Source organism: Neisseria sp. P0009.S010 (assembly GCF_051958545.1).
Lineage (GTDB): Bacteria > Pseudomonadota > Gammaproteobacteria > Burkholderiales > Neisseriaceae > Neisseria > Neisseria subflava_A.
Genome location: NZ_JBQCVH010000006.1, coordinates 56393 through 112128 on the forward strand (window position 1 = coordinate 56393; position 55736 = coordinate 112128).

Annotated in this window: 65 protein-coding genes, 1 tRNA gene and 1 CRISPR repeat array (1 of these 67 cut by a window edge); of the genes, 14 read left to right on the forward strand and 52 right to left on the reverse strand. The window is 46.8% G+C overall.

Annotated features, from left to right (window positions below; all coding sequences use genetic code 11):
- Nucleotides 1–22: 22 nt before the first annotated feature.
- From ACTHSN_RS07710 to ACTHSN_RS07730, 5 genes are all read right to left on the reverse strand, one after another.
- On the reverse strand, nt 23–2854 hold the full coding sequence (locus ACTHSN_RS07710; protein ID WP_107792385.1) for a valine--tRNA ligase: 2832 nt from the start codon (nt 2852–2854) through the stop codon (nt 23–25).
- A 96-nt stretch (nt 2855–2950) separates the two neighbouring features.
- The gene (gene zupT / locus ACTHSN_RS07715) at nt 2951–3760 is read right to left on the reverse strand and encodes a zinc transporter ZupT (RefSeq protein WP_002220178.1); all 810 of its coding nucleotides are present in this window, start codon (nt 3758–3760) and stop codon (nt 2951–2953) included.
- A gap of 180 nt (nt 3761–3940) precedes the next feature.
- A complete protein-coding gene (locus ACTHSN_RS07720; protein WP_440365239.1) occupies nt 3941–5197 on the reverse strand; it encodes a D-amino acid dehydrogenase in 1257 nt (418 codons plus the stop codon).
- Nucleotides 5198–5280: 83 nt separating this feature from the next.
- The gene (locus ACTHSN_RS07725) at nt 5281–6672 is read right to left on the reverse strand and encodes an alanine/glycine:cation symporter family protein (protein WP_070583787.1); all 1392 of its coding nucleotides are present in this window, start codon (nt 6670–6672) and stop codon (nt 5281–5283) included.
- A gap of 370 nt (nt 6673–7042) precedes the next feature.
- A complete protein-coding gene (locus ACTHSN_RS07730) occupies nt 7043–7900 on the reverse strand; it encodes an ATP-grasp domain-containing protein (RefSeq protein WP_107811068.1) in 858 nt (285 codons plus the stop codon).
- A 125-nt stretch (nt 7901–8025) separates the two neighbouring features.
- Here ACTHSN_RS07730 and ACTHSN_RS07735 point away from each other — a divergent pair, with 125 nt between their 5' ends.
- From ACTHSN_RS07735 to ACTHSN_RS07755, 5 genes are all read left to right on the forward strand, one after another.
- Nucleotides 8026–9261 (forward strand): FAD-binding domain-containing protein, encoded by a 1236-nt coding sequence (locus tag ACTHSN_RS07735; RefSeq protein ID WP_234396217.1) that lies wholly within the window; start codon nt 8026–8028, stop codon nt 9259–9261.
- Nucleotides 9262–9408: 147 nt separating this feature from the next.
- The gene (gene minC, locus ACTHSN_RS07740) at nt 9409–10128 is read left to right on the forward strand and encodes a septum site-determining protein MinC (protein ID WP_070461264.1); all 720 of its coding nucleotides are present in this window, start codon (nt 9409–9411) and stop codon (nt 10126–10128) included.
- A gap of 26 nt (nt 10129–10154) precedes the next feature.
- On the forward strand, nt 10155–10970 hold the full coding sequence (gene minD, locus ACTHSN_RS07745; RefSeq protein WP_070461265.1) for a septum site-determining protein MinD: 816 nt from the start codon (nt 10155–10157) through the stop codon (nt 10968–10970).
- Nucleotides 10971–10973: 3 nt separating this feature from the next.
- Nucleotides 10974–11237, forward strand: coding sequence for a cell division topological specificity factor MinE (gene minE / locus ACTHSN_RS07750; protein WP_003680625.1), 264 nt, complete (start codon nt 10974–10976; stop codon nt 11235–11237).
- Between the two features lie 3 nt (nt 11238–11240).
- Complete coding sequence (locus ACTHSN_RS07755) at nt 11241–12161, forward strand: hydrogen peroxide-inducible genes activator (protein ID WP_049330768.1); 921 nt, start codon at nt 11241–11243, stop codon at nt 12159–12161.
- Nucleotides 12162–12224: 63 nt separating this feature from the next.
- Here the strand turns inward: ACTHSN_RS07755 and ACTHSN_RS07760 are convergent, their stop codons facing one another.
- Nucleotides 12225–12437: a glycine zipper 2TM domain-containing protein gene (locus ACTHSN_RS07760; protein WP_003684747.1), complete on the reverse strand. Its 213-nt coding sequence runs from the start codon at nt 12435–12437 to the stop codon at nt 12225–12227.
- 254 nt (nt 12438–12691) lie between these two features.
- Between ACTHSN_RS07760 and ACTHSN_RS07765 the strand changes: the two genes are divergently transcribed.
- Nucleotides 12692–13141: a CopD family copper resistance protein gene (locus tag ACTHSN_RS07765; RefSeq protein ID WP_036493576.1), complete on the forward strand. Its 450-nt coding sequence runs from the start codon at nt 12692–12694 to the stop codon at nt 13139–13141.
- A 33-nt stretch (nt 13142–13174) separates the two neighbouring features.
- Entirely contained in the window at nt 13175–14149 is a 975-nt protein-coding gene (locus ACTHSN_RS07770; protein WP_107811066.1) for a TerC family protein, read from the forward strand.
- A gap of 63 nt (nt 14150–14212) precedes the next feature.
- On the opposite strand, the gene ACTHSN_RS07775 is transcribed toward ACTHSN_RS07770, so the two are convergent.
- Nucleotides 14213–14644: an Ag473 family lipoprotein gene (locus ACTHSN_RS07775; protein ID WP_003749309.1), complete on the reverse strand. Its 432-nt coding sequence runs from the start codon at nt 14642–14644 to the stop codon at nt 14213–14215.
- Nucleotides 14645–14826: 182 nt separating this feature from the next.
- Here ACTHSN_RS07775 and ACTHSN_RS07780 point away from each other — a divergent pair.
- From ACTHSN_RS07780 to cas2, 7 genes are all read left to right on the forward strand, one after another.
- Nucleotides 14827–14902 (forward strand) — tRNA-Lys (locus tag ACTHSN_RS07780).
- 301 nt (nt 14903–15203) lie between these two features.
- Nucleotides 15204–16646 carry an aldehyde dehydrogenase gene (aldA, locus tag ACTHSN_RS07785; protein WP_107769523.1) on the forward strand — a complete coding sequence of 481 codons (1443 nt, stop codon included), beginning with the start codon at nt 15204–15206 and terminating at the stop codon, nt 16644–16646.
- 170 nt (nt 16647–16816) lie between these two features.
- A complete protein-coding gene (gene lysS, locus ACTHSN_RS07790) occupies nt 16817–18328 on the forward strand; it encodes a lysine--tRNA ligase (protein WP_070461269.1) in 1512 nt (503 codons plus the stop codon).
- A gap of 262 nt (nt 18329–18590) precedes the next feature.
- Complete coding sequence (locus ACTHSN_RS07795) at nt 18591–20015, forward strand: alanine/glycine:cation symporter family protein (RefSeq protein ID WP_070461270.1); 1425 nt, start codon at nt 18591–18593, stop codon at nt 20013–20015.
- A 269-nt stretch (nt 20016–20284) separates the two neighbouring features.
- Entirely contained in the window at nt 20285–23530 is a 3246-nt protein-coding gene (cas9, locus tag ACTHSN_RS07800) for a type II CRISPR RNA-guided endonuclease Cas9 (protein ID WP_070461271.1), read from the forward strand.
- 66 nt (nt 23531–23596) lie between these two features.
- Nucleotides 23597–24511 (forward strand): type II CRISPR-associated endonuclease Cas1, encoded by a 915-nt coding sequence (cas1, locus tag ACTHSN_RS07805; protein ID WP_070461272.1) that lies wholly within the window; start codon nt 23597–23599, stop codon nt 24509–24511.
- Nucleotides 24504–24830 (forward strand): CRISPR-associated endonuclease Cas2, encoded by a 327-nt coding sequence (cas2, locus tag ACTHSN_RS07810; protein WP_070461273.1) that lies wholly within the window; start codon nt 24504–24506, stop codon nt 24828–24830. Before cas1 ends, cas2 begins: the two co-directional genes overlap by 8 nt.
- A gap of 63 nt (nt 24831–24893) precedes the next feature.
- A CRISPR array of direct repeats spans nt 24894–25261; the repeat unit is 36 nt; unit sequence ATTGTAGCACTGCGAAATGAGAAAGGGAGCTACAAC.
- 207 nt (nt 25262–25468) lie between these two features.
- Here cas2 and ACTHSN_RS07815 read toward each other — a convergent pair.
- The 45 genes from ACTHSN_RS07815 to rpoC all read right to left on the reverse strand — a co-directional run.
- Nucleotides 25469–26443 carry an IS110 family transposase gene (locus ACTHSN_RS07815; RefSeq protein WP_070461274.1) on the reverse strand — a complete coding sequence of 325 codons (975 nt, stop codon included), beginning with the start codon at nt 26441–26443 and terminating at the stop codon, nt 25469–25471.
- A gap of 361 nt (nt 26444–26804) precedes the next feature.
- Nucleotides 26805–27983, reverse strand: a complete 1179-nt coding sequence (locus tag ACTHSN_RS07820; RefSeq protein ID WP_070461275.1) for a zonular occludens toxin domain-containing protein — start codon at nt 27981–27983, stop codon at nt 26805–26807.
- A gap of 2 nt (nt 27984–27985) precedes the next feature.
- The gene (locus tag ACTHSN_RS07825) at nt 27986–28267 is read right to left on the reverse strand and encodes a DUF2523 family protein (protein WP_070461276.1); all 282 of its coding nucleotides are present in this window, start codon (nt 28265–28267) and stop codon (nt 27986–27988) included.
- Nucleotides 28268–28275: 8 nt separating this feature from the next.
- Nucleotides 28276–29787 carry an IgG-binding virulence factor TspB family protein gene (locus ACTHSN_RS07830; protein WP_083290054.1) on the reverse strand — a complete coding sequence of 504 codons (1512 nt, stop codon included), beginning with the start codon at nt 29785–29787 and terminating at the stop codon, nt 28276–28278.
- The gene (locus tag ACTHSN_RS07835; protein ID WP_063068744.1) at nt 29741–30034 is read right to left on the reverse strand and encodes a hypothetical protein; all 294 of its coding nucleotides are present in this window, start codon (nt 30032–30034) and stop codon (nt 29741–29743) included. Before ACTHSN_RS07835 ends, ACTHSN_RS07830 begins: the two co-directional genes overlap by 47 nt.
- Before the next feature lie 112 nt (nt 30035–30146).
- The gene (locus tag ACTHSN_RS07840) at nt 30147–30458 is read right to left on the reverse strand and encodes a hypothetical protein (protein WP_070461277.1); all 312 of its coding nucleotides are present in this window, start codon (nt 30456–30458) and stop codon (nt 30147–30149) included.
- A gap of 15 nt (nt 30459–30473) precedes the next feature.
- A complete protein-coding gene (locus ACTHSN_RS07845; RefSeq protein WP_070461278.1) occupies nt 30474–30716 on the reverse strand; it encodes a hypothetical protein in 243 nt (80 codons plus the stop codon).
- 236 nt (nt 30717–30952) lie between these two features.
- Nucleotides 30953–31156, reverse strand: coding sequence for a hypothetical protein (locus ACTHSN_RS07850; RefSeq protein WP_070461279.1), 204 nt, complete (start codon nt 31154–31156; stop codon nt 30953–30955).
- A gap of 17 nt (nt 31157–31173) precedes the next feature.
- Nucleotides 31174–31485: a hypothetical protein gene (locus ACTHSN_RS07855; protein WP_070461280.1), complete on the reverse strand. Its 312-nt coding sequence runs from the start codon at nt 31483–31485 to the stop codon at nt 31174–31176.
- A gap of 21 nt (nt 31486–31506) precedes the next feature.
- Nucleotides 31507–32847: a replication initiation factor domain-containing protein gene (locus tag ACTHSN_RS07860; RefSeq protein WP_070461281.1), complete on the reverse strand. Its 1341-nt coding sequence runs from the start codon at nt 32845–32847 to the stop codon at nt 31507–31509.
- Entirely contained in the window at nt 32844–33062 is a 219-nt protein-coding gene (locus tag ACTHSN_RS07865; protein ID WP_070461282.1) for a hypothetical protein, read from the reverse strand. The genes ACTHSN_RS07860 and ACTHSN_RS07865 overlap by 4 nt, the downstream gene beginning before the upstream one ends.
- A 414-nt stretch (nt 33063–33476) precedes the next feature.
- Nucleotides 33477–33851: a 50S ribosomal protein L17 gene (rplQ, locus tag ACTHSN_RS07870; RefSeq protein ID WP_003684792.1), complete on the reverse strand. Its 375-nt coding sequence runs from the start codon at nt 33849–33851 to the stop codon at nt 33477–33479.
- Nucleotides 33852–33875: 24 nt separating this feature from the next.
- Nucleotides 33876–34862 carry a DNA-directed RNA polymerase subunit alpha gene (locus tag ACTHSN_RS07875; RefSeq protein ID WP_003684706.1) on the reverse strand — a complete coding sequence of 329 codons (987 nt, stop codon included), beginning with the start codon at nt 34860–34862 and terminating at the stop codon, nt 33876–33878.
- Nucleotides 34863–34887: 25 nt separating this feature from the next.
- Nucleotides 34888–35508: a 30S ribosomal protein S4 gene (gene rpsD, locus ACTHSN_RS07880; RefSeq protein ID WP_003749296.1), complete on the reverse strand. Its 621-nt coding sequence runs from the start codon at nt 35506–35508 to the stop codon at nt 34888–34890.
- 19 nt (nt 35509–35527) lie between these two features.
- A complete protein-coding gene (rpsK, locus tag ACTHSN_RS07885; protein WP_002216249.1) occupies nt 35528–35923 on the reverse strand; it encodes a 30S ribosomal protein S11 in 396 nt (131 codons plus the stop codon).
- A 19-nt stretch (nt 35924–35942) separates the two neighbouring features.
- Nucleotides 35943–36305 (reverse strand): 30S ribosomal protein S13, encoded by a 363-nt coding sequence (rpsM, locus tag ACTHSN_RS07890; protein WP_003749295.1) that lies wholly within the window; start codon nt 36303–36305, stop codon nt 35943–35945.
- Nucleotides 36306–36372: 67 nt separating this feature from the next.
- A complete protein-coding gene (gene rpmJ, locus ACTHSN_RS07895) occupies nt 36373–36486 on the reverse strand; it encodes a 50S ribosomal protein L36 (protein WP_003697674.1) in 114 nt (37 codons plus the stop codon).
- A gap of 18 nt (nt 36487–36504) precedes the next feature.
- On the reverse strand, nt 36505–36723 hold the full coding sequence (infA, locus tag ACTHSN_RS07900) for a translation initiation factor IF-1 (protein ID WP_003684714.1): 219 nt from the start codon (nt 36721–36723) through the stop codon (nt 36505–36507).
- 4 nt (nt 36724–36727) lie between these two features.
- Complete coding sequence (gene secY, locus ACTHSN_RS07905) at nt 36728–38041, reverse strand: preprotein translocase subunit SecY (RefSeq protein WP_070461283.1); 1314 nt, start codon at nt 38039–38041, stop codon at nt 36728–36730.
- Nucleotides 38042–38054: 13 nt separating this feature from the next.
- The gene (gene rplO, locus ACTHSN_RS07910; protein ID WP_070461284.1) at nt 38055–38489 is read right to left on the reverse strand and encodes a 50S ribosomal protein L15; all 435 of its coding nucleotides are present in this window, start codon (nt 38487–38489) and stop codon (nt 38055–38057) included.
- A gap of 1 nt (nt 38490) precedes the next feature.
- Nucleotides 38491–38676 (reverse strand): 50S ribosomal protein L30, encoded by a 186-nt coding sequence (rpmD, locus tag ACTHSN_RS07915; RefSeq protein WP_003684808.1) that lies wholly within the window; start codon nt 38674–38676, stop codon nt 38491–38493.
- Nucleotides 38669–39187: a 30S ribosomal protein S5 gene (gene rpsE / locus ACTHSN_RS07920; RefSeq protein WP_003684704.1), complete on the reverse strand. Its 519-nt coding sequence runs from the start codon at nt 39185–39187 to the stop codon at nt 38669–38671. Before rpsE ends, rpmD begins: the two co-directional genes overlap by 8 nt.
- Nucleotides 39188–39204: 17 nt before the next feature.
- Complete coding sequence (gene rplR / locus ACTHSN_RS07925; protein WP_003749287.1) at nt 39205–39558, reverse strand: 50S ribosomal protein L18; 354 nt, start codon at nt 39556–39558, stop codon at nt 39205–39207.
- Between the two features lie 13 nt (nt 39559–39571).
- Complete coding sequence (gene rplF, locus ACTHSN_RS07930; RefSeq protein ID WP_070461285.1) at nt 39572–40105, reverse strand: 50S ribosomal protein L6; 534 nt, start codon at nt 40103–40105, stop codon at nt 39572–39574.
- 13 nt (nt 40106–40118) lie between these two features.
- A complete protein-coding gene (gene rpsH, locus ACTHSN_RS07935; protein WP_003684738.1) occupies nt 40119–40511 on the reverse strand; it encodes a 30S ribosomal protein S8 in 393 nt (130 codons plus the stop codon).
- A gap of 14 nt (nt 40512–40525) precedes the next feature.
- A complete protein-coding gene (gene rpsN / locus ACTHSN_RS07940) occupies nt 40526–40831 on the reverse strand; it encodes a 30S ribosomal protein S14 (RefSeq protein ID WP_003684736.1) in 306 nt (101 codons plus the stop codon).
- Nucleotides 40832–40833: 2 nt separating this feature from the next.
- The gene (rplE, locus tag ACTHSN_RS07945) at nt 40834–41373 is read right to left on the reverse strand and encodes a 50S ribosomal protein L5 (RefSeq protein ID WP_003684750.1); all 540 of its coding nucleotides are present in this window, start codon (nt 41371–41373) and stop codon (nt 40834–40836) included.
- Nucleotides 41374–41382: 9 nt separating this feature from the next.
- A complete protein-coding gene (gene rplX, locus ACTHSN_RS07950) occupies nt 41383–41706 on the reverse strand; it encodes a 50S ribosomal protein L24 (protein WP_003684754.1) in 324 nt (107 codons plus the stop codon).
- An 11-nt stretch (nt 41707–41717) separates the two neighbouring features.
- Complete coding sequence (gene rplN / locus ACTHSN_RS07955) at nt 41718–42086, reverse strand: 50S ribosomal protein L14 (protein ID WP_002215434.1); 369 nt, start codon at nt 42084–42086, stop codon at nt 41718–41720.
- A 227-nt stretch (nt 42087–42313) separates the two neighbouring features.
- The gene (gene rpsQ / locus ACTHSN_RS07960; RefSeq protein WP_003684766.1) at nt 42314–42577 is read right to left on the reverse strand and encodes a 30S ribosomal protein S17; all 264 of its coding nucleotides are present in this window, start codon (nt 42575–42577) and stop codon (nt 42314–42316) included.
- Nucleotides 42577–42768, reverse strand: a complete 192-nt coding sequence (rpmC, locus tag ACTHSN_RS07965; RefSeq protein ID WP_070461286.1) for a 50S ribosomal protein L29 — start codon at nt 42766–42768, stop codon at nt 42577–42579. The genes rpsQ and rpmC overlap by 1 nt, the downstream gene beginning before the upstream one ends.
- Nucleotides 42768–43184 (reverse strand): 50S ribosomal protein L16, encoded by a 417-nt coding sequence (rplP, locus tag ACTHSN_RS07970; RefSeq protein WP_003684741.1) that lies wholly within the window; start codon nt 43182–43184, stop codon nt 42768–42770. The genes rpmC and rplP overlap by 1 nt, the downstream gene beginning before the upstream one ends.
- Nucleotides 43168–43860, reverse strand: coding sequence for a 30S ribosomal protein S3 (gene rpsC / locus ACTHSN_RS07975; protein ID WP_003684753.1), 693 nt, complete (start codon nt 43858–43860; stop codon nt 43168–43170). Before rpsC ends, rplP begins: the two co-directional genes overlap by 17 nt.
- Before the next feature lie 9 nt (nt 43861–43869).
- Nucleotides 43870–44199 (reverse strand): 50S ribosomal protein L22, encoded by a 330-nt coding sequence (rplV, locus tag ACTHSN_RS07980; RefSeq protein WP_003749277.1) that lies wholly within the window; start codon nt 44197–44199, stop codon nt 43870–43872.
- An 8-nt stretch (nt 44200–44207) separates the two neighbouring features.
- Nucleotides 44208–44486 carry a 30S ribosomal protein S19 gene (rpsS, locus tag ACTHSN_RS07985; RefSeq protein WP_002215422.1) on the reverse strand — a complete coding sequence of 93 codons (279 nt, stop codon included), beginning with the start codon at nt 44484–44486 and terminating at the stop codon, nt 44208–44210.
- Nucleotides 44487–44491: 5 nt separating this feature from the next.
- The gene (gene rplB, locus ACTHSN_RS07990) at nt 44492–45325 is read right to left on the reverse strand and encodes a 50S ribosomal protein L2 (RefSeq protein WP_003684813.1); all 834 of its coding nucleotides are present in this window, start codon (nt 45323–45325) and stop codon (nt 44492–44494) included.
- A gap of 5 nt (nt 45326–45330) precedes the next feature.
- Complete coding sequence (gene rplW / locus ACTHSN_RS07995; protein WP_002243944.1) at nt 45331–45645, reverse strand: 50S ribosomal protein L23; 315 nt, start codon at nt 45643–45645, stop codon at nt 45331–45333.
- Entirely contained in the window at nt 45642–46262 is a 621-nt protein-coding gene (gene rplD / locus ACTHSN_RS08000) for a 50S ribosomal protein L4 (RefSeq protein WP_003684798.1), read from the reverse strand. The genes rplW and rplD overlap by 4 nt, the downstream gene beginning before the upstream one ends.
- On the reverse strand, nt 46262–46906 hold the full coding sequence (gene rplC / locus ACTHSN_RS08005) for a 50S ribosomal protein L3 (protein WP_107769524.1): 645 nt from the start codon (nt 46904–46906) through the stop codon (nt 46262–46264). Before rplC ends, rplD begins: the two co-directional genes overlap by 1 nt.
- Before the next feature lie 251 nt (nt 46907–47157).
- Complete coding sequence (rpsJ, locus tag ACTHSN_RS08010) at nt 47158–47469, reverse strand: 30S ribosomal protein S10 (RefSeq protein WP_002642322.1); 312 nt, start codon at nt 47467–47469, stop codon at nt 47158–47160.
- A gap of 17 nt (nt 47470–47486) precedes the next feature.
- The gene (gene tuf, locus ACTHSN_RS08015) at nt 47487–48671 is read right to left on the reverse strand and encodes an elongation factor Tu (RefSeq protein ID WP_002215366.1); all 1185 of its coding nucleotides are present in this window, start codon (nt 48669–48671) and stop codon (nt 47487–47489) included.
- An 85-nt stretch (nt 48672–48756) separates the two neighbouring features.
- Nucleotides 48757–50862 carry an elongation factor G gene (gene fusA / locus ACTHSN_RS08020; protein WP_036491326.1) on the reverse strand — a complete coding sequence of 702 codons (2106 nt, stop codon included), beginning with the start codon at nt 50860–50862 and terminating at the stop codon, nt 48757–48759.
- An 18-nt stretch (nt 50863–50880) separates the two neighbouring features.
- On the reverse strand, nt 50881–51351 hold the full coding sequence (rpsG, locus tag ACTHSN_RS08025) for a 30S ribosomal protein S7 (protein ID WP_002240962.1): 471 nt from the start codon (nt 51349–51351) through the stop codon (nt 50881–50883).
- Nucleotides 51352–51468: 117 nt separating this feature from the next.
- Nucleotides 51469–51840, reverse strand: coding sequence for a 30S ribosomal protein S12 (gene rpsL / locus ACTHSN_RS08030; RefSeq protein ID WP_002218431.1), 372 nt, complete (start codon nt 51838–51840; stop codon nt 51469–51471).
- Between the two features lie 329 nt (nt 51841–52169).
- Nucleotides 52170–55736: the 3' portion of a DNA-directed RNA polymerase subunit beta' gene (rpoC, locus tag ACTHSN_RS08035; protein ID WP_070461127.1), read on the reverse strand. It continues 609 nt past the right edge of the window; the window shows 3567 of its 4176 coding nt (coding positions 610–4176); the start codon falls outside the window, past its right edge — the gene reads right to left on this strand; it ends in the stop codon at nt 52170–52172.

A 55736-nucleotide genomic window follows, 5' to 3' on the forward strand; every position in this document is an offset into this window, starting at 1 on the left:
CCGTTTTCAGGCTGCCTTCCAATCACCCTCTCAACTTCGCCAATTGCCCTTCCACTTTCCCCATCTTATCCATCAACTCCGCCAATTCCGCCTTATCCTTCTCCACCAGATGTGCGGGGGCTTTGTCCACATAGCCGGGTTTGGAGAGTTTGGCGTTGAGTTTGTCCAAGGCTTTTTGCAGCTTCTCGGCTTCTTTGCTCAAACGGGCGGTTTCGGCGGCTTTGTCGATTTCGACTTTCAGCATCAGGCGCGCGCCGTTGCAGACGGCGACAGGTGCGTCTTCCGCTTCCGGCAAGCTGTCCACCAGCTTGGCTTCGGTCAGTCGGGTCAGCGACGGCAGGTATTTGAGCAGGCCTTCGAGTTCTGCGTTGCCTTCGACAAAGAGCGGCGCTTTGACGTTTGGCGCGATACCCATTTCGCCGCGTAGTTTGCGCACTTCTTCCACCAAGTCTTTCAATGCGGCCATTTTATCGAAGGCCGTCTGAACGATTTTCTCTTTATCGGCTTGCGGATAGGCGGCCAACATGATGCTGTCGGCGGTTTTGGCATTCGCCAGAGGCGCAACGACCTGCCACAGCTCTTCGGTAATGAACGGCATGATTGGGTGCAGCAGGCGCAGGATGGTTTCGAGTACGCGCACGAGGGTGCGGCGTGTGGTGCGCTGGGTTGTCGGGCAGCCGGTTTGGATTTGCACTTTTGCCAGCTCGATGTACCAGTCGCAATATTCGTTCCACACAAATTCGTACAGCGTTTGTGCGGCAAGGTCGAAGCGGTAGGTTTCAAAGGCTTCGGCAACGGCGGCTTCGGCCTGTTGCAGTTTGCCGATAATCCATTGGTCGGCAAAGGTAAACGCCAACGGCTGCATTTCGTCTTGACCGCAGTCTTTATCTTCGGTGTTCATCAACACGAAGTTGGTGGCGTTCCACAATTTATTGCAGAAATTGCGGTAGCCTTCGGCGCGTTTGAAGTCGAAGTTGACGCTGCGGCCGAGGCTGGCGTAGCTCGCCATGGTGAAGCGCAATGCGTCCGCGCCCATGCTCGGAATGCCTTCAGGGAAGAGTTTTTTGGTTGCTTCTTCCACTTTCGGCGCGGTTTCGGGTTTGCGCAGGCCGGTCGTGCGTTTCACCAGCAGCTTGTCCAAGTCGATGCCGTCAATCAAATCCACAGGGTCGATGACGTTGCCTTCGGATTTGGACATTTTTTTGCCTTCGTGGTCGCGCACGATGCCGTGGATGTACACGTCTTTAAACGGTACTTTGCCGGTGAAGTGGGTGGTCATCATAATCATGCGCGCCACCCAGAAGAAGATGATTTCGTAGCCGGTTACCAAGACATTGGACGGCAGGAAGGCTTTGAGTTCGTCGGTTTCAGACGGCCAGCCGAGTGTGGAGAACGGCACGAGCGCGGAGGAGAACCATGTATCCAATACGTCTTCTTCGCGGGTCAAACCTGTTTTGCCGGCTTGTTTTTCGGCTTCTTCCTGATTGCGGGCGACGTACACATTGCCTTCGTTGTCGTACCATGCAGGGATTTGATGGCCCCACCACAGTTGGCGCGAAATACACCAGTCTTGGATGTTGTTCATCCATTGGTTGTAGGTATTGACCCAGTTTTCAGGGATAAAACGTACCGCGCCGCTATCAACGGCTTTTTTGGCTTTGTCGGCCAGGCTCAAACCTTTGAACTCGCTGTCAGGCTCGCCGCCGTTTGGCGTGGCGGACATAGCGACAAACCATTGGCTGGTCAGCATCGGCTCAATCACGGAACCGGTACGGTCGCCTTTCGGCGTCATCAGCGTGTGCGGTTTGATTTCGACCAAGAAACCTTGTTCCTGCAAATCGGCAACCATTTGTTTGCGCGCGGCAAAGCGGTCTAAGCCTGCGTATTTTTCAGGCAGGGCAAAGCCTGGTTGCGCTTCGCCTTTGAAGTTAAACACTTCGGCGTTTGCCAGCACTTTGGCTTCCAAATCAAACACATTAATCAGGCGCGTGTCGTGGCGTTTGCCGACTTCGTAGTCGTTGAAGTCGTGCGCAGGCGTGATTTTCACGCAGCCGGTACCGAAGTCTTTTTCGACGTATTCGTCGGCAATCACGGGGATGGTGCGGCCGGTCAGCGGCAGGATTAATTCCTTGCCGATCAAATGCGTATAACGTTCGTCTTCAGGATTGACGGCAACGGCCACGTCGCCCAACAGCGTTTCAGGGCGGGTGGTCGCCACGATAACGGCTTCGGCGGGATTGTCCGCCAGCGGATAGCGGATGTGCCACATAGAGCCTTGTTCTTCCACGCTTTCCACTTCCAAATCAGATACTGCCGTACCCAAAACCGGATCCCAGTTCACCAAGCGTTTGCCGCGGTAAATCAAGCCTTGTTCATACAGACGCACAAACACTTCGGTTACGGTTTCGGCGCGCACGTCGTCCATCGTGAAATACTCACGCGTCCAGTCGGCAGAGCAGCCCACGCGGCGCATTTGTTGGGTAATCGTACCGCCGGAAACTTCTTTCCATTCCCACACTTTTTCCAAGAATTTCTCGCGGCCCAAGTCATGACGGGACACGTTTTGCGCGGCAAGTTGACGCTCGACCACGATTTGCGTGGCAATGCCCGCGTGGTCGGTGCCCGGAATCCAGGCGGTGTTGCAGCCTTTCATGCGGTAGTAGCGGGTTAGACCGTCCATGATGGTTTGGTTGAAGGCATGGCCCATGTGCAGCGTACCGGTTACGTTGGGCGGCGGCAGTTGGATGGAGAAAGACGGTTTGGTCAAATCCATATCAGGCTGGAAATAGCCCTGCTCTTCCCAGTTTTGATAATGTTTGGATTCGATTTCGGCTGGATTGTATTTGTCTAACATGATGGAACTTTGTGAAATTAAGGTTATTTTTGATGTGCGGATTATAACGCAAAAAGGCCGTCTGAATCATTTCAGACGGCCTTTGGCATACGGGTTTTAAAAACGGAACAATACCAGGCTGACGGCAATCACCGCCATACCCGTTGTCAGGCCGTAAACGGTTTCATGGCCGTCTGAATAGCGTTTGGCGGCCGGCAGCAGCTCGTCCAACGCCAAAAACACCATCACACCAGCTATCACGCCGAACACCGAACCGAACACGGCAGGCGATAAAAACGGCTGCAAAACCAAATAGCCCAAAGCCGCCCCCAAAGGCTCGGCCAAGCCGGATAGCAGACACGCCCATACCGTTTTCTTACGGCTGCGGGTGGCAAAATAAACCGGCGCGGCGATGGAAATGCCCTCCGGAATATTATGGATGGCAATCGCCAAGGCCAAAGGCATCCCGACCGCCGGATTTTCCAAGGTGGCAAAAAACGTCGCCAAGCCTTCGGGGAAATTGTGCGCAGTAATCGCAAACGCCGCCATCATGCCGACTCGCGCGATATGGCGGCGTTTACTTTCTTGAAACGACGGGTCTTGCGCGTCTAAAGTTTCATGCGGGTTCGGCACCAGGCGGTCAATCAGCGCAATGCCGCCCATTCCGGCCAAAAATGCCATCGTTGCCGCCGCAAACGCGTGGTCTTTATCATAAATTTCAGCGAACGCCTCGCTGGATTTACTGAAAATCTCCGTCAGGGAAACATACACCATCGCACCGCCGGCAAATGCCAAACCAAACGACAACACGCGCGGATTGGGCGTTTTGGAAAACATCACCAAGCCGCTGCCTAATACGGTAAACAAACCGGCAGCCAACGTGATGGAAAAGGCAACGGCCAAATTGGACATCGAAAAATCGGGCATAAGAAAACCTGCGCTAAAAGCTGGGACAGGTTCAGACTAACACTTTTTAATGCGCATGATAATAGTTATTATTTATTTTATTGATTGGATACATGGATTTTGAAACAAAAGGCCGTCTGAAAAATGATTTTCAGACGGCCTTTACATTTAAAATGCCGCTAAACCTTAGCGCTTTCCAGCTTAAGCCTGATAGCGCGACAGGCTCAAATCGTCGCTTCGGATTTCGGTGTCTTTGCCGCTCACGATATCGGCAGTTAATTTTGCCGAACCCAGCGACATGGTCCAGCCCAAAGTGCCGTGGCCGGTATTCAGGAATAGGTTTTCAAAGCGGGTACGCCCGATTAACGGCGTGCTGTCGGGCGTCATCGGTCTGAGGCCGCTCCAGAACAATGCTTGGTTCAAATCGCCGCCTTCGGGGAACAAGTCGTTGACGACCAAAGCCAAGGTTTCGCGGCGTTTTTCGGGCAGTTTGATTTCGTAGCCGGACAATTCCGCCATGCCGCCGACGCGGATTCTGTTATCAAAGCGCGTGATGGCGACTTTGTAGCTTTCATCCAAGACGGTGGACACCGGCGCGCCGTCTGAATTGGTGACCGGCAGGGTCAAGGAATAGCCTTTGACGGGATAAATCGGCAGATTGAGATCCAACTGCACCAACACAGTCCTGCTGAAGCAGCCGAGCGCGCAGACAACGGCATCTGCTTCAAACCGCCCTGTTTCGGTTTCAACGGCTTTGATGCGCAGCCCGTTGTGGTCGATGCGGCTGATGGTTTGGTTGAAGTGGAACTGTACGCCCTTTTCTTGACACAATTTGTATAGGTTTTCAGTGAAGAGGTGGCAGTCGCCGGTTGCGTCCGCAGGCAGGTGCAGGCCGCCGGCAATTTTTGCGGTAACGCGTGCCAGCGCAGGCTCAAACTCGGCGCATTCTTCGGGTTTCAGACGGCGGTACGGCACGCCGTAGCGTTCCAAAACGGCAATGTCTTGTTCTGCCGCTTCGACTTCTTTAGCCTGACGGAAAATCTGCAACGTCCCTTTTTTGCGCCCTTCAAAATTCATGCCGGTTTGCGCTTCAAAACGGCGGAACATTTCTCGGCTGTATTCAGAAATCCTGACCATGCGCTCTTTGTTGATTTGATAGCGCGCGGCCGTGCAGTTTTGCAGCATTTGCCACAGCCATTCGATTTGATACAGGCTGCCGTCAGGGCGAAACAGCAAAGGCGGATGGCTTTTAAACAGCCATTTCAGCGCTTTGGTCGGAATACCGGGAGCAGCCCACGGCGTGGTATAGCCGTAAGAAAGCTGGCCTGCATTGGCAAAACTGGTTTCCATCGCCACACCCTCGGCGCGGTCGATGACTGTTACTTCATGTCCTGCCTCTGCCAGATACCACGCGGAAGATACGCCGGCAACACCAGCACCTAAAACAAGCACTTTCATTTTTCTCCTCCTCTGACTTTTTTCCAAACAGACTTAATATACATCGGGCCGTCTGAATATTCAGATTCAGACGGCCTTGGACATTAATGCGGCAATTCGCCGTTTTTGATTTTTTGTTTGAAGTCGCGCGTTTCATTGACGATGACTTTCGCCATCAACAAAAGCGCAATCAGGTTGGGCAACGCCATCAAGCCGTTGAATGTGTCCGAAGCCAGCCACACCAAATCAAGGCTCAACACGGTTCCCAGCATAACCGAAGAAACATAACCAACGCGGTACAAACCGGCAAACTTCTCGCCGAAGACGTAAACCGCGCATTTCTCGCCGTAATAACACCAGCCGAGAATGGTTGAGTAGGCAAAGAAAATCAGGCCGATGGTGACAATCCAGCCGCCGATGCCGGGCAGCATTTTTTGGAAAGTGACGGTTGTCAGCGCCGCGCCGCTCAATTCAGGTTTCACAAACTCGCCGCCTGCGCCGAGCAGACCCATGACCAACACGATACCGGTAATCGAACAAACGACGATGGTGTCCAAAAACGTACCGGTCATGGAAACCAATGCCTGACGGACGGGGTGGTCGGTTTTCGCGGCGGCGGCGGCAATCGGCGCAGAACCCATGCCCGCTTCATTGGAGAACACACCGCGCGCCACGCCGTAGCGGATGACCGTACCGATGGCACCGCCAGCCACGGCTTGCGCGCTAAACGCATCGGAGAAAATCAGTTTGACGGCAGGCATCAGTGCGTCAGAATTCACGACAATAATGGAAATACCGCCCACTACATAAAACACTGCCATGGCAGGTACGATAAAGGACGCGGCTTTGGCAATGCCCTTAATGCCGCCCAAAAGCACAATGGCCGTTAATACAGTCAATATTACGCCGGTGTAGGCAGGTTCGACACCAAAGCTGGTTTGCACTGCCTGTGCAACCGAGTTGGACTGCACCGAGCTGCCGATACCGAAGGAAGCGAATGTGCCGAACAGTGCAAACGCAACGGCCATCCATTTCCAGTTTTTGCCCAAGCCTTTTTCGATGTAATACATCGGGCCGCCGGACATTTCACCTTTGGAATTGGTCACGCGGTATTTCACCGCCAACACGCCTTCGCCGTATTTGGTGGCCATGCCGAAAATGGCGGTCATCCACATCCAAAATACTGCGCCCGGGCCGCCGGTTACCACCGCAGTTGCCACACCGGCGATGTTACCCGTACCGATGGTGGCGGACAGCGCGGTCATCAACGCCGCAAAATGGGAAATATCGCCTTCGTGGTCTCCGCCGTCTTCATGCTTCTTTGACGGCACAAACGCCTGTTTCAGCGCATAACCCAACATGGTGAACTGCAAGCCTTTCAGCAAAACGGTCAGCAAAATGCCCGTACCGACCAGCAGCATCAACATAATAGGTCCCCAGACCCAGCCGCTGATGGTTTCGAAAAAGGCTTTGAGATTGTCTAAAAACAATTGCATGGCTTTCTCCTTTGTCTGTTTTATTTTTTTATGCACTACTTTTTGTAGTGTCATGTAATTTCAGCACAGAATATTCAATAAGACAATATCTTTCTTTTTAAAAAGATTTTTGAGGTTTTACCCTAAAAAGATATCTATTTAGACCGGTCAGATTGTTTACAATCCGCTAAAAATAAAGGCTGCGGCCGAGATAAAATGCCAAATGAAAGTTAATCAACCATTAATTAAGACTGCATCAATTAAAATGACACAATCGACAAATGGCACATTATTGAAAAATACAAACACGCAAATCTTGTTTTAAAAAGCTTCAGGCCGTCTGAAAGATGGTTTTCAGACGGCCTGAGGCTTTTTAATTATATTGATAAAATCAGGTTGATGAATGTTGCCCAAGCAACTGCACCAACACTCGGGCAAAACGTTCCGGAGCGCCTTCGCTGGTGTGCAAATACAGGGCGGGCTCGATAAGTTCCAATTCATTGAGCAGGAAGGTGTCGCCGACCAATGTACCATCCACTCGGGCGTAAACCGGCATTTGTGGCAAGGCAGCCAGTACGTCTTGCGCGGCACGGACGGCAAACTCGGGCGGCTCAATACCGAACACCGACACGCCATAGGCCGAGTTGGCACGCCATTCACCTTGTGGCGGCTGACGGCGCACGGCATGGCTGAATATGCCGTTGAAAAACACTAGCGAGGTTTCACCCGCCGTTTCGATTTCGCGGATATAAGGTTGAACAATCATACCTTGCGGATAATCCGCCATATCCACGTCCAATGCCTCCGCACAAACTTTAACCACGCCTTTGCCGCTCTGCCCGAATGCCGGCTTGATGACCGCTTCCGTCCAGCCCTGTTGGTTCAGGATGTCGGCCAATTCGGTTTTTTGCAGCGGAACGAACACGCTGGGAATCACTTGCGCGCCGCGCGCCGCCAAATCGCACAAATAAGTCTTTTCCATATTCCAAGCCATCAACTCGGGCGGATTGATAAAACACTGCCCCGCCCGCTCGGCTTGTTCCAGCCATTGGCGGAAGGCTTCGGGTTCGGCGGCATAATCCCATGCGCACAAAGGCAGTAAAAACGGCACGGACGGATGGTTTTGCCACGCATCAAATACGGTTTTCACGCCCATGCTTTCCAAGCATGCCGCCAATGTTTTCAGGTTGTCTGATGGTTCGGGATAAGTTTGGCAGGTAATGAGTGCCAAAACGGTTTGCTCGGTCATGGTTGCCGCCTCATTGCTAAAACCAAAATTATATAGCGAAATCAAACCAAAAGATTTTTCAGACGGCCTGATACATGAGGCCGATTCTGATAAAATGGTTTCCCCTTTTTCGTCGGAACATGCTCATGAAATCTGCTCACGTCCTTGTCTGGTTCCGCCGCAACCTCCGCCTGCACGACAATGCCGCGCTTAATGCCGCCGTTGCAAGCGGTTTGCCCATCACCTGCGTCTGGGTCAGCCAAAGACCGTCTGAAAACCACAATCCGCGTCAAAGCCTGTTCCATTATCAAGCCGCACAAGAGCTGCATACCCGTCTGGCGGCGCACTATATTCCTTTATATGTCGTCGCTTCCGACGAAGACCTCCTCCCCTTGGCCGCTTCGCTCAATGCCCATACCGTCATCACAGACGAAGCCTACACCGAAGCCGAAATCCGCCAAGACAACCACCTCTGGCACAATCTCGACCGCACAGGCATTCCCCTGCAACACGCCACCGACCGCGGCATTTTGGCCAAATCCCCCCTCATGGATGCCAACGGCCTGCCCTACACCGATTTTGCCGCCTATAAACAAGCATGGTTGCAGGCTTATTCAGGACAAAGGCCGTCTGACACCGAATTGCCTGTTCAAACCGGACAAAACGTTCCACTGTTTCCAGCCCATACCGGAGCAATATTGCCTGCCTATCAGCAGGGCGGCGAAACCGCAGCCTTAACGCAATGGCACGCGTTCAAACAGAATTTGGTTCACTACCCGATTACCCAAAATTTTCCGGCACGAAAAAACACCAGCCTCCTCAATGCCTACCTGTCCGCAGGCTGCATTTCACCGCGCCTACTGGCTGCTGAAGGCTTGGCAAACCGACATTTCGAGTGGCTGGACAAGCTTATTTTCCGCGACTACTGCTACCAGCTCGCCTACCACCGCCGCCTGCCCGAAACAACCGATGCTGCTCCGGTACGCGAATACTGGCGACACGGCCAAACCGGCGTGCCCATCATCGACGCCGCCATCCGCGGCCTCGAAGCCACCGGCCACTTACACCCCGTTCTCCAGCAGCTGTGCGCCCACTATTTCTGCCATGCGCTCAACTTCGACCCCAACCAAGGCATCGCATGGACAGCTTCCGTCCAAACCGGCACCGACCCCGCGCTCAACCAAGCCAACTGGCACCTCACCGCACAAGACACGGCCACCGTCCGCTATGCCCATCGTTCACATCAAATCGATCCCGACGGCAGCTACATCCGCAGTTATCTCCCCGAATTGGCGCACCTGCCGTCCACCCTCATCCACACGCCGTGGGCTGCCGCCGATGACATCGACACACACGGCTACCCCTTCCCCAAGGCCGTCTGAAACCTACGTTCACACCAAAAAACCACACTAAATACAGCTGAAAAACGTTCAAACAAAATATTTTGGTTTCAGACGGCCAAACAGATTGAATAGCCAAGATTTACACGGTAAACTTACGTCATTAAAAAATTTTATTATTTCATTACAATGAAACCCGCATTCGACATAAAAACGTCACGTTTGGACGTCTTATCCATCCATCTGCACACCGCAGATCTAACCGAATTGGAAGAATTCCTGCGCCAACTGGCAGGCCAATCCCAAGACGAATTCGTTCCCTTCATTTTAGACGTACAAGATTTCGACCATCCCGAATCCATCGATTTGGGCGGCATGATTTCCCTGTTTGCCCGTTACGGTATGCAAATTTTAGGGCTGCACCACACCAGCGACACATGGGCGGCAGCGGCAGCGCGTTACCACTTGGTCTTCAAACAAGGCAACTCCAACCAGGCAGCCGACACACAGGCAGCACCTACTCCTCGCCAAGCACCGCAGCCGCAAGACGTACAAGCGACCGTTATCAACAATCCGACCGTATTGGTCAGCACGCCCGTGCGTACCGGCCAGCAGGTTTACGCTGAAAACGGCGACCTCATCGTTACCGGCATCGTCAGCCAAGGTGCGGAACTTATCGCCGACGGCAACATCCATATTTACGCCCCCATGCGCGGCAGAGCGTTGGCCGGTGCAAAAGGCAATACCAACGCACGCATCTTTATCCATTCCATGCAGGCCGAATTAGTCTCCGTTGCCGGCATCTACCGCAACTTCGAGCAAGACCTGCCCGAGCATCTGCACAAAAAACCCGTACAAGTATCATTGCAAGACAACCGACTGGTTATCAGCGCAATCGACGCCGAATAAACATCAGTACTTAAAAAGGAAATATCGTGTCCAAAATCATCGTAGTAACTTCAGGTAAAGGCGGCGTAGGCAAGACCACTACCAGCGCCAGCATCGCAACCGGCCTGGCCCTGCGCGGCCACAAAACTGCCGTGATCGACTTCGACGTCGGTTTGCGCAACCTTGACCTGATTATGGGTTGCGAACGCCGCGTCGTATACGACCTCATCAACGTCATCCACGGCGAAGCGACTCTCAACCAAGCCCTGATTAAAGACAAAAACTGCGAAAACCTCTACATCCTGCCTGCATCGCAAACCCGCGATAAAGACGCACTGACCCGCGAAGGCGTGGACAACGTGATGAAAGAGCTGGCCAGCAAAAAAATGGGCTTCGAATTCATCATCTGCGACTCCCCTGCCGGTATCGAACAAGGTGCGCTGATGGCGCTCTACTTTGCCGACGAAGCCATCATTACCACTAACCCGGAAGTATCCAGCGTCCGCGACTCCGACCGTATCTTGGGCATTTTGCAAAGCAAATCCCGCAAAGCCGAACAAGGTAGTACTGTTAAAGAGCACCTGCTGATTACCCGCTACTCCCCTGAGCGCGTGGCTAAAGGCGAAATGCTGTCTGTACAAGACATCTGCGATATCTTGCGTATTCCGTTGATCGGTGTGATTCCTGAATCACAAAACGTTCTGCAAGCTTCCAACGCCGGCGAACCTGTCATTCACCAAGACAATGCTGCAGCAGCAGAAGCCTACAAGGACGTTATCGCCCGCCTCTTGGGTGAAAACCGCGAAATGCGTTTCCTCGAAGCTGAGAAGAAAAGCTTCTTAAAACGACTGTTCGGAGGTTAATACATGTCACTGCTCGATATGCTGTTCGGCAGAAAGCCGAAAACCGCCACAGTCGCGCGCGACCGCCTGCAAATCATCATCGCGCAAGAGCGCGCACAAGAAGGCCAAGCTCCGGACTATCTGCCGACTCTGCGTAAAGAGTTGTTGGAAGTCCTGTCCAAATACGTCAACGTATCATTGGACGACATCCGCATCTCCCAAGAGAAACAAGACGGCTTGGACGTTCTTGAGCTGAACATCACCCTACCGGAACAAAAAAAGGCTTAACACATGACCTTGACCGAATTGCGTTACATCGTAGCCGTCGCACAAGAACGTCACTTCGGACGTGCCGCACGACGCTGCTTTGTCAGCCAGCCCACCCTCTCCATCGCCATCAAAAAGCTGGAGGAAGAGCTGTCGGTATCCCTGTTCGACCGTAGCAGCAACGACATCATCACGACCGAAGCAGGCGAGCGTATTGTCGCCCAAGCCCGCCGGGTTCTGGAAGAAGCAGAACTCATCAAGCACCTTGCCAATGAAGAGCAAAACGAATTGGAAGGCGCATTCAAACTCGGCCTGATTTTCACCGTTGCCCCCTACCTTCTGCCCAAGCTTATTACCGCGCTGCGTGAAACCGCACCGAAAATGCCGCTGATGCTGGAAGAGAACTATACCCACATCCTGACCGAGTCGCTCAAACGCGGCGATGTCGATGCAATCGTCGTTGCCGAACCGTTCCAAGAGCCGGGCATCGTGACCGAGCCTCTGTATGACGAACCTTTCTTCGTCATTGTTCCCAAAGGCCATCACTTTGAAGAACTCGATGCCGTTACGCCTCAGCTTTTAGGCGAAGAACAAGTGTTGCTGCTGTCCGAAGGCAACTGTATGCGCGACCAAGTGTTGGCAAGCTGTTCCGAATTGGCTTCCAAGCAAAAAATCCAGGGCTTGACCAATACCCTGCAAGGCAGCTCCATCAACACCATCCGCCACATGGTTGCCAGCGGCCTGGCCATCAGCGTCATGCCGGCTACCGCATTGACCGAAAACGACCACATGCTTTTCAGCATTATCCCGTTTGAAGGCACTGCACCGCACCGCCGTGTCGTTTTGGCCTATCGCCGCAACTTTGTCCGACCGAAAGCACTGACTGCTTTGCGCACTGCCATTTTGCAATCGCAACTGACCGGTGTAACCTTCGTCAACGAATAAACCACAAAACAAAAGGCCGTCTGAACATTCAGACGGCCTTTTTATTTTAAACCGAATAAAGGATTAGTAGCGGGTATGAACTTGACTGCCAATAACACCACCCAAAGCCGCGCCACCCAAGGTAGAGCCGGTATCGCCACCAATCAAATTACCTGCCACGCCGCCCAATACCGCACCAGCAGCAGTGTTGCGTTGGGTTTGAGTCATATTGGCACACGCGCCCAAAGAAGCGGCCAGCATGATCAAGGTCACAGTTTTTGCAAAAGTTTTCTTCATGGTTTGATTCTCCATCAGGGGTTAAGCTTTATATGGAATAGTATGGCACAACCTTTCATTAATATATTTTCTGATAAGTAAAGACAGATTAAACTAAGATAACGCTCTTGATGAACGGTTAAATGCAAAAACAAACGGCAATTCCAAAAGAATATTTATAAATTTTAATATATTTGGCATAAAATTGCGCATACATCAACCGCATTCGGTAGTGATACAATGACGACTTGTCTGAATTACCGGAAACACCCGTCATGAGTATCTACGCACTGGCACACATCATCCACGTTTATTGCGCGATTGCCTTTGTCGGCGGCGTATTTTTCGAAATGCTGGTCCTCTCCGTTTTACACACCGGCCGCGTTTCGCGTGAATCGCGCCGCGAAGTCGAACGTGCCATGTCCTATCGTGCCGTCCGCGTAATGCCGCCTGTCGTCATTACCCTGTTCATCAGCGGCATCGTGATGGTATACAACCGCTACCTGCCGATACTGCACCACCCATTCGACAGCTCCTTCGGCATCATGCTGAGCATCAAAATCCTGTTGGCAGTAAGCGTTTTGGTACATTTTGCCATCGCCGTCGTCAAAATGGCACGGCATACCCTCACCGTCGGCTGGTCGAAATACATACACGCCGTCGTATTCAGCCATATGCTGTTTATCGTCTTTTTTGCCAAGGCGATGTTCTACCTGTCTTGGTAAACCTTACCCATACCCCACACACAAGGATTGTTTATGACCCAATACCCGTCCGTCGGCTCGCCGATGTTTTACGGCATCTTCTTTATTGCCGTCTTAATCATGATCGCCATCGATATGGTATCGCTGAAAAAAAACGGCGCCCACAAAGTCAGCATTAAAGAAGCCCTCGCCTGGAGCGGCATTTGGGTGGCCGTATCCTGCGCATTTGCAGGCTGGCTCTATTTTGAACTGGCGGGCAACCCGACTTATGGGGCCGTTGTCGCCAAAGAAAAAGTCCTCGAATTCTTCACCGGCTATGTGCTTGAAAAATCCCTTGCCGTCGATAACATCTTCGTTTTCCTGATGATTTTCGGCTATTTCAAAGTCGAACCCAAATTCCAACACCGCGTCCTGCTCTATGGCGTATTCGGCGCCATCGTCCTGCGCGCCATCATGATTTTCATCGGCGCGGCACTGGTACAGCAATTCGAATGGATTCTCTACCTTTTCGGCGCATTTCTGCTCTATACCGGCATCCACATGATGAAACCCGAATCGGAAGAAGAGGAAGACCTTTCCCAAAACAAAATCCTGACCCTGCTCAAAAAAGTCATCCCGACCAGCCCACAGTTTGACGGTGAAAAATTCTTTACCCTTGAAAACGGCAAACGCATCGCTACGCCGCTTTTACTGGTATTGATTATGATCGAATTGAGCGACGTCATCTTCGCCGTGGACAGCATTCCCGCTATTTTTGCCGTCACCACCGACCCGTTCATCGTCCTTACCTCCAACATTTTTGCCATCTTAGGCCTGCGCGCCATGTACTTTTTGCTGGCGGATTTTGCCGAACGCTTTATTTTCCTCAAATACGGCTTGGCTTTCGTGTTGAGCTTTATCGGTATCAAGATGTTGATTATGCACTGGGTGCATATCCCGATTTCCATTTCCCTGTCCGTCGTCTTCGGCGCACTGGGTGCATCCATCCTGACTTCTTTGGTGTACACGCGTCAGCAAGAGAAAAAATAATCTGCCGATATAAAAAGGCCGTCTGAACATTTCAGACGGCCTTTTCAAATATCAAACACCAGCTTATTTAGCAGCGTCTTTCAATTTATCGGCAGCTTCTTGAGTCGCATCGGCTGCTTTACCCAAAGCATCTTTAGCCGCATCTTTGGCAGCATCTTTAGCTTCACCCACAGCAGCTTTTGCATCGTCCAAGGCTTTGTCGCTGGCTTCTTTAGCACCATCGATGGCTTTACCGGTAGTTTCTTTAGCATCGGAAATTGCTTTCTCCGCAGTTTCCTTCGCATCGGCACCGGCTTCTTTAGCGTCAGAAACAGCCTGTTCAGCAGCGCCTTTAGCTTCGGAAGCAGCAGCATCGGCAGCAGAAGCCGCGTGTTCGGCAGCAGCGTTCACATCAGAAGCAACGGCAGAAGCCGCTTCTTGAGTTTCCTGTTTCGCCTCTTGAGAACAAGCAGCCAAACCAGCCACCATCATCGCAGCAATCAATAATTTTTTCATGTTGTATATCCTTTGGTCTAAAAAATATCCATCAGAACTGACAGATTAGAAAATCATAACATAATTAATACTCGAAAAAGGGAGAATTAACGCCAAATAACAGCTGGTTTACGTTTTTTGAAAAAAATTTCAAAAAAACAGTTGACGAAAAGAAACAATCTCCCTATAATGCACAGCTTATCGGGTCGTTAGCTCAGTCGGTAGAGCAGCGGACTTTTAATCCGTTGGTCGAGCGTTCGAATCGCTCACGACCCACCAAAATATGAAAACCTGCCTTGAAAAAAGCAGGTTTTTTTATATTCTCCATCAAGCCTTTCTTCACTCAATACCTCCCTTATTATCAACATCAAGAATATTCGAGCTTTGTCACAATGCTGTTATAGATGTAACTGAAAGCATCACAAACCTCTTAAATCAATCAAACCCAACTCCCCACACATCATATTTTTCTAAAAACTTCCAAATACCTACCATCAACCCACGCTAAATCCTCTTGTATGCCAGACAATTTAGGCATAGACTAAAACTACATCCAACTACAACAACAGGAGAAGGTTTGATGAAACAACTGTCTATGTATATCAACGGCCGCTTTGAAACCGACTTTAACGGTACATGGCGTGATGTATTGAATCCGGCAACCGAAGAAGTCATCGCGCGTGAGCCTAAAGGCGGAAAAGCCGATGTTGATCGTGCCGTTGCCGCGGCCAGAGATGCGCAAACTGCATGGGAGCGTTTGCCTGCCGTTGAACGCGGCGCATACCTGCGCAAAATCGCCCAAGGCATCCGCGAACGTGCCGACGAGCTGACCGACACTATTGTTGCTGAAGGCGGCAAAACCAAAGACTTGGCACGCATAGAAGTCATGTTCACTGCCGACTATCTCGATTATCAAGCCGAATGGGCGCGCCGTTATGAAGGCGAAATCATCCAAAGCGACCGCCCGCGCGAAAATATTTTATTGTTCAAACGTCCTTTGGGCGTAATCGCCGGCATTTTGCCGTGGAACTTCCCATTCTTCCTGATTGCCCGAAAAATGGGCCCGGCTTTGGTAACAGGCAATACTATCGTCGTCAAACCAAGCAGCGTTACCCCGATTAACTGCCACATTTTTGCTGAAATCGTTCACGCTTCAGGCTTACCGGCCGGCGTATTCAACGTCGTCAACGGCCCTGGCGCAGAAATAGGCAATGCCTTGGCATCGCATCCGCAAGTCGATATGGTCAGCCTGACCGGTTCTGTCGATGCAGGCCGCCAAGTAATGGAAGCCGCCGCCACCAACATTACCAAAGTCTCACTGGAACTGGGCGGCAAAGCCCCTGCCATCGTTTTGAAAGACGCGGATTTGGACTTGGCAGTGAAATCCATCTTGGCTTCACGCGTGGGCAATACCGGCCAAATCTGTAACTGCGCCGAACGCGTATATGTCCACAGCAGCCTGAAAGACGCATTTATCGAAAAAATGACCGCCGCAATGAAAGGCGTGCGCTACGGCAACCCGGCCGAAGCCGAGCCAGGCGCACTGGAAATGGGCCCGTTGATTGAAGAGCGCGCCGTCAAAGCCGTTTCCGAGAAAGTCGAACGCGCCGTCAAACAAGGGGCGACACTAGTCTGCGGCGGCAAACGTGCCGATGGCAAAGGCTACTTCTTTGAACCTACCCTGCTGACCGATACCGACAACAGCATGGACATCATGAAGGAAGAAACCTTCGGCCCAGTCCTGCCGGTTGCCACTTTCGACACGCTCGACCAAGTCATAGCCTTGGCAAACGACAGCGAATTCGGCCTGACCAGCTCCGTCTATACCACCAATCTGAATGAAGCGTTTTATGTAACCCGCCGTCTGCGTTTCGGCGAAACCTACATCAACCGCGAAAACTTCGAAGCCATGCAGGGCTTCCATGCCGGTTGGAAAAAATCAGGTATCGGCGGCGCGGACGGTAAACACGGTTTGGAAGAATATCTGCAAACCCAAGTCGTTTATTTGGAAACCAATATCTAACTGCCCTTCATAAAACAAAAGGCCGTCTGAAACCGATTTTTCAGGTTTCAGACGGCCTTTCTGCCTTTATAGAAAAAAACACCGACATCGCGTAAAATAGAGCCAATTTTTCACTTTATTCAGGCCGTCTGAAAACTCCGACAGCCTGACTCATTTTTCCGGAAAACACCATGAGCGAACAAAACAATCCTCAAATCGAGCCGCAGTTGGACGAAAACCAAATCATCGCCCTGCGCCGCGAGAAACTGCACAACATCCGTAAAGAACGCAATGCCTACCCTAACGATTTCAAACGCGACAGCTTTGCCGCCGACCTGCACACCCAATACGGTGAAATCAGCAAAGAAGAACTCGACCCGCAAGGCATTCCCGTCAAAGTGGCCGGCCGTATGATGCTCAAACGTCAAATGGGCAAAGCCAGCTTCGCCACCATTCAAGACGTTACCGGTCAAATCCAGCTTTATTTGAATAACAAAGGCGTGAGCCAAGAAGTTTTGGACGACTTCAACCACTGGGACTTAGGCGACATCATCGGTGCGGAAGGTACTTTGTTCAAAACCAACCACGGCGAATTGACCGTGCGCGTGTCCAACATCCGCCTGCTGTCCAAATCCCTGCGCCCGCTACCCGACAAACACAAAGGTTTGAGCGATCAGGAAACCAAATACCGTCAACGCTACGTCGATTTGATTGCCAACGAAGAATCGCGCAATACCTTCATCAAACGCAGCCAAATCATCCAATCCGTGCGCAATTTCATGGTTAACGAGCATTATTTGGAAGTTGAAACCCCAATGATGCACCCGATTCCTGGCGGTGCGACGGCAAAACCGTTCGTTACTCACCACAATGCCTTGGACATTCCACTCTACCTGCGCATCGCTCCCGAGCTGTATCTAAAACGCTTGGTTGTCGGCGGCTTGGAACGCGTGTTTGAAATCAACCGCAGCTTCCGCAACGAAGGCATGTCCGTACGCCACAACCCTGAATTCACCATGATCGAATTCTACGAAGCCTTCTCCGACTACGAACGCATGATGCAAATGGCGGAAGACATCATCCGCAACGCTTCCCGCGCGGTAAACGGTACGGCAAAAATCAGCTACAACGGCAAAGAAGTCGATTTGGAAAGCCCGTTTGAACGCCTGACCATTCTCGGTGCCATCAAGAAATACAATCCGCACTACACCGATGAGCAGTTGAACGATGAAGAATGGCTGAAAAAAGAAATCGTCAAACACGGCGAAAGCCTGCCTCCGTCTCCGGGTATCGGCAGCCTGCAACTTGCCCTGTTTGAAGGTTGCGCCGAGGGCAAACTGTGGAACCCGACTTTCATCATCGACTACCCTGTCGAAGTGTCGCCATTGGCACGCGCATCCGACAGCAAACCGGGTTTGACCGAGCGCTTCGAGCTTTTCGTTGTCGGCCGCGAACTGGCAAACGGTTACTCTGAGTTGAACGATCCGGAAGACCAAGCCGAACGCTTCAAAGCGCAAGTGGCGCAAAAAGACGCCGGCGACGATGAAGCCATGCACTATGATGCCGACTACATCCGCGCCATGGAGTTCGGTTTACCGCCGACCGGCGGCTGCGGCATCGGTATCGACCGCTTGGTCATGTTGCTGACCGATTCGCAAACCATCCGCGACGTGATTCTGTTCCCACAAATGCGTCCCGAATAACGCATTGAAATAAAATCAAGGCCGTCTGAAAACAAGACTCTGTTTTCAGACGGCCTTTTTGTTCAAATATGTAAAACGGAAGAGTTTAAATCGATAAATTCTTTACACCATAATAATAAAATTACATGATAATCAAAAAGATAATATAAAAAAGAATATGTAAACGTTTTTCAGTTTGTTGACAGTCTGCTAGAATACATCCAGTTACAGACAGCCTCCACACACAGGCCGTCTGAAAATGCAGAAACTCTGAAAGGTTTGTATGGATCAATTTTTCGAACAGCTTCACGGCTGGATAAACGCCATCAACGACCCAATGTGGTCGGGGTTGGTATATATGCTTTTAGGCGCAGGCCTCTTTTTCACCGTTACCACCGGTTTTGTACAATTCCGCCTCTTCGGCCGCAGTATCAAAGAAATGCTGAGTGGCCGCAAACAAGGTGATGATCCGCACGGAATCACACCGTTCCAAGCATTCGTTACCGGCTTGGCCAGCCGCGTAGGCGTGGGCAACATCGCCGGCGTGGCGATTGCCATCAAACTCGGCGGGCCGGGCGCGGTATTCTGGATGTGGGTAACCGCCTTAATCGGCATGAGTTCGGCGTTTGTCGAATCTTCACTGGCCCAACTCTTTAAAGTCCGGGACTACGACAACCACCACTTCCGCGGCGGTCCTGCCTACTACATAACTCAAGGCCTGGGACAAAAATGGCTGGGCGTTTTGTTCGCCCTAAGCCTGATTTTCTGTTTCGGCTTTGTATTTGAAGCCGTACAGACCAATACCATCGCCGATACCACCAAAGCGGCATGGGGCTGGGATCAACACTATGTCGGTGTCGCCCTAGTCATTCTGACTGCCCCGATTATCTTCGGCGGTATCCGCCGCGTATCTAAAGCCGCGGAAATCATCGTTCCACTGATGGCGGTTTTATATCTCGTCATAGCACTCTTCATCATTGCTACCAATATTTCCCTGATTCCTGACGTGTTCGGTCAGATTTTCTCCAACGCGTTCAACTTCGATTCGGCTGCAGGCGGTTTCCTCGGCGGTCTGATTTCGACCACCATGATGCAGGGTATCAAACGCGGCCTGTATTCCAATGAGGCGGGTATGGGTTCCGCGCCGAATGCCGCCGCCGCTGCCGAAGTGAAACACCCCGTCTCCCAAGGCATGATTCAAATGCTGGGCGTTTTCGTCGATACCATCATCGTCTGCTCATGCACCGCCTTTATCGTCTTGACCTATCAGCAGCCTTACGGCGACCTGAGCGGTGCGGCGTTGACGCAGGCAGCGATTGTCAGCCAAGTGGGTCAATGGGGCGCGGGCTTCCTTGCCGTCATCCTGTTTATGTTTGCCTTTTCAACCGTTATCGGTAACTATGCCTATGCCGAGTCCAACGTCCAATTCATCAAGAGCCATTGGCTGGTTACCGCCGTTTTCCGTATGCTGGTTTTGGCATGGGTCTACTTCGGCGCAGTTGCCAACGTACCCTTGGTATGGGATATGGCAGACATGGCCATGGGCATCATGGCATGGATTAACCTCGTCGCCATCCTGCTCCTGTCCCCACTTGCCTTCCTGCTGTTGAAAGACTACACAGCCAAGCTGAAAATGGGTAAAGACCCAGAGTTCAAACTCTCTGAACACCCAGGCTTGAAACGCAAAATCAAATCCGATATCTGGTAAAACCAAAGGCCGTCTGAAATTTCAGACGGCCTTTTTAATCCCTGCCATTTAGACAAAACGATGCCCCTTAAAGCAGAAGCCTTAAGGGGCAGAGCGTTGCGGCACATCTTTTCAGACGGCCTTATTGTAGCAACGTTTCTCATTTCGCAGTGCAACAATATGGACAGATTCTAATTCCAAATCGGTACCTAGTCAAGTATTTCATTTGCATGGTAATACTTACCTAGGATATATTTATACTTACCAAACATCATATTACGGAGAAACTGATGGCTACATTCAAACCCAATCCAATCAACTACGTCCTCGGCCTCGATATCGGCATCGCATCCGTCGGCTGGGCGATGGTAGAAATTGACGAAGAAGAAAACCCCATACGCCTGATTGATTTGGGCGTGCGCGTATTTGAGCGGGCCGAAGTACCAAAAACAGGCGACTCTCTCGCAGCGGTAAGACGCTTAGCACGCAGCGTCCGCCGCCTGACCCGCCGTCGCGCCCACCGCCTGCTTCGGGCCCGTCGCCTATTGAAACGCGAGGGCGTATTACAGGCTGCCGATTTTGATGAAAACGGCTTGATTAAATCCTTACCGAATACACCATGGCAACTTCGCGCAGCCGCATTAGACCGCAAACTGACGCCTTTGGAGTGGTCGGCAGTCTTGTTGCATTTAATCAAACATCGCGGCTATTTGTCGAAACGGAAAAATGAAGAGCAAACTGCCGATAAGGAGCTTGGGGCTTTGCGTGCAGGTATGAAGAGTAACACTCAAGCCTTAAAGACAGGCAATTTCCGCACTCCGGCCGAATTGGCTTTAAATAAATTTGAAAAAGAAAGCGGCCATATCCGCAACCAGCGCGGCGATTATTCGCATACGTTCAGCCGCGAAGATTTACAGGTGGAGCTGGTTTTGCTGTTTGAAAAACAAAAAGAATTCGGCAATCCGCATGTTTCAGACGGCCTTAAAGAAGGTATTGAAACCCTGCTGATGGCGCAACGCCCTGCTCTGTCCGGCGATGCCATTCAAAAAATGTTGGGGCATTGCACCTTCGAACCGACAGAGCCGAAAGCCGCTAAAAACACCTACACAGCCGAACGTTTCATCTGGCTGACCAAGCTGAACAACCTGCGTATTTTAGAGCAAGGCAGCGAGCGGCCATTGACCGATACCGAACGCACCATACTTATAAATCAGCCGTATAAAAAGAAACTGACTTACGCACAAGCCCGTAAGCTACTGGGTTTAGAAGATACCGCCTTTTTCAAAGGATTACACTATGGTAAAGACAATGCCGAAACCTCAACATTGATGGAAATAAAGGCCTACCATGCCATCAGCCGTGCGCTGGAAAAAGAAGGATTGAAAGACAAAAAATCCCCATTAAACCTTTCTCCCGAATTACAAGATGAAATCGGCATGGCATTCTCCCTATTCAAAACCGATGAAGACATTACAGGCCGTCTGAAAGACCGTGTTCAGCCCGAAATCTTAGAAGCGCTGTTGAAACACATCAACTTCGACAAGTTCGTCCAAATTTCCTTGAAAGCATTGCGCCGAATTGTGCCTCTAATGGAGCAAGGCAAACGTTACGATGAAGCCTGCGCCGAAATCTACGGAGACCATTATGGCAAGAAGAATACGGAAGAAAAGATTTATCTGCCGCCCATCCCTGCCGACGAAATCCGCAACCCCGTCGTCTTGCGCGCCTTATCTCAAGCACGTAAGGTCATTAACGCCGTTGTACGCCGTTACGGCTCCCCTGCGCGTATCCATATTGAAACGGCAAGGGAAGTAGGCAAATCGTTTAAAGACCGCAAAGAAATCGAAAAACGCCAAGAAGAAAACCGTAAAGACCGGGAAAAAGCCGCCGCTAAATTCCGAGAGTATTTCCCCAATTTTGTCGGCGAACCCAAATCCAAAGATATTCTGAAACTGCGCCTGTACGAGCAACAACACGGCAAATGCCTGTATTCGGGCAAAGAAATCAACCTAGGCCGTCTGAACGAAAAAGGCTATGTCGAAATCGACCATGCCCTGCCGTTCTCGCGCACATGGGACGATAGTTTCAACAATAAAGTGCTGGTATTGGGCAGCGAAAACCAAAACAAAAGCAACCAAACCCCTTACGAATACTTCAACGGCAAAGACAACAGCCGCGAATGGCAGGAATTTAAAGCGCGTGTTGAAACCAGCCGTTTTCCTCGCAGTAAAAAACAACGGATTCTGCTGCAAAAATTCGACGAAGACGGCTTTAAAGAACGCAATCTGAACGATACGCGCTACGTCAACCGTTTCCTGTGCCAATTTATTGCTGACCGTATGCGGCTGACAGGTAAAGGGAAAAGACGTGTCTTTGCATCCAACGGACAAATTACCAATCTGTTGCGCGGCTTTTGGGGATTACGCAAAGTGCGTGCGGAAAACGACCGCCATCACGCCTTGGACGCCGTCGTCGTTGCCTGCTCAACCGTTGCCATGCAGCAGAAAATTACCCATTTTGTACACCATAAAGAGATGAACGCGTTTGACGGGAAAACCATAGATAAAGAAACAGGAGAAGTGCTGCATCAAAAAACACACTTCCCGCAACCTTGGGAATTTTTCGCACAAGAAGTCATGCTTCGCGTCTTCGGCAAACCGGACGGCAAACCCGAATTTGAAGAAGCCGATACCCCAGAAAAACTGCGCGCGTTGCTTGCCGAAAAATTATCATCTCGCCCCGAAGCCGTACATGAATACGTTACGCCACTGTTTGTTTCACGCGCGCCCAATCGGAAGATGAGCGGTGCACATAAAGATACTTTGAGATCTGCTAAACGATTTGTTAAACATAATGAAAAAATTAGTGTTAAACGAGTATGGTTAACCGAAATCAAGTTGGCCGACCTTGAAAATATGGTTAATTATAAAAATGGTAGGGAGATTGAATTATATGAGGCTCTTAAGGCACGTTTAGGGGCATATGGAGGTAATGCTAAACAAGCATTTGACCCTAAGGACAATCCGTTTTATAAAAAGGGGGGACAACTGGTTAAAGCTGTGAGGGTCGAAAAAACCCAAGAGAGCGGAGTCTTATTAAACAAAAAAAATGCTTATACCATTGCAGATAATGGAGACATGGTACGTGTTGATGTGTTCTGTAAAGTGGATAAGAAAGGAAAAAATCAGTATTTTATTGTTCCCATCTATGCTTGGCAGGTTGCTGAAAACATTCTTCCCGATATTGATTGTAAAGGATACCGGATTGATGATAGCTATACATTCTGTTTTAGCTTGCATAAGTATGATCTGATTGCTTTTCAGAAAGATGAAAAATCTAAAGTAGAATTCGCCTACTATATCAACTGTGATAGCTCTAATGGACGATTCTATTTAGCTTGGCATGATAAAGGCTCTAAAGAACAGCAATTCCGTATTAGTACCCAAAATCTTGTATTGATGCAAAAATACCAAATCGATGAACTGGGCAAAGAAATCAGACCATGCCGTCTGAAAAAACGCCCGCCTGTCTGCTAAATTAATCTATCCCTGTTTCAGACGGCCTGAAGCAGGGATTTTTTATATCAAAATAAGGGGAAAAACATGACTTGGCGCAGCCTGCTCATTCAAAATGGCGGCAAACTATCCTTGCAATGCCGGCAACTGCTGATTCAACAAAACGGCGAGTCCCATACCGTACCATTAGAAGACATCGCCGTTATCATCATCGAAAACCGCGAAACCCTGATTACTGCCCCGCTCCTATCAGCCTTAGCCGAACATGGCTCAACCCTGCTGACATGTGACGAACAGTTCCTACCCTGCGGACAATGGCTGCCTTATGCCCAATATCACCGCCAACTTAAAATCCTCAAGCTGCAGCTGAATATAAGCGAACCCTTAAAAAAGCAACTCTGGCAACATATCATCCGCCAAAAAATCCTAAATCAAGCATTTGTCGCAGACGAAACAGGCAATGATCTTGCCGCCAAACGGCTGCGCACTTTGGCAGTCGAAGTCCGTTCGGGCGATACAGGAAACCGTGAAGCCCAAGCTGCCGCCCTCTACTTCCAAGCCCTCTTTGGAGAAAAGTTTACTCGCAATGACAACAATGCCGTCAATGCCGCATTGAACTACACCTACGCCGTACTCCGTGCAGCAGTTGCACGCGCCCTGACTTTATATGGATGGTTGCCTGCATTAGGCTTGTTTCATAGAAGCGAACTAAATCCATTCAACCTCGCCGATGACTTTATCGAACCCTTACGCCCATTGGCCGACCTGGTCGTTATACATTTGCATGAACAAGGCCGTCTGAAAACTGATCTGACCTCCAATCTCAAACAAAACCTTATCAAGACCCTTCACTGTCAAATCTGTATCAAACGACAACATTTCAGCACCTTGGCTGCCATAGACAAAATGATTTCCTCATTTCAAGCCAGCGTAACCGATAAAAACGCCAAACAGCTGAAACTGCCTGAAATCTTGCCATTGAAAGAATACCAATATGAGTGAGGCCAAATTTATGAGGATTATCGTCTTCTTCGACCTACCGGTCACCACAACGGCAAAGCGCAAAGCCGCCAATCAATTCCGCCAGTTTCTATTAAAAGATGGATACCAAATGCTCCAACTTTCTGTATACAGCCGTATTGTCAAAGGTCGAGACTCGTTACAAAAACACCACAATAGGCTATGTGCAAACCTACCGCAAGAAGGTTCAATCCGCTGTTTGGAAGTAACAGAAAAGCAATATGCCACCATGAAACTGCTGTTGGGAGAGCTGAAAACCCAAGAAAAAAGGGTAAATTCCGACCAACTATTATTATTTTAAGCTCATTTTATTAGACAAAATAAAACGGGAAACCCTTATAGAATAAGGATTTCCCATCGAAGTATTGTAGCACTGCGAAATGAGAAAGGGAGCTACAACGGCTATCGCCGAGCAGAACGCGTCTGCTATATTGTAGCACTGCGAAATGAGAAAGGGAGCTACAACTACCGGCAGGCAAGTTCGGGTGTACCACGATATTGTAGCACTGCGAAATGAGAAAGGGAGCTACAACTGACTGCTGACCGCTTATCACGAGTTGCTCTATTGTAGCACTGCGAAATGAGAAAGGGAGCTACAACTCTTTGCGGTCAACAATATCGCCTGTTTGCATTGTAGCACTGCGAAATGAGAAAGGGAGCTACAACGCCGTAAAATATTTATTCACGGTATCCCTGATTGTAGCACTGCGAAATGAGAAAGGGAGCTACAACATGCCAAGACAGAAACAGTAAATTTATCTTATTGTAGCACTGCGAAATGAGAAAGATGCTACTTTAACATGCAATAGTAATTTACTGTCATTTTTGTATATTATTGTTTTTCCTGTTTATTTAGTTTTGCAATTTTTACAGAATGCAATTGGCCGCGCGAATATTTTACGATTATCCGCGTAGCTTTTGCGTTTTTGTTAAGGCTCTTTACGCTTGTTTGTACCGACTCGGATCGAAGTCGGTTTGGTTTTTGTGCAGATGATAGGCAATGACGAGTAGTTTTCTCATCAGGGCGCAGATAATAACCATCTTGGGCTTTTTGGCTTTTTGCAGTCTTTTGGTGAAGTCGGGAAAGTAATTTTGACGCATGGCTACCATGGCGGCCATGAAGAGGGCGCCGCGTAGTTTTCTGTTGCCATACCTTGTCAGCTTTTCTTTGCCGTTGACGCTTGTCCCTGATTTTTTCTGTTGCGGGCTCATGCCAGCGAATGCTGTAAAGTGGTTGGCGTTTTTGAAATGTGCGGTAAGGAGATGAACGGTTAGGTATATAGCCGTTGTTTGGCCGACTGATGGGATGGTTTGTAGGCGTTTGGCGGTTTCTTGAATGGCTTTGTCTGCTTTGGCCGTTTGTTTGATTTGGCCGTCCACGTCTTGCAGATGCTGGTTGAGTTCGTCTATCTGCTTTTGGTGGATTTGTTGTACAAAGCTGTCTTTTGCTGCTTTCAGCCTGTTTTTTTGTGCTGTCAGCTGTTCTTTCAGTTGGTTTTGCAGGCTCAACAGGCGTTTGAGGCTTTGGATGTTTTCAGACGGCCTTTTGTGCTTGGGTAGGTCTTTTGCTAGGGCGTTTTGACCAAATTCTGCTATTAGTTTTGCGTCTTGTTTGTCGGTTTTTGTTCGATTAAAACGGTAATCGGCATACCGTTTGATTTTTAGGGGATTGATAACGGAAACATGGTAATCATCGGCGAGGTTGTCGGCGACGGCTTCGTAGTAGTTGCCGGTGGCTTCCATGATGATGTAAATGTTTTGGCCGTCTTCGATACTTTGGCCGTTTATCCAATTTTTCAGGCTTTCTATGCCGTCTTGGTTGTTTTGGAACTTCTTATAGGCCGTTTGGCCGTCTATTAATGCGACTGCGTCAAATGTTTCTGCGGATATGTCGAGTCCTACGGTATTTCTCATATTTTTTCCCTTACTATGCAGGCTCTTGGCCTTTGATGCTACTCAAATTAAATATGAAAAAATCCGCCGTCCTTATCTTTCTCCCAATCTTGATGATTCGGGAACTTTCAGGCTCGGCGGATGTTGTCAGGGTTAGCTAGACCGCTGACGTTTTGAGTATATCAGATGTTTCAATCTCTTTGCTTTTCTATTCTTTCTTTTCTAAAATTGCGCTCTGCCGCGCGGCCATTGCTACTTGCTTCCTTTAAAAATCGCGGGATTTAGGTTTCTGCTCTTTAGATAGGTTTTTACGCCGCGCTTTTTAAAGGAATCAAGCAGCTTTTATTTAAAGGCCGTCTGAACTGGTTTCAGACAGCCTTTGTCATTGCGCGGATTCGACTACCGCGCCGCTTTGCGGTGTGAACTTTGCGCCTGCTTCTACATATCCGTCATACATAAGGTTTTGAGGGCTTTGGCCGCCTAGTGATGCGACTTGCACGCCTGCGCTAGTATCCGACGCGGATGGCGCTGTCTGCGCTTGGTTTGAGCTGTGGTCGGACTCTTTGTAGGGATTAAACGGCAGGCCATTATGGGCGTAGTCTTTGCACATTGCCTTAGTGATTTCTTTCAGCGGTGTACCTTGCGATGAATAGCAGGTACATCCGCTTTTGCCACCATCAACACAGCCGACGGGGTACTCAAATGTTTTAACTTGTCGGACGCCGTTATAGATGGGTTTACTTTCGGGCTTTTCGGCAAGAACAGGGACAAAATCTTCAGGTTTGAGGTTTTGCCCCTGAATTCCACTTTGCGGCATCATTTCTTTTTGGTTTTCAGGGTCAAGCGGATTTTTGAAACCTGTATCTTCTTTTGCTGCTTCGGCCTTTGCCGTTATTCCTGCTTTTTCTTTATAACCCTGATACATCTTATAGCCCATGAATCCGACCAAACCTAAGATACACGGCAGGATAAACAACATGGCGATTATGATGTAATACCACCTTGATTTGACGTGCGAATGGGCGGTATGCACTTCTGCAGATTTGTAGTATTCAAGAACCTCTTCCCTAATTTTATGCGAACTGGACAAGGCGTTTCTTGATTGCTGTGTCGGGTTTAAAGCTACTTCGTTCCATTCAAGCCTTGTCAGTCCGCCCATTTTGTTTGCAGCTATATGGATATGCTTGTTCACGACTTCGCGCAGATTCACGTCAAGCAGCTTGGGCGATTGTGTGATTAGTATCATGTCGATACCGTAATGGCCGTGAATGTTCAAAAAGGCGACGTTTTCAGGCATTTTTGAACCGCTGGAACGTGTCGGAAACAAATATTGCACTTCGTCATAAATGACAACTGAGCCGATATTCTCTTTCCATTTCAGCCATTCATACATGTCTTCCCAGCTATGACCTTCCGGCGGTTGATGATGGTCTATCAAAAGGCCGTTGATGTTGGAGAAGATTTTACGGCCTTTATAATAGTCATCAAACATAAGCAGTTCGACGGCAAAGGCGGTTTTGCCGATTCTTGGTTTTCCTGTTATCAGGGTAATGGCGGCCATCTTTATCCTTTCTTGCCAAAGCTTAATTTAGACAGAGTTTTAAACGTAACGACAAAAGCGAGCATTCCGAACATGATGTTCAGAACAACGCCGCCACCTGCAATGTAAAAAATTTGGATCGCTCCGGCGGGAACTGCGCCCATACTGCTTATAAACTGATTTTTAAGATTGCTCATAAGGGCATCAAAACCAACATAAGTAATAATAGACACCCCTAAAGCAGTCAGAATGTATTTGACAACATGATTTATCAAATATGGAGCAAGAGCAGCTAAAAATTTCATAAATCCCCCTATGCGTTATTTCTGACAACTCTAGACACGAAGAACGAAGCCACCAGCCAAGCCATAGCGATAATAAAGGGTCTAATCATGGCAGCTAAATTACACGCAGGCTCAAGACTGATTCTGTATTCAGCACCCAATGCCTGAAACGTTACCGGAGCAGGGCATTCGCCATACTCTCTAAAAGTATTGTCAGGTGTGAAGTTCAAATCTATTTGTTCTTCGGGAATCTCTAAATCAGGTTCTTCTTTTTCGGGCAATTCGTCGCAGGCCAAAATATTCGGAAACACTTTACAAAGCAAACCTCCGTCTTCTTTGGGCTTGTCATCCTCTTTAGGTCCTTCATCTTTTTTTGGATCGTCTTTGCTGTCAGGGTCGGGCTTATCGTCGGGTTTTGGATTGTCTTTGCCGCTAGGGCTGTCGTCAGGATCTGGTTTTGGCTTATCGGACGGGCTACCGTCAGGCGTTGGGTCTGGTTGAGAGCCAGGCTTGCCATTTTCTCCCGGTGTAGGTGTTGAGTTGGTTTTAGGAGCTGCAGGGCTGCCCGGTGTGAGGTCGGGACGCGGGGTTGTGATTACCGTTGCGTTTGTTTTGCCGTTTGAATCTTGACCGAAAGTAATGGTAATTTGCACCGGCTTGCCATTTTCGGGAGTGACAGGGCCAATGGTTACAACTGTACCGGCAGGGACTTTGATATTTTCTTTATATTCAGGTTTGCCCGTACCTTCTACAAAAGGGGTAGGATTTCCGTCAATTATAGAAGTGGCAATATTTAAAAATTCATCCTCTTCTAAAATTTTTGTTAAAGCTCTATTTTGAAAATAATAACCATATCGAGATTGTTTACTAGTTTCACAGGCTACTCCATCGAGCCAAAAACAATTTATAAAATAAATACCTGGTTCATTAGGTTTTATGACATTATCAAAATACTTTTTAAATTCTGATTCAACTTGCATTACTAATAATTGTTGAGCTTGTTTTTCACTAACGCCACCTTTACTTAATGCACGCATAACAGATGTATCAACGCCTACACAGGAATCTTTATCAATCGTACATAAAGCATCTTTATAAACTTTTAAATACTCGTTGCTTACATCATTGTATTCATATCCAGCAGATTCAAGAGACGGATTAACGGCCTGATAGGCATCATAAGCATATGAAGCAGCACCAACATAAGGAGCAGCTTTTAAAGCAAGTTTTGCACCTGCTTTTACCAGGCGAAATGCGCCTGAAAGGACGGCTTTTCGAGATACTTGGGCTTCTATCGTTACGGGTACAGTTGAGGCGGAACGGAGACCGGTAGAGGCTTCGCGAACATGAAGTGATTTGTCGAATCTAGACTGATACTCTTGATCAATTCCACCACCAATAATTTTCCAAGGTCTGAAACCATTTTCATTAAATTTTTCAGTCAAAGGATAGGCTAATTTACCGTTTCTAACTTGCAAATCACCAGCAAAAGATTCAAAGCTCAAACCTAATAGAAAAATTATTGTCAAAACCCGTAACATTTATTTCACCATTTCCAATAGTGAAAACTGAATTATCTTTAAATAAAACTTCAAAACATGCCTTATTGAAATTTATTCTATTAAAAAAATTCTGACATTTATCTAAAGAGAATTTTTTCAAATATCCAGTTTCTTCTAAATATGAATAAAATACAAAAGATAAAGGTTTTTCTAAATAGAATTTAGATAATTCATCTAATTCAAATTCAGTTATATAGAAAAAATCCTTTTCATTCTTTTCTAACATAATCCTAACTTTCGTAACGGTTACAGAAAGTCGGGATTATACCCTTTTTGAATATCAAAAAAATATCAGCGATGCCAAACAGACCGCGCCGAATCCGTATAAAAACCAAAAGTCAATCATCTCCACCCCCTTTATTCTCCGTAACTGATTCAATCAACCGTTTTATCATCCTGATACCGAATACAAGCACCAATAAGACTATGAACGGCGCGCCGACCAATACGCCGAATTGTATTTGTTCTGCTATGTCACATTGCGGAAAACTCAAATTGATTTTCTGCTCGTTCAAATACCAGTCTTTGCCGTTTTTGTAAGGTCGGACAAATTTGCCATCCGCCGTTACGGTAGGTAGGACTTGAGACAACACATAATCATGCGCTTCTTCGTTCGATAAAAAGCATTGCAATCCGACGCGATACCCCATGTCCTACCCTTTCAGTTATTTAGCCGTTTTAACCATGCTAAAGGCCATGCGAAAGCCTTGCATCAACACGATAACCGACAAAACGGCAGCACCAATCGCAGATACCATTACGGCAAATTTTGCAATTTCTGCAGCAGCAGTAGTACCAATACCGGACAAATCGACGCCTTCGGCAGCAGCCAGGGCGGAAGCGGTTGTCAGGGCTGTTGCAGCAATAACTTTATTGCCATATTTTTTTGCTACGTTTAAAAGTTTCATAGCGTTTTCCTTTCAATAAAGGTTTATAAAAAAGTGATGCGGTTGTTTTTAGACTGACCGCAAGTCTTTTAACCGTACAGGTACCAAACCGATACAATTAAAACCAGTAGGAAAAAAACCAACCCAACCAAACTTAATTTAAATGATAGGGGTAATTTATTTCTGTTCATAATTATTCCTTGATTGTTGCGGGCTATGTGAAGGTTTGACAGACCGCCCGCCGAGCCTGTTAACTTTTATTCTTCTCTGATATAGAAGCTGAAAACCTGAAAATGTCCGCCAATCTCTTCTAATCCGGCATTGAATGCGTCTTCATAGCTTTCATACTGTCCGGCTTCTTTCAGATTTTGGGTAAATCCGATGTCGCCAAACTGATCGGGGCAGATGAATTCATAGTTTTCCAGTTCCTGAACGATAAATTTTTGCTGATACCTGCTCATATTTCGGCCTTTCTGCCTTAGGCTTTGGGCGCCACGCCTTTCACTTCAAAATCAAGCAGCTTGGGTACTAAGCCTTTGCCGGTAGATTCCATTGAGACGGTTACATTTACGGAACAGGGGAATTTGAGGTTTTTCAGCCGATCGAAATTGTGGCTTTCGCCAAATTTCATGCTGGCAGCGGTAAAGCCTACGCTATTGCCGTTGGCGGGCATGGGGCTGGCGACAAGTACGGTACAGGTGTCGATTTTGTTGCCGTCAATCTCGCCTTTAAACTGTTTAGCGCCCAGGAGCGTGGCGGGGTATGTGGTTACTTGTACTTGATCAAACATGGTTATAGCCTTTCTTTGGTTTTATAAATATTTCCAGTCTTCTAACTGATCTGATATTTGATACTGCTCTTTGTCAAAATCGCGCTCATGCTGTTTCTGCATGTCTTGCGGATACTCGTATTGCACTGCCTGATTTAATTCAAAATCTAAGACTTCGATATTCAGGTCGTTTATGGCTTTTTGCTCTTCATGGATATAAAAAGCGCTGGCTGTGCTGCTGTCGTACTCTTCTGGCTGGAGACCTTTGGGATAGCCTTCAATGCCTTTAGTCAAATCTTTGACGATTTCTTCAGCCGACCAACCGATATCTTTTAAAAAATTGACCCATTTGCCGACTTGCTGCCTTGCGTAAAATTGTTTGTGTTCAAACGTGAGATTGACCTCTTTAACCGTTGAATCCATGCGCTTGGCTTCGCATTTGAATATCTGTTCACAGACGGGATACGCTCCGCCAAGATACGCACCGGCGTGAATCAATATGTCTAATGGTACTTCTATATCTCCGTTTCTGAACTCTGTTTCAAATCGAACCCAAGGGCTTGATTTATCGCCTAACTGCTTGCCTTTTTCATAAATCCGGGTGTATTTGGCGTTGCCGCGTTTGCCGATATAGAAGCTTTTGCCGCTGCCATCTTCGTGTCTCCAAGAAACGCCTTTACATTCGCTTTTCGGGCGGACGTTGTGGCAGTCAAAAAGGCCGTTATCGTGACCGGTTAAAGCCTGCTCGGGCGTGTACTCTCCATTGAAAAAATCATGTGCTACGTCAACCCTTGTTATTTTTGGCCGGACACACTTTTGCAGAAATTCATAAAGCCTGTTTTCCCAACCGGGTTTAGCTGCGGTGCATCCGGTGCCGTTCAACTCTACAAGTATTGTTTCTCTTTGGCCGCCGTAGTGAACTTTGCCGTACTCAACGTTTTTCGGGCCGAGCTGATAACAGGATTGATAGAAGAATTTGCCTTTGTAAGGCAGTTTGGCACTGATGCCGAAGCCTAGAATCTCTTGCAGCAGTTCGCTGTACTTTGTGAGGTACTCTGCGTCTGTTACATAGGCTTTTTGGGTTACTTTGGGTATGGATTCCTCATGTATCGTAAATGTGATCTGGTCGATGAATGCGCCGTCTTCCCTACCGCGTCTTAGCGGAATTTCTATCAAACGGCCTTTTCCGTCGGTTACGTATTGGGAAAAATATTCAAATTCGACTTGATCGGTTTTTTCGGTTTGCTCCCCACTTTGTGGATTAGGTTTTTTTTGCTCCCCCCCTATTAGCCTAGGGGGGGCATTCAACGGCGTGGCCGTTTGCGGCGCGCAAGGCGCGCCCCCACACGCCCCCGCCGTTTCTGCTCTCTCTTCGGCTCTCATGCGTCTGCCTCCCATTGGTTCAAAATAGAACGGACAGCAAGACGGCCATACTCTTCAGCCTGTTTTTCTGTTTTATATTTTTGTTTGGGATTTGTAATAGGAAATGAAACGGTTTCTACAAGCTCATCATCTTTGAAAACGCGGACGATAACGGCTCTTTGTTCTTCAAAACTGTAAAAACTATCTGAATTGACTGTATAAAATGCGATGCACATAAGAAAGCCCCTTCACTGGCTAGAGTTAAAGGGGCTTAAAGTTCTATAAGAAGTGTAAAAAATTGCGCCCCTCGATGGAGCGAAATATATAAGGGAGCTACAACCCGTTTAATCCGTACAAGGAAAAACGAATTATTGTAGCACTGCGAAATGAGAAAGGGAGCTACAACTGATAAAAGAGGCTGCCAACAATATGCCGCATTGTAGCACTGCGAAATGAGAAAGGGAGCTACAACTCTGAAGACGAAGAGGAAGCCCTTAAAGCCATTGTAGCACTGCGAAATGAGAAAGGGAGCTACAACTCTGAGACACAACATAATCAGTCGCTGTTTATTGTAGCACTGCGAAATGAGAAAGGGGCCATCCAAATAAAAAAGCACCACCTAAACAGGTAGTGCTTTCATATTAATGTGCTTATTCAGCAGAATCAGCTGCTTTATCAACCAATTCAACCAATGCCAAAGGAGCATTGTCGCCTTTACGGAAACCGTATTTCAGTACACGAACATAGCCGCCGTTACGAGCAGCAAAGCGTGGACCCAATTCGTCAAACAATTTAACTACAACATCACGATCGCGAGTGCGGTCAAAAGCCAAACGACGGTTTGCCAAAGAAGGTTTTTTGCCCAAGGTAATCAAGGGCTCAACTACGCGGCGCAATTCTTTTGCTTTAGGCAAAGTTGTCACGATGGTTTCGTGAGTCAACAAGGAATTCGCCATATTGCGCAGCATCGCAGCACGGTGGCTGCTAGTACGGTTTAATTTGCGGTTGCCATTACGATGACGCATGTCATTATCCTTTAATCTTCAAACTTACGGCTTTTCTAAGCCTACAGGCGGCCAAGCTTCTAATTTAGAACCTAATGTCAGACCTTTAGAGGCCAACACTTCTTTGATCTCATTCAAAGATTTACGACCCAAATTAGGGGTCTTGAGAAGCTCGGTTTCAGTACGTTGAATCAAATCGCCAATATAGTAAATATCTTCAGCTTTCAGACAATTAGCTGAACGTACGGTTAATTCCAAATCATCTACAGGACGCAGCAAGATAGGATCGATAGGAGGCGCTTTTTCTTCAACCTCTTCAACCGGAGTACCTTGCAGATCTGCAAAAATAGACATTTGGTCAATTAAGATACGTGCGGCACTACGTACAGCCTCTTCCGGATCAATAGAACCATTGGTTTCAATATCCAAAACCAATTTATCCAAATCCGTGCGTTGCTCTACGCGTGCAGGTTCAACTTCAAAGCTAACACGACTGATGGGCGAAAAGCTCGCATCCAACTGAATCGCACCAATCTGTTTGTTCTCATCACGCAATACGCGACGGCCTGAAACAGATTGATAACCACGACCTTGCTCTACTTTAATTTCCATGTCAATTTGGCCATTGTCAGCCAAGTGGCAAATAACATGCTCAGGATTGATAATTTCCACATCGTGTGGCAAATCAATATCACCGGCTACAACTGCACCGGCACCTGTTTTTTTCAAAGTCAACTGAACTTGGTTACGACCGTGAAGCTTGAATACGATACCTTTAATGTTCAAGAGAACATCAACAACATCCTCCTGAACACCATCAATAGTAGAGTATTCGTGCAATACGCCGGAAATAACTACTTCAGTTGGGGCAAAGCCATTCATGGATGACAGTAAGATACGACGCAAAGCATTACCTAAAGTATGACCAAAACCACGTTCAAATGGCTGCATAGACACCTTGGCCCGAGTGGAAGACAAAGTATCTACATCGATTTGACGAGGTTTCAAAAATTCGGTTGTGCTATTTTGCATTTAACTGTCCCTCATTGAGCTAGCATTATTTAGAGTAGAACTCTACCACCAGCTGTTCATTAATATCGCCAGACAATTCTGAGCGATCCGGCATATTTTTGAATACGCCTTCCAATTTGTCGGCATCAACAGACACCCAGCTTGGCAAGCCAATTTGAGTAGCCAGGCTCAATGCTTCTTGGATACGTACTTGTTTCTTAGCTTTTTCACGAACAGCTACAACATCACCTGCTTTAACTTGGAAAGAAGGGATATTAACAACTTGACCGTTTACGACGATAGCTTTGTGAGAAACCAATTGACGTGCTTCAGCGCGGGTAGAGCCAAAACCCATACGATAAACGACATTATCCAAACGGGACTCCAGCAATTGCAACAGCAATTCACCGGTAGAACCTTTACGACGATCAGCTTCCGCAAAGTAACGACGGAATTGGCGTTCTAACACGCCATAAATACGACGGATTTTTTGTTTTTCACGCAATTGCAAACCGTAGTCTGACAAACGTGGTTTTTTCGCACCGTGCTGACCAGGTGCAGAATCCATTTTACATTTTGAATCCAAAGAGCGACGTGCACTCTTCAAAAACAGATCCGTACCTTCGCGACGTGCTAATTTACATTTAGGGCCAATATAACGTGCCATGTTTTAAATCACTCCAATATTAAATACGACGTTTTTTAGGCGGACGGCAACCGTTATGAGGCAACGGGGTAACGTCAGTAATGCTGGTAATCTTGAAACCAAGAGCGTTTAAAGCACGTACAGAAGATTCGCGACCAGGGCCAGGGCCTTTAATGCGGACTTCTAAATTTTTAACGCCATACTCTTGGGCAACTTTACCAGCTGCTTCTGCTGCAACTTGTGCTGCAAATGGTGTACTTTTACGAGAACCTTTAAAACCAGCGCCGCCAGAGGTAGCCCAAGACAATGCATTGCCTTGACGGTCAGTGATTGTAATGATGGTATTGTTGAAAGATGCATGAACGTGCACAATACCTTCGCTTACGGTTTTACGTACTTTTTTACGTACACGCGAAGCTGTGTTTGCTTTAGCCATTAATCAAATTCCTTAAAATTTATTTCTTACCGGCAATCGCTTTGCGCGGACCTTTACGGGTACGGGCATTTGTGCGAGTGCGTTGACCACGACAAGGCAAGCCACGACGATGACGGAAGCCACGATAGCAACCCATATCCATCAGTCGTTTAATGCTCATCGTTACTTCACGACGCAAATCACCTTCAACTTCATATTTAGCAACTTGCTCACGCAAAGCGTCTAATTGAGCCTCGTCCAAATCTTTTGCTTTAGTAGTAGGAGCAATATTTGCTGCCTCACAAATCAATTTAGCACGAGTCGCACCAATACCATAAATAGCCTGAAGGCCAATTACGATATGGGCATTATTAGGGATATTTACCCCTGCAATACGAGCCATATTTTTTCCTTTTTAGGGCAAATTATGTCACTATACCACAAAATCAATAGTTAAGAAAACTAGCTTCTTAACCTTGACGTTGTTTGTGACGTGGGTCAGTACAAATTACGCGAACTACACGATTACGACGAATAATCTTGCAATTGCGACAAATTTTCTTTACAGAAGGTTGTACACGCATTTTATTTCCTTTTATCGTTTATCTTGCTCGGAAAACAATCCGAGCACGGGTTAAATCATAAGGAGTTAATTCAACTGTTACCTTATCACCTGGAGAAATACGGATATAGTGCATCCGCATTTTGCCAGATATATGACCAAGTACTACATGATCATTTTCCAGTTTTACTTTAAATGTTGCATTGGGCAAAGTCTCAAGGATTTCACCCTGCATCTGTATGGTATCTTCTTTAGCCATAAGCCTACTTACGTGACAAAGATTTCATATCTGGACGACTCATCAAGTCTTCATACTGACTACTCATTCGATACGAATTGATTTGCGTCCTAAAATCCATTGTAACGACAACCAAAATAAGCAAAGATGTTCCACCTAAATAGAAAGGAACCTTCAATGCTGTCGTTAAAAATTCAGGTATCAGACAGATTGTAGTAATGTACAAAGCACCAAATAATGTCAGTCTCAGTACCACTTTTTCCAAATATCTAGAGGTTTGCTCACCTGGGCGAATACCTGGCACAAATGCACCACTCTTCTTCAAATTTTCAGCCATCTCTTTAGGGCTAAATACTAAAGCAGTATAGAAATAGCAGAAAAAGATGATAGTTGTGGCAAATAATACAATATATAAAGGCTGTCCGTGTTGCAGCATTGCAGCAACCTTATGAAGAACAGAATTCGTACTATTTGAACCAAACCAACCTAAAAGTGTAGATGGAAATAAAATAATACTGGAAGCAAAAATAGGAGGAATAACACCTGCCATATTTAGCTTGAACGGCATATGAATGCTTTGTCCCGGCATCACTCCAGAGCCAAACTGTCTTTTAGCATAATGCACAGGAACTTTACGCTGAGCACTCTCAAAATAAACTACAGCATAGATCAACAGCAAAATACCAATCACAATTGATACCGCCATCAACATACTCATAGAGCCTTGTTCAGTCAAAGTTAACAACCGAACAATACCGGATGGGATACCCGATACAATGCCTGCTGTAATAATTAAAGAAATACCATTACCAATACCACGCTCGGTAATTTGTTCCCCTAACCACATTAGAAACATAGTACCTGTAACCAAACAGACTACTGTAGAAATATGAAACTCAAGCGAACTCGTTACAACAACACCTTGTTGATAAACAAATGTTGCAACACCAAAGCTTTGCAATACAGCCAATAATACCGTCCCATACCTAGTATATTTCGTAATTATTTTCCTACCAGCCTCACCTTCCTTCTTTAAAGCTTTTAAAGAAGGAACAATTTCAGAAGCAAGCTGAACAATAATCGACGATGAAATATAAGGCATGATACCTATTGCAAATATACTAAAGCGCTCCAACGAACCACCCGAGAACATATTTAACATTCCGAATATGCCGTTTGCAGCGCCTTCGTATAACTTAGCTAATGCAACAGCATCTACGCCCGGTACCGGTATATGAGCACCAATACGGAAAACGACCAAAGCACCTAAAAGGAACACCAGACGTTTTTTCAGATCACCAAATTTGGATAATCCTGATAAAGATTGTTGATTAGCCACTGTAGTGCAAGCCTTATTCTTCTACTTTACCACCGGTAGCTTCAATAGCAGCTTTAGCACCTTTAGTAGCTTTTACACCTTTCAAGGTAACCGCTTTTGAGATTTCACCAGAAGCAATAACTTTTACATTAGAAGCAGTTGCAGGAATCAGACCAGCTTGTTTAAGAACCAAGACATCAATCTCGTTAACAGCAATCAGATTCAATTCACTCAAACGAACTTCAGCATTAGCGGCTGCAGTCAAAGATTTGAAACCACGTTTCGGCAGACGACGTTGCAAAGGCATTTGACCGCCTTCAAAACCTACCTTGTGGAAGCCACCAGAACGGCTTTTTTGACCTTTATGACCACGACCACCTGTCTTACCTAAGCCGCTACCAATACCACGGCCTACACGACGACTAGCGTGAGTAGCACCCTCAGCAGGTTGAATAGTATTCAAAAACATATTAAGACTCCACTTTCAACAAGTAGCTGATTTTATTGATCATACCACGGTTTTCAGGGGTATCCAAAACCTCTACAGTATGTTCACGGCGACGCAAACCCAAACCACGAGCACATGCACGATGAGATTCAATTGTACCGATCAGGCTCTTAACCAATGTAACTTTAATCTTTTTTTGCTCAGTCATGGTTAGCTCCCAAAATATCTTCTACTGTCAAGCCACGTTTTGCAGCAATATCAGCAGGGGTATACAGTTTAGACAAACCGTCTAATGTAGCGCGTACAATATTGTAAGGATTAGTAGAACCATGTACTTTAGCTGAAATGTTATGGATACCCATAGCATCAAATACTAAACGCATTGGACCACCAGCTTTCACACCGCTACCTTCTTTAGCAGGTTGCATAAATACCTTAGTAGCACCATGACGACCAATAACCTCATGATGAATAGTACCGTTTTTCAAAGGCACTTTAATCATAGAGCGACGAGCTTGATCCATTGCTTTTTGAACAGCAACTGGTACTTCTTTTGATTTACCTTTGCCCATACCGATGCGACCATCACCATCACCAACAACAGTCAGTGCAGAGAAAGCCATGATACGGCCACCTTTAACTACTTTAGTCACGCGATTAACTGCGACCATCTTTTCAATCAGGCCGTCACCGCGTTCTTCAATTTCATGTTTTGCCATCTGAAAGTCTCCAAATATTAGAAGCTTAAACCATTTTCACGTGCAGCTTCAGCCAAAGCTTTCACACGACCGTGATATTGGAAACCTGAACGGTCAAAAGCAACTTTTTCAACACCCACTGCTTTAGCTTTTTCAGCAATACGCTTACCAACTACAGCTGCTGCTTCAACGTTGCTACCTGATTTCAGGCTACTACGTACTTCAGCTTCCAATGTAGAGGCTTGAGCCAATACTTTATCACCTTCAGCACTAATTACTTGAGCATAAATATGATTATTGCTGCGGAACACACATAATCTTACCATTTTCAAGTCCGCAATACGCGCACGGGTTTTGCGTGCACGACGGAGTCGGGTTGTATGTTTATCCATTAGTGAACCTCAATTATTTTTTCTTGGCTTCTTTCATCACTACTACTTCACCTACATAACGAACACCTTTACCTTTATAAGGCTCAGGAGAACGGAATGCACGAATTTCAGCAGCGACTTGGCCAACCACTTGTTTATCTGCACCAGTCAAAACGATTTCTGTTTGGCTAGGAGTTTGAACGGAAACACCTTCAGGCATTTCATATACGATTGGATGAGAGAAACCCAAAGACAGGTTCAAAACTTTACCTTGAGCTTGGGCACGATAACCCACACCAATCAATTGAAGTTTTTTCTCAAAACCTTCAGAAACACCCTTAACCATGTTATTAACTAATGCACGAGCAGTACCAGACATAGCATTAGCCTGCTTACTGTCATTTTTTGCAGCAAAAGTCAATTTACCATCGTTCAGTTCAATAGCAACATCGGAATGCAAAGGAAAAGACAACTCACCGTTTTTACCTTTGATAACCAATGCATCTGTTCCGAATTTTACTTCTACACCAGTAGGAACAGTCACTGGGTTTTTTGCGACGCGTGACATTTACTTTTCTCCACTAGGCTACGATGCACAACAACTCACCACCAACACCCTCAGAACGGGCTTTGCGATCAGTCATTACACCTTTAGAAGTACTAACAATAGCGACACCCAAACCATTCATTACGCTAGGGATCTCACTTGATGCTTTGTAAATACGCAAACCTGGACGTGAAACACGTTTAATTTGCTCAATCACAGGACGACCTGCATAGTATTTCAATTGAATTTCCAATACCGGTTTTGCATCAGCAGAAACCGCAAAATCCTCGATATAACCTTCTTCTTTCAGAACTTTTGCAATTGCACATTTCAGTTTAGAAGAAGGCATGGCAACTGCTGCTTTATTAGCACGTTGCGCATTGCGAATACGAGTCAACATATCGGAAATAGGATCATGCATACTCATTATTTATACTCCTATTACCAGCTAGCTTTAACAACACCAGGGATCTCGCCACGCATAGCGATTTCACGGATTTTAATACGGCCCAAACCAAATTTACGGAAAGTGCCACGAGGACGACCTGTTAAAGCACAACGACGACGTTGACGTACAGGTGCTGCATTACGAGGAATGGATTGAAATTTCAAACGTGCTTCAAAACGTTCTTCTTCAGTCGCATTAGCATCATTAATAACAGCGAAAATTGCCTCACGTTTAGCTGCAAACTTTTTCGCCAATGCTTGACGTTTCAGCTCACGATTAATAAGTGCTTTCTTAGCCATGATTATCCTTTAAACGGAAACTTGAACAGTGACAACAAAGCTTTCGCTTCTTCATCAGTTTTTGCAGTAGTTGTAATAGTAATATTCAAACCACGCAAAGCATCGATTTTATCGTATTCAATTTCCGGGAAAATAATTTGCTCGCGAACGCCCATATTGTAATTGCCACGACCATCAAATGATTTACCGCTTACACCACGGAAGTCACGTACGCGAGGCAATGCAATAGTAATCAAACGATCTAAAAATTCAAACATTTGATCACGACGCAAAGTTACTTTGCAACCAACTGGATAGTTATCACGGATTTTAAAACCTGCGATAGATTTACGAGCAACAGTAACAACTGGTTTTTGGCCAGCAATTTTCTCTAAATCAGAAACAGCGTGCTCCATAACTTTTTTATCAGCAACAGCTTCACCTACACCCATATTCAAGGTGATTTTTTCAATACGTGGAACTTCCATTACTGATTTGTAACCAAATTGTTTAACCAATTCAGGAACAACTGTATCTTTATAAAACTCTCTCAAACGAGCCATGTTATCTCCTTATGCTCCAATGATAGAGCCATTTGATTTGAAGAAACGAACGCGTTTAACTTTGCCTTCATTTTCAATCAGCTTAATACCAACACGGTCTGCTTTATTAGTTTCCGGATTCAGGATTGCAATATTAGAAATATCCAAAGGCATTTCTTTAGTAATAATACCACCCTCAATACCACGCATTGGATTAGGTTTTTGATGGCGTTTTACAACATTAACACCCTCAACAACAACTTTATCACCCAATACTCGAACTACTTGACCTTGCTTACCTTTATCTTTACCAGTAATCACTACAACCTGATCGCCTTTAATGATTTTATTCATCGCGCTATTCCTTATAATACTTCAGGCGCCAATGAAACGATTTTCATAAATCGCTCAGTACGCAATTCACGGGTTACCGGACCAAAAATACGAGTACCCAGAGGTTCAAGTTTATTATTCAACAACACAGCAGCATTGTTATCGAATTTAATTAACGCACCATCAGGACGACGCACACCCTTAGCAGTACGAACAACTACCGCATTGTATACATCACCTTTTTTGACACGACCACGTGGGGCTGCATCTTTAACTGCAACTTTAATAATATCGCCAACAGAAGCGTAGCGACGCTTAGATCCGCCTAATACTTTGATGCACATTACGCGACGCGCACCAGAGTTATCAGCCACATCTAAGATGGTCTGCATTTGAATCATATTAGTACCTTTAAATTAACCAACTTAATTTACCACTTTCATATAACTCGCACCTTACTTTAAGCTGCTTATTAAATGAAACCATCACGGTTCTAGTAAACCAGTCTTGGATCCCGAAGGGAGAGAAACTTCCATAAGAAGCTGGAAGATAAGAAACGAAGTTTACACGCAAATTAACTTTGCTGCAAGACTTCGTTTCTTATTAAGCTACATTACTGTGTTTTAAATCAAACAGTACGCGCTTTCTCAACCAATTCTTTTACAACCCAAGACTTGGTTTTTGACAAAGGACGAGATTCCTCGATTACCACTACATCACCAATGCCATATTGATTGTTTTCATCATGAGCATGGATTTTAGTTGATAAACGAATAATTTTACCGTACAGAGGATGTTTAACTTTACGCTCAACCAATACTGTAACAGTTTTGTCCATTTTGTCGCTTACCACTTTGCCTTGCAAAGTACGAACATTTTTAGCTTCGCTCATTACTTAGCACCTTTTTCAGTTAAAATGGTTTTAATACGAGCAATATCGCGACGTACACGTTTCAACTCGCTAGATTTACCCAACTGACCGGTTGCATTTTGCATGCGTAAGCCAAACTGAGCTTTCAACAAGTCCAACAAATCAGTGTTTAATTGCTCAATAGATTTGTCTTTCAATTCATTTGCTTTCATTATTGACCCACCTGTCTTACTACAAAGGTTGTAGGAATAGGCAATTTGGCAGCGGCCAATTCAAATGCTTCACGAGCCAAAGACTCAGGAACACCGTCCATTTCGTACAATACTTTGCCTGGTTTAACTTCAGCAATGTAATATTCCACATTACCTTTACCGCCACCCATACGAACTTGGATAGGTTTCTCAGTAATTGGTTTATCAGGGAATACACGAATCCAAATACGACCGCCACGTTTAATATGACGAGTCATAGTACGACGAGCAGCTTCGATTTGGCGGGCAGTCAAACGACCACGGCCTACGGCTTTCAAACCGAACTCACCGAAACTTACTTTGTTACCGCGAGTAGCAATACCGGTATTACGACCTTTTTGTTGCTTGCGATATTTCAGTCTAGTTGGCTGCAGCATTACGTCCACCTGCCTTTCTTTGTTTCTTCTCATGCTCAGGTTTAGAAGATTTAATATTACCTTCTGTATAAACCCAAACTTTCAGACCCAGCACACCATAAGTGGTGTGTGCTTCGCTAGTTGCATAATCTACGTTCGCACGCAAAGTATGCAAAGGCACACGACCTTCACGGTACCATTCGCTACGAGCGATATCTGCACCATTCAAACGGCCTGAAGTCATGATCTTGATGCCTTTAGCACCAGAACGCATTGCATTTTGCATTGCACGTTTCATAGCGCGACGGAATTGAACACGTTTTTCAAGCTGCTGGGCAATACCATCAGCAATGATTTGTGCATCCAATTCAGGACGACGAATCTCTTCAATATTTACATGAACAGGCACACCCATCAAAGCTTGCAAGTCACGCTTCAAGATTTCAATATCCTCACCTTTTTTACCAATAACCACACCTGGACGAGCAGAGTGAATGGTAATACGTGCAGATTTAGCAGGACGCTCGATCACTACGCGACCAACTGAAGCATTAGCCAGTTTTTTACGCAAGTAGTTACGAACATCAATATCTTGTTTCAAAACAGTAGAAAAGTCGGTGCTTTTAGCAAACCATTTTGAAGCCCAGTCTTTAGTTACCGCCAGGCGAAAGCCTGTAGGGTTAATCTTTTGTCCCATAGCTTTTCCTTAGTTGCCCACTGTCACATTAATATGACAAGTTTGTTTCTCGATGCGGTTACCGCGACCTTTGGCACGAGCTTGGAAACGTTTCAAGCTTGGGCCTTTGTCAACAAAGATAGTTACCACTTTCAGTTCGTCAATGTCAGCACCATTGTTGTGCTCGGCATTGGCGATTGCTGATTCCAATACTTTTTTAATCAGCTCAGCACCTTTTTTAGGGCTGAATGCCAAGATATTCAAAGCTTGGGCAACGTCTTTACCACGAATCAAATCAGCCACCAAACGAGCTTTTTGAGCTGAAATACGGGCGTTTTTATGTTGTGCACTTACTCTCATGATTCACCTTATTTCTTTTTAGCCTTTTTATCAGCCAAGTGGCCTTTAAAGGTACGGGTCAATGAGAACTCACCTAATTTATGACCAACCATATTGTCGCTGATGAACACAGGCACGTGAGTGCGACCGTTATGAACAGCGATAGTCAGACCGATAAAATCAGGCAAAATGGTAGAACGACGTGACCAAGTTTTAATTGGGCGTTTGTCGTTGCTTGCACGAGCAGCATCTACTTTTTTCAGCAAATGCAGGTCTACATATGGGCCTTTTTTTAATGAACGAGCCATACTAATTAACCTTTATTTGAGTAACGACGACGAACAATCATGTTATCCGTGCGTTTGTTATTACGAGTACGGTAGCCCTTAGCAGGAGTACCCCATGGGCTAACCGGTTCGCGAGCCTCACCAGTACGGCCTTCACCACCACCATGTGGGTGATCAACAGGGTTCATTACAACACCACGAACGGTCGGACGAATACCACGCCAGCGGTTAGCACCAGCTTTACCGATTTTTTTCAGGCTTTGTTCTTCGTTACCAACTTCACCGATAGTTGCACGGCAATTTACGCTAATTTTGCGTACTTCACCAGAACGCAAACGAACTTGTGCGTAAGCACCTTCTTTTGCAAGCAATACCGCAGAAGCACCAGCAGAACGCGCAATTTGCGCACCTTTACCTGGTTTCATTTCGATACAGTGAATAGTTGTACCAACAGGAATATTGCGGATCGGCAGAGTGTTACCCACTTTGATAGCAGCCTCAGCACCGGAAACCAATACTGCACCTGCTTGAATACCACGAGGAGCAATGATGTAGCGACGCTCACCATCTGCATAGCACAACAGTGCGATAAATGCAGTACGGTTAGGGTCATATTCGATACGCTCTACTTTCGCAGGGATACCGTCTTTGTTACGTTTGAAATCTACAACGCGGTAATGATGTTTATGGCCACCACCTTTATGACGGGTAGTGATATGACCATTGTTGTTACGACCGGCAGTAGAATTTTTCTTTTCCAGCAGAGGTGCATAAGGTGCACCTTTGTGCAAACCTTCTGTTACCACGCGAACCATGCCGCGACGGCCTGCAGAGGTCGGCTTCATTTTAACGATTGCCATTTTGTTTATTCCTTATCTGCAGCTGCAGCAGCGGCTTCCAAATCCAACTCTTGACCGGCAGCCAGGCTTACATAAGCCTTTTTAACATCGCTGCGACGACCTAAAGTACGACCAAAACGTTTAACTTTACCTTTAATGGTAACAGTAGTAACGTCTGCAACTTGAACGCCGAACAGCAGCTCAACAGCCGCTTTAATTTCAGGTTTGGTTGCATTTGCCAAAACTTTAAACGTCATTTGGTTACGTTTTTCAGCCAATACGTTGCTTTTTTCAGAAACGATAGGTGCCAAGATTACTTGAGTCAAACGTTGTTGATTCATACCCATTGCTCCTCTAATTGTGCAACTGCATCTTTAGTGATAACGACTTTTTTGTAACGCAGCAAGCTGTAAGGATCAACTTGTTGAGCTTCCAAAACCAATACGTTAGGCAAGTTGCGTGAAGCCAAGTAAACATTCTCGTCGAGCTGTTTAGTTACAAACAGAACTTGCTCCAAACCCAAGTTTTTCACTTGTTCGGCAAAAACTTTGGTTTTAGGAGTTTCAGCAGTCAATGCTTCGATTGCAAACAAACGTTCATCACGAGCCAGTTGGGATAAAATAGTCGCCATACCGGCACGATACATTTTACGGTTCACTTTTTGAGTGAAGTTTTCGTCAGGTTTGTTTGGGAATGCACGACCACCTTTACGCCACAGCGGAGAAGAAGTCATACCGGAACGAGCACGACCGGTACCTTTTTGGCGCCATGGCTTTTTAGTAGAGTGGTTTACTTCGGCACGAGTTTTTTGAGCACGATTACCAGAACGGGCATTTGCCAAGTAAGCAGTAACCAGTTGGTGAACCAAAGCTTCATTGTATTCACGAGCAAACAAAGCATCAGAAACAGCCAAGCTGCCAGATACTTGTCCTTTAGCGTCAATTACTTTCAATTCCATTACGCACCTACTTTCACGCTAGGACGAACCACGACGTCGCTGTTAACCGAACCCGGAACAGCACCTTTAACCAACAAGAGTTGGCGTTCAACATCAACACGTACAACTTCCAATTTTTGAACAGTTGCTTTAGTGTTACCGTATTGACCTGCCATACGTTTACCAGGGAACACGCGACCAGGGTCTTGTGCCATACCGATAGAACCAGGAACACGGTGAGAACGGGAGTTACCGTGGGAAGTACGTTGAGCACCGAAGTTATGACGTTTGATCGTACCAGAGAAACCTTTACCTTTAGAGGTACCGGTTACATCTACCAATTGACCAACTTCAAACATAGAAACGGTAATTTCATCACCGGCTTTCAATTCAGCCAGTTTTTCTTCAGTCAAAGCAAACTCAACCAAACCGCGACCAGCTTCAACACCTGCTTTAGCAAAGTGACCGGCTTCAGTTTTGTTGACACGATTAGCTTTTTTCTGACCAAAGGTAACTTGTACAGCAGTGTAGCCGTCAGTATCTTTGGATTTCACTTGTGTAACGCGGTTGGCAGACATATCCAAAACGGTTACCGGAACAGAAACACCCTGTTCATCGAACACGCGAGTCATACCAACTTTGCGTCCAACCAGACCTAAAGTCATGATTATTTTCCTTTTAAGTAAAGGGGCGGGCTACGATTGGCCTGCCTTTCAGACAAAGTTAAACTTGATACGGATGTACCAAGTCCGCCATTATAATTGACAAATCAAAGAAATATCAACAAAAATTTCAATTTTACTTCTTAAACCCATCATTTTTTTCGGATGAAGTGTTGCCAAATATCTGAAAATTTTCAGACGGCCTAAGAATTCTATAAAAAACCGAACAGCCAAGCTGTTCGGTTTTTTAGTTCTTATTGAACTTTAATTTCTACATCCACACCTGCTGGAAGATCCAGTTTCATCAGTGCATCAGTAGTTTTGTCAGTCCAATCCACGATGTCCATCAGACGCAAGTGGGTACGGATTTCCAATTGTTCACGAGAAGTTTTGTTCACGTGAGGAGAACGCAAGATGTTGAAACGTTCGATTTTAGTTGGCAAAGGAATCGGACCTTTAACAACAGCGCCAGTACGTTTGGCAGTTTCAACAATTTCTTGCGCAGAACGGTCAATCAGACTGTAATCATAAGCTTTCAGGCGGATACGGATTTTTTGGTTTGCCATTTATCAATATCCCTCAATTAAGCAATTACAGAAGAAACCACACCCGCACCTACGGTACGACCACCTTCGCGAATCGCAAAGCGCAGACCTTCTTCCATAGCGATTGGCGCAATCAGTTCTACAGTAATGGTTACGTTCTCACCTGGCATTACCATTTCTACGCCTTCTTCCAAAGTAACTGCACCAGTTACGTCAGTAGTACGGAAGTAGAATTGTGGACGGTAGTTAGCGAAGAATGGAGTGTGACGACCACCCTCTTCTTTGCTCAGTACGTATACTTCTGCTTTGAACTTGGTGTGAGGAGTGATAGTACCTGGTTTAGCCAATACTTGACCACGCTCTACGTCTTCACGTTTAGTACCACGCAGCAATACGCCTACGTTGTCACCCGCTTGACCTTCGTCCAGCAGTTTGCGGAACATTTCAACGCCGGTGCAAGTGGTTTTTTGGGTTTCTTTCAAACCTACGATTTCGATCTCGTCACCAACGTGGATGATACCGCGCTCTACACGACCGGTTACTACTGTACCACGGCCGGAGATAGAGAATACGTCTTCGATAGGCAACAAGAAAGGTTTGTCCACAGCACGCTCAGGTGTTGGGATGTAGCTGTCCAAGGCAGCAGCCAATTCGAAGATTTTTTCTTCGTAAGCAGCATCACCTTCCAAAGCTTTCAGTGCAGAACCTTGTACGATTGGGCAGTCGTCGCCAGGGAAGTCGTAGCTTGACAACAAGTCACGGATTTCCATTTCAACCAGTTCCAACAGCTCGGCATCGTCAACCATGTCGCATTTGTTCATGAATACGATGATGTAAGGTACACCTACTTGGCGAGCCAACAGGATGTGTTCGCGAGTTTGAGGCATAGGACCGTCAGCGGCAGAACATACCAAGATCGCGCCGTCCATTTGGGCAGCACCGGTAATCATGTTTTTAACGTAGTCGGCGTGGCCCGGGCAGTCTACGTGTGCGTAGTGACGGGTTTCAGTTTCGTATTCTACGTGTGAGGTATTAATGGTAATACCACGAGCTTTTTCTTCAGGAGCGTTGTCGATTTGGTCGTAAGCTTTTGCAGCGCCACCGAATTTTTTAGCCAAAATAGTAGTCAAAGCAGCAGTCAGAGTGGTTTTACCATGGTCAACGTGACCGATGGTGCCAACGTTTACGTGCGGTTTGCTACGTTCAAATTTTTCCTTAGCCATGAGCTAATTCCTTTACATATAAAGATCGATTAAAGAACAATGGCCGTCTGAAAATTTATTTTCAGTTTCAGACGGTCTTTTCTGATTAGCCTTTGCGGGCTTCAGTTACAGCAGCAGCTACGTGAGCAGGAGCTTCAGCGTATTTTTTGAACTCCATGGAGTAAGTAGCGCGACCTTGGGTTGCAGAACGCAGGTCGGTTGAGTAACCGAACATTTCTGCCAGAGGTACTTCGGCACGGACTTTTTTACCGCCGATACCGTCATCATCCATACCCAATACAACGCCACGACGACGGTTCAAGTCGCCCATTACGTCACCCATGTATTCTTCAGGGGTTTCCACTTCAACTGCCATGATTGGCTCAAGCAGAGCAGGATTGGCTTTACGCATACCTTCTTTAAAGGCTTGAGAAGCAGCCAATTCGAACGCCAGTTGAGAGGAGTCAACGTCGTGTGAAGAACCGAAGATCAAACGTACGCGTACGTCAACTACTGGGTAACCTGCAACGATACCGTTAGGCAGGGTATCGCGGATACCTTTATCGACAGACGGAATGAATTCGCGAGGAATCACACCACCTTTAATTTCGTCGATAAATTCGTAACCTGCACCACCCGGCTCCATAGGTTCCATTTTGATCACAACGTGACCGTATTGACCTTTACCACCGGATTGTTTAGCGTGTTTGTATTCAGCTTCAACTTCTTTGCGGATAGTTTCACGGTATGCAACTTGAGGCGCACCAATGTTAGCTTCCACACCGAATTCGCGTTTCATACGATCAACAATAATTTCCAAGTGCAATTCACCCATACCGGAAATAATGGTTTGACCGGATTCTTCGTCTGTACGAACGCGGAAAGAAGGGTCTTCTTTCGCCAGACGGTTCAGGGCAATACCCATTTTCTCTTGGTCGGCTTTGGTTTTTGGTTCAACAGCAATGTGAATTACCGGCTCAGGGAATTCCATGCGTTCCAAGATGATTGGTGCGCTTTCAGCACACAGGGTTTCACCAGTGGTAACGTCTTTAAGACCGATCGCAGCTGCAATATCACCAGCGCGTACTTCTTCAATTTCAGTACGGTCTGCAGCAGTCATTTGCACCAGACGACCGATACGTTCGCGAGTACCTTTTACTGAGTTCAATACGGTATCACCGGATTTCACAACACCAGAGTAAACGCGGATGAAAGTCAACTGACCAACGTATTTATCGTTCAACATTTTGAACGCCAATGCAGAGAATTTCTCTTCATCGCTGGCTTGACGGCTGTCGGCTTCTTCAGTGTTAGGGTTAACACCTTGAACTGGAGGAATGTCGGTAGGAGCAGGCAGCAATTCTACAACTGCATCCAACATACGTTGAACACCTTTGTTTTTAAATGCTGAACCGCACAACATTGGTTGAATTTCACCAGCCAAAGTACGTTGACGCAATGCGCCTACGATTTCTTCTTCAGTCAGCTCATCACCGCCCAAGTATTTATCCATCAATTCTTCGCTGGCTTCTGCTGCAGCTTCAATCATGTTTTGACGCCATTCTTCAGCAGTCTCAACCAATTCAGCAGGAATATCGCCATAGGTAAAGGTTGTACCTTTATCGGCTTCATTCCAAATAATGGATTTCATTTTCAACAGGTCAACAACACCGCTGAAGCTGTCTTCCGCACCAACCGGAATCACGATAGGTACTGGGTTTGCGCGCAAACGGGTTTTCATTTGCTCAACAACGCGGAAGAAGTTGGCACCTTGACGGTCCATTTTGTTTACAAATGCCAAGCGAGGTACTTGGTATTTATTAGCTTGACGCCATACGGTTTCAGATTGAGGTTGAACACCGCCTACTGCACAGTAAACCATTACTGCGCCGTCCAATACACGCATAGAACGCTCTACCTCTACGGTAAAGTCAACGTGTCCCGGGGTGTCGATGATGTTGAAACGGTGCTCAGGGAACTGTTTCGCCATACCGGACCAATAAGAAGTCACAGCAGCAGAAGTAATGGTAATACCACGCTCTTGCTCTTGTTCCATGTAGTCGGTAGTAGCCGCGCCGTCATGCACTTCGCCCAATTTATGAGTCAAACCTGTATAGAACAAAATACGTTCTGTTGTGGTTGTTTTACCCGCGTCAATATGGGCAGAAATACCGATATTGCGATACAGGCTGATAGGGGTCTTACGAGCCATTTTGTTAGCCTTTCGATATTAGAAACGGAAGTGAGAGAATGCTTTGTTAGCTTCAGCCATGCGGTGTACTTCTTCACGTTTTTTCAACGCACCGCCACGACCTTCAGCCGCATCAATCAATTCGCCTGCCAAACGCAGGTCCATAGATTTCTCACCACGTTTACGGGCCGCGTCGCGAACCCAGCGCATTGCCAAAGCCAGACGACGTGAAGGACGAACTTCAACAGGAACTTGGTAGTTTGCACCACCTACACGGCGGCTTTTCACTTCCACGATAGGTTTGGCGTTTGCAATGGCTTCGTTAAATACTTCGATTGCTACTTTGCCGGTTTTTTTCTCAATTTGTTCCAGCGCACCGTAAACGATACGTTCTGCAACAGATTTTTTACCGTCAATCATCAATACGTTCATGAATTTAGTCAGCTCAACGCTGCCGAATTTAGGATCTGGCAGTACGTCGCGCTTAGGGACTTCTCTACGTCTTGGCATTTTAATTTCCTTTAATCTATTCAGTTGGGGCAATTCCCATGAATACCCAATTGAGTATTCACTTACTCGGCCGTTGTTCAGCTTAGGCGGCCGACGTGCCTATTTGAGTCCCGATAATTATTTAGGACGCTTAGCACCGTATTTAGAACGGGCTTGCTTACGGTCTTTAACACCTGCAGTATCCAAAGAACCGCGTACAGTGTGGTAACGTACACCTGGCAAGTCTTTTACACGACCGCCGCGAATCAATACGACGCTGTGCTCTTGCAGGTTGTGGCCTTCACCACCGATGTATGAAATTACTTCAAAACCGTTGGTCAGGCGAACTTTACATACTTTACGCAATGCAGAGTTAGGTTTTTTAGGGGTAGTTGTGTATACACGGGTGCACACGCCACGTTTTTGCGGGCAAGCTTCCAGTGCAGGCACTTTGTTTACGTACACAGGCTTTTGACGGCCTTTGCGTACCAATTGGTTAATAGTTGGCATATTTTCTCGTCCTGTTGAGTTAAATACTTGCCGACACCATGTCGACAAGATTGGAATTATATTTTTATTGCAAGGGTTTAGTCAAGCAAATGACTGATAAAGTTTGGTGTTTTCCAATTTATGCCTAAATTTTAGAAACAAAGGCCGTCTGAAACATTCAGACGGCCTTTGTCATTTTAAATAAGTCCGCAATTTGGTTCTCTACTTATTTTCTCCATTGCTTTCCTTATTTATTCAGACGGCCTTAAACTCTACCCTCTTTTAAGTCCTCTAAAAAATAAAACCGCAAGACTGGCTTGCGGTTTTATTTTCACAACAATCCCGAGGGATTATTCGTCTGAAGCTTCGGTTTCAGAAGTTTCTTGATCGGCTTGCTGCCATTGTTGATGGCGACTGCGGTGGTAGGTCAAACCTGTACCGGCAGGAATCAAACGACCAACAATTACGTTCTCTTTCAAACCACGCAGCTCGTCTTGTTTGCCCATAATAGCGGCCTCTGTCAAGACGCGGGTTGTTTCTTGGAACGATGCCGCTGAAATGAAGCTGTCTGTAGACAAGGAAGCTTTGGTAATACCCAGCAACACATTTTCGTAACGTGCCGGCTCTTTGTCTTCAGCCATGGCTTTTTCATTGGCAAGCATCACATCGCCACGCTCAACTTGTTCGCCGGTAATGAACTCTGTATCACCGGAATCGACAATGTTCACTCGACGCAGCATTTGACGGATGATGACTTCGATGTGTTTATCGGAAATCTTCACACCTTGCAGGCGGTAAACCTCTTGTACCTCTTGAACAATGTAGCGAGCCAATGCTTCGATACCTTGCAGACGCAGAATGTCGTGTGGATCTACGGCACCGTCTACGATGGTTTCACCGCGGTTTACCACTTGACCATCGTGTACCAGAATCTGTTTCTCTTTAGAAATCAGGGTTTCGTATGCTACACCGTCTACGTCGGTAATAATCAGGCGCTGTTTACCTTTGGTTTCTTTACCGAAGGAAACGGTACCGGTAATTTCAGCCAACATACCTGCATCTTTCGGCACGCGTGCTTCAAACAATTCGGCTACGCGTGGCAGACCACCGGTAATATCGCGGGTTTTAGAAGACGCTTGTGGAATACGCGCCAACACATCACCCTTACCGACTTCCTGACCTTCACGAATGGTAATCACCGCACCGACCGGGAATGCCATAGAAACTGGGGTAGTCGTACCAGGAATGCAAATTTCCAGACCATTTTCATCCAACAGTTTGACAGTCGGACGCAACAGTTTAGAAGCACTAGAGGAACGACGTTTGCCGTCAATCACTACCAAAGTAGACAAACCAGTTACATCGTCGGTCTGTTTCGCAACGGTAACACCCTCTTCCACGTTTTCGAATTTCACCATACCTGCATGTTCGGTGATCATCGGACGGGTATGCGGATCCCAAGTTGCCAAGGTTTGACCAGCTTTAATGGCTTCGCCGTCTTGTACCAGCAGGATTGCACCGTAAGGTACTTTGTGACGTTCACGTTCGCGACCGATATCGTCGTGAATCACTACTTCACAAGAACGGCCAATGACAACCAACTCGCCTTTGTTGTTGGCAACATAACGCATTTGACTGCTGAAACGTGCTGTACCATTGGATTTAGCTTCTACTTGGCTGGCTGCCGCCGCACGAGATGCCGCACCACCAATGTGGAACGTACGCATGGTCAGCTGAGTACCTGGCTCACCAATGGATTGTGCAGCAATCACACCTACAGCTTCACCAGCGTTAACCAGTTTACCGCGCGCCAAGTCGCGGCCATAACAGTGTGCACACAAACCATGACGGGTTTTACAAGTAATTGGCGTACGGACTTTAACCTCGTCAACACCAGATTGGTCAATGATATCGACTAATTTCTCAGTCAGCAATGTACCTGCCTCAACCAATGTTTCTCCTGTTGAAGGATCAACAACATCTGATGCTGTAACACGGCCTAAAATACGATCGCGCAACGCTTCAATTACGTCACCGCCTTGTACTACTGCTTTCATGACAAAGCCGTCTGAAGTACCGCAATCGTCTTCAACAACCACCAAGTCTTGGGTTACGTCTACCAAACGACGGGTCAAGTAACCGGAGTTTGCAGTTTTCAACGCGGTATCCGCCAAACCCTTACGCGCACCGTGGGTCGCAATAAAGTATTGCAATACGGTCAGGCCTTCGCGGAAGTTAGAGGTAATAGGCGTTTCAATAATCGAGCCGTCAGGTTTTGCCATCAAACCACGCATACCGGACAACTGTTTAATCTGAGCTGCAGAACCACGGGCACCAGAGTCGGCCATCATGTAAATAGAGTTGAAGGACTCTTGATCAACTTCGTTGCCGTCACGGTCGATGACTTTTTGTTTGGACAGGTTGTCCATCATCGCTTTAGCGATCTTATCGCCGGCACGACCCCAAATATCGACCACTTTGTTGTAACGTTCACCGTTGGTTACCAAACCTTGACGGTATTGATCTTCGATTTCTTTAACTTCGGCATTAGCCTCGGCCAGCAAAGCTGCTTTTTCTTTCGGAATTTCCATATCGTCAACCGCAATGGAAATTCCGCCTTTAGCCGCAAAACCGAAACCGGTGTACATCAAGTGGTCGGCGAAAATAACTGTGTCACGCAGGCCGCACAGACGGAATGATGCGTTAATCAGTTTAGAAATTTCTTTTTTCTTCAGCGCTTTGTTGATGTACTCGAACGGCAGGCCTTTAGGCAAGATTTCGCTCAACAATGCACGGCCGACAGTTGTTTCGTAACGGTTAACAACAGGCTCAAACTCACCTGCTTCGTTTTTCACCCATTCACGCAGACGTACGGTAATTTTCGTACCCAGTTCAACCTGTTTGGTATGGTATGCACGATGCACTTCTTTCACATCGGCAAACAGGCTGCCTTCGCCTTTGGCATTGATACGGTCGCGGGTCATGTAGTACAGACCCAATACGATATCTTGAGAAGGTACGATGATTGGTTCGCCGTTGGCTGGAGACAATACGTTGTTTGAAGCCAGCATCAGCGTGCGTGCTTCCATTTGTGCTTCCAAGCTCAATGGAACGTGTACAGCCATTTGGTCACCGTCAAAGTCGGCGTTAAATGCGGCACACACCAATGGGTGCAACTGAATCGCTTTACCTTCGATCAGGATAGGTTCGAACGCTTGAATACCCAAACGGTGCAGGGTTGGCGCACGGTTCAGCATAATCGGATGTTCGCGGATCACTTCTTCCAAGATATCCCATACTTCAGGTACTTCTTGTTCTACCAATTTTTTCGCAGCTTTAACGGTAGAAGCCAAACCTTGTTTTTCCAATTTGTGGAAAATAAATGGTTTGAACAGTTCCAACGCCATTTTTTTCGGCAGACCACATTGGTGCAGACGCAGGTATGGGCCTACGGTAATCACGGAACGACCGGAGTAGTCCACACGTTTACCCAGCAGGTTTTGACGGAAGCGGCCGCCTTTACCTTTAATCATATCTGCCAATGATTTCAGCGGACGTTTGTTGGCACCAGTCATGGCTTTACCGCGGCGGCCGTTATCCAACAGAGAGTCAACTGCTTCTTGCAACATACGTTTTTCGTTACGAACGATGATGTCAGGCGCATGCAATTCCAACAGACGTTTCAGACGGTTGTTACGGTTGATAACACGACGGTACAAATCGTTCAAATCGGAAGTGGCAAAACGACCGCCATCCAATGGAACCAACGGACGCAAATCAGGCGGCAATACCGGCAGCACATCCATAATCATCCATTCCAGTTTCATACCGGAACGGTGGAAGGCTTCCAATACTTTCAAACGTTTGGCGATTTTTTTGATTTTGGTGTCAGAACCGGTAGATTCCAGCTCTTGACG

What these genes read in the sequence shown, in the direction of transcription:
- ACTHSN_RS07710 (WP_107792385.1), bottom strand. Translation starts at nt 2,854, where the DNA reads ATGTTAGACAAATACAATCCAGCCGAAATCGAATCCAAACATTATCAA.
- zupT (WP_002220178.1), bottom strand. Translation starts at nt 3,760, where the DNA reads ATGCCCGATTTTTCGATGTCCAATTTGGCCGTTGCCTTTTCCATCACG.
- ACTHSN_RS07720 (WP_440365239.1), bottom strand. Translation starts at nt 5,197, where the DNA reads ATGAAAGTGCTTGTTTTAGGTGCTGGTGTTGCCGGCGTATCTTCCGCG.
- ACTHSN_RS07725 (WP_070583787.1), bottom strand. Translation starts at nt 6,672, where the DNA reads ATGCAATTGTTTTTAGACAATCTCAAAGCCTTTTTCGAAACCATCAGC.
- ACTHSN_RS07730 (WP_107811068.1), bottom strand. Translation starts at nt 7,900, where the DNA reads ATGACCGAGCAAACCGTTTTGGCACTCATTACCTGCCAAACTTATCCC.
- ACTHSN_RS07735 (WP_234396217.1), top strand. Translation starts at nt 8,026, where the DNA reads ATGAAATCTGCTCACGTCCTTGTCTGGTTCCGCCGCAACCTCCGCCTG.
- minC (WP_070461264.1), top strand. Translation starts at nt 9,409, where the DNA reads ATGAAACCCGCATTCGACATAAAAACGTCACGTTTGGACGTCTTATCC.
- minE (WP_003680625.1), top strand. Translation starts at nt 10,974, where the DNA reads ATGTCACTGCTCGATATGCTGTTCGGCAGAAAGCCGAAAACCGCCACA.
- ACTHSN_RS07755 (WP_049330768.1), top strand. Translation starts at nt 11,241, where the DNA reads ATGACCTTGACCGAATTGCGTTACATCGTAGCCGTCGCACAAGAACGT.
- ACTHSN_RS07760 (WP_003684747.1), bottom strand. Translation starts at nt 12,437, where the DNA reads ATGAAGAAAACTTTTGCAAAAACTGTGACCTTGATCATGCTGGCCGCT.
- ACTHSN_RS07765 (WP_036493576.1), top strand. Translation starts at nt 12,692, where the DNA reads ATGAGTATCTACGCACTGGCACACATCATCCACGTTTATTGCGCGATT.
- ACTHSN_RS07770 (WP_107811066.1), top strand. Translation starts at nt 13,175, where the DNA reads ATGACCCAATACCCGTCCGTCGGCTCGCCGATGTTTTACGGCATCTTC.
- ACTHSN_RS07775 (WP_003749309.1), bottom strand. Translation starts at nt 14,644, where the DNA reads ATGAAAAAATTATTGATTGCTGCGATGATGGTGGCTGGTTTGGCTGCT.
- aldA (WP_107769523.1), top strand. Translation starts at nt 15,204, where the DNA reads ATGAAACAACTGTCTATGTATATCAACGGCCGCTTTGAAACCGACTTT.
- lysS (WP_070461269.1), top strand. Translation starts at nt 16,817, where the DNA reads ATGAGCGAACAAAACAATCCTCAAATCGAGCCGCAGTTGGACGAAAAC.
- ACTHSN_RS07795 (WP_070461270.1), top strand. Translation starts at nt 18,591, where the DNA reads ATGGATCAATTTTTCGAACAGCTTCACGGCTGGATAAACGCCATCAAC.
- cas9 (WP_070461271.1), top strand. Translation starts at nt 20,285, where the DNA reads ATGGCTACATTCAAACCCAATCCAATCAACTACGTCCTCGGCCTCGAT.
- cas1 (WP_070461272.1), top strand. Translation starts at nt 23,597, where the DNA reads ATGACTTGGCGCAGCCTGCTCATTCAAAATGGCGGCAAACTATCCTTG.
- cas2 (WP_070461273.1), top strand. Translation starts at nt 24,504, where the DNA reads ATGAGTGAGGCCAAATTTATGAGGATTATCGTCTTCTTCGACCTACCG.
- ACTHSN_RS07815 (WP_070461274.1), bottom strand. Translation starts at nt 26,443, where the DNA reads ATGAGAAATACCGTAGGACTCGACATATCCGCAGAAACATTTGACGCA.
- ACTHSN_RS07820 (WP_070461275.1), bottom strand. Translation starts at nt 27,983, where the DNA reads ATGGCCGCCATTACCCTGATAACAGGAAAACCAAGAATCGGCAAAACC.
- ACTHSN_RS07825 (WP_070461276.1), bottom strand. Translation starts at nt 28,267, where the DNA reads ATGAAATTTTTAGCTGCTCTTGCTCCATATTTGATAAATCATGTTGTC.
- ACTHSN_RS07830 (WP_083290054.1), bottom strand. Translation starts at nt 29,787, where the DNA reads ATGTTACGGGTTTTGACAATAATTTTTCTATTAGGTTTGAGCTTTGAA.
- ACTHSN_RS07835 (WP_063068744.1), bottom strand. Translation starts at nt 30,034, where the DNA reads ATGTTAGAAAAGAATGAAAAGGATTTTTTCTATATAACTGAATTTGAA.
- ACTHSN_RS07840 (WP_070461277.1), bottom strand. Translation starts at nt 30,458, where the DNA reads ATGGGGTATCGCGTCGGATTGCAATGCTTTTTATCGAACGAAGAAGCG.
- ACTHSN_RS07845 (WP_070461278.1), bottom strand. Translation starts at nt 30,716, where the DNA reads ATGAAACTTTTAAACGTAGCAAAAAAATATGGCAATAAAGTTATTGCT.
- ACTHSN_RS07850 (WP_070461279.1), bottom strand. Translation starts at nt 31,156, where the DNA reads ATGAGCAGGTATCAGCAAAAATTTATCGTTCAGGAACTGGAAAACTAT.
- ACTHSN_RS07855 (WP_070461280.1), bottom strand. Translation starts at nt 31,485, where the DNA reads ATGTTTGATCAAGTACAAGTAACCACATACCCCGCCACGCTCCTGGGC.
- ACTHSN_RS07860 (WP_070461281.1), bottom strand. Translation starts at nt 32,847, where the DNA reads ATGAGAGCCGAAGAGAGAGCAGAAACGGCGGGGGCGTGTGGGGGCGCG.
- ACTHSN_RS07865 (WP_070461282.1), bottom strand. Translation starts at nt 33,062, where the DNA reads ATGTGCATCGCATTTTATACAGTCAATTCAGATAGTTTTTACAGTTTT.
- rplQ (WP_003684792.1), bottom strand. Translation starts at nt 33,851, where the DNA reads ATGCGTCATCGTAATGGCAACCGCAAATTAAACCGTACTAGCAGCCAC.
- ACTHSN_RS07875 (WP_003684706.1), bottom strand. Translation starts at nt 34,862, where the DNA reads ATGCAAAATAGCACAACCGAATTTTTGAAACCTCGTCAAATCGATGTA.
- rpsD (WP_003749296.1), bottom strand. Translation starts at nt 35,508, where the DNA reads ATGGCACGTTATATTGGCCCTAAATGTAAATTAGCACGTCGCGAAGGT.
- rpsK (WP_002216249.1), bottom strand. Translation starts at nt 35,923, where the DNA reads ATGGCTAAAGCAAACACAGCTTCGCGTGTACGTAAAAAAGTACGTAAA.
- rpsM (WP_003749295.1), bottom strand. Translation starts at nt 36,305, where the DNA reads ATGGCTCGTATTGCAGGGGTAAATATCCCTAATAATGCCCATATCGTA.
- rpmJ (WP_003697674.1), bottom strand. Translation starts at nt 36,486, where the DNA reads ATGCGTGTACAACCTTCTGTAAAGAAAATTTGTCGCAATTGCAAGATT.
- infA (WP_003684714.1), bottom strand. Translation starts at nt 36,723, where the DNA reads ATGGCTAAAGAAGATACCATACAGATGCAGGGTGAAATCCTTGAGACT.
- rplO (WP_070461284.1), bottom strand. Translation starts at nt 38,489, where the DNA reads ATGTTTTTGAATACTATTCAACCTGCTGAGGGTGCTACTCACGCTAGT.
- rpmD (WP_003684808.1), bottom strand. Translation starts at nt 38,676, where the DNA reads ATGACTGAGCAAAAAAAGATTAAAGTTACATTGGTTAAGAGCCTGATC.
- rpsE (WP_003684704.1), bottom strand. Translation starts at nt 39,187, where the DNA reads ATGGCAAAACATGAAATTGAAGAACGCGGTGACGGCCTGATTGAAAAG.
- rplR (WP_003749287.1), bottom strand. Translation starts at nt 39,558, where the DNA reads ATGGATAAACATACAACCCGACTCCGTCGTGCACGCAAAACCCGTGCG.
- rplF (WP_070461285.1), bottom strand. Translation starts at nt 40,105, where the DNA reads ATGTCACGCGTCGCAAAAAACCCAGTGACTGTTCCTACTGGTGTAGAA.
- rpsH (WP_003684738.1), bottom strand. Translation starts at nt 40,511, where the DNA reads ATGAGTATGCATGATCCTATTTCCGATATGTTGACTCGTATTCGCAAT.
- rpsN (WP_003684736.1), bottom strand. Translation starts at nt 40,831, where the DNA reads ATGGCTAAGAAAGCACTTATTAATCGTGAGCTGAAACGTCAAGCATTG.
- rplE (WP_003684750.1), bottom strand. Translation starts at nt 41,373, where the DNA reads ATGGCTCGTTTGAGAGAGTTTTATAAAGATACAGTTGTTCCTGAATTG.
- rplX (WP_003684754.1), bottom strand. Translation starts at nt 41,706, where the DNA reads ATGAATAAAATCATTAAAGGCGATCAGGTTGTAGTGATTACTGGTAAA.
- rplN (WP_002215434.1), bottom strand. Translation starts at nt 42,086, where the DNA reads ATGATTCAAATGCAGACCATCTTAGATGTGGCTGATAACTCTGGTGCG.
- rpsQ (WP_003684766.1), bottom strand. Translation starts at nt 42,577, where the DNA reads ATGAGCGAAGCTAAAAATGTTCGTACTTTGCAAGGCAAAGTGGTAAGC.
- rpmC (WP_070461286.1), bottom strand. Translation starts at nt 42,768, where the DNA reads ATGAAAGCAAATGAATTGAAAGACAAATCTATTGAGCAATTAAACACT.
- rplP (WP_003684741.1), bottom strand. Translation starts at nt 43,184, where the DNA reads ATGCTGCAGCCAACTAGACTGAAATATCGCAAGCAACAAAAAGGTCGT.
- rpsC (WP_003684753.1), bottom strand. Translation starts at nt 43,860, where the DNA reads ATGGGACAAAAGATTAACCCTACAGGCTTTCGCCTGGCGGTAACTAAA.
- rplV (WP_003749277.1), bottom strand. Translation starts at nt 44,199, where the DNA reads ATGAGAGTAAGTGCACAACATAAAAACGCCCGTATTTCAGCTCAAAAA.
- rpsS (WP_002215422.1), bottom strand. Translation starts at nt 44,486, where the DNA reads ATGGCTCGTTCATTAAAAAAAGGCCCATATGTAGACCTGCATTTGCTG.
- rplB (WP_003684813.1), bottom strand. Translation starts at nt 45,325, where the DNA reads ATGGCAATCGTTAAAATGAAGCCGACCTCTGCAGGCCGTCGCGGCATG.
- rplW (WP_002243944.1), bottom strand. Translation starts at nt 45,645, where the DNA reads ATGAATCAACAACGTTTGACTCAAGTAATCTTGGCACCTATCGTTTCT.
- rplD (WP_003684798.1), bottom strand. Translation starts at nt 46,262, where the DNA reads ATGGAATTGAAAGTAATTGACGCTAAAGGACAAGTATCTGGCAGCTTG.
- rplC (WP_107769524.1), bottom strand. Translation starts at nt 46,906, where the DNA reads ATGACTTTAGGTCTGGTTGGACGCAAAGTTGGTATGACTCGCGTGTTC.
- rpsJ (WP_002642322.1), bottom strand. Translation starts at nt 47,469, where the DNA reads ATGGCAAACCAAAAAATCCGTATCCGCCTGAAAGCTTATGATTACAGT.
- tuf (WP_002215366.1), bottom strand. Translation starts at nt 48,671, where the DNA reads ATGGCTAAGGAAAAATTTGAACGTAGCAAACCGCACGTAAACGTTGGC.
- fusA (WP_036491326.1), bottom strand. Translation starts at nt 50,862, where the DNA reads ATGGCTCGTAAGACCCCTATCAGCCTGTATCGCAATATCGGTATTTCT.
- rpsG (WP_002240962.1), bottom strand. Translation starts at nt 51,351, where the DNA reads ATGCCAAGACGTAGAGAAGTCCCTAAGCGCGACGTACTGCCAGATCCT.
- rpsL (WP_002218431.1), bottom strand. Translation starts at nt 51,840, where the DNA reads ATGCCAACTATTAACCAATTGGTACGCAAAGGCCGTCAAAAGCCTGTG.